58 protein-coding genes and 3 tRNA genes (2 of these 61 running past the window's edge) are annotated in these 56925 nt (G+C 51.0%); 50 read left to right on the forward strand and 11 right to left on the reverse strand.

The window, feature by feature from the left end:
* From ACYP03_RS01645 to ACYP03_RS01760, 24 genes are all read left to right on the forward strand, one after another.
* Positions 1 to 200: the 3' end of an O-acetyl-ADP-ribose deacetylase gene (locus ACYP03_RS01645; protein ID WP_459778244.1), read on the forward strand. 310 nt of this gene lie to the left of the window's left edge; 200 of the gene's 510 nt are visible here — the last part of the coding sequence; its start codon lies beyond the left edge, outside the window; it ends in the stop codon at positions 198 to 200.
* A gap of 246 nt (positions 201 to 446) precedes the next feature.
* Entirely contained in the window at positions 447 to 941 is a 495-nt protein-coding gene (locus ACYP03_RS01650) for a hypothetical protein (RefSeq protein ID WP_248139394.1), read from the forward strand.
* 79 nt (positions 942 to 1020) lie between these two features.
* Positions 1021 to 2142: an endonuclease/exonuclease/phosphatase family protein gene (locus ACYP03_RS01655; protein WP_459778245.1), complete on the forward strand. Its 1122-nt coding sequence runs from the start codon at positions 1021 to 1023 to the stop codon at positions 2140 to 2142.
* A 14-nt stretch (positions 2143 to 2156) separates the two neighbouring features.
* On the forward strand, positions 2157 to 2771 hold the full coding sequence (locus ACYP03_RS01660) for an alpha-ketoglutarate-dependent dioxygenase AlkB family protein (protein WP_459778246.1): 615 nt from the start codon (positions 2157 to 2159) through the stop codon (positions 2769 to 2771).
* A gap of 94 nt (positions 2772 to 2865) precedes the next feature.
* Positions 2866 to 3993, forward strand: a complete 1128-nt coding sequence (locus ACYP03_RS01665) for a DUF3541 domain-containing protein (RefSeq protein ID WP_459778247.1) — start codon at positions 2866 to 2868, stop codon at positions 3991 to 3993.
* Positions 3994 to 4064: 71 nt separating this feature from the next.
* Positions 4065 to 4682, forward strand: a complete 618-nt coding sequence (locus ACYP03_RS01670; RefSeq protein ID WP_459778248.1) for an NUDIX hydrolase — start codon at positions 4065 to 4067, stop codon at positions 4680 to 4682.
* A 50-nt stretch (positions 4683 to 4732) separates the two neighbouring features.
* Positions 4733 to 5329, forward strand: coding sequence for a DUF2238 domain-containing protein (locus ACYP03_RS01675; protein WP_459778249.1), 597 nt, complete (start codon positions 4733 to 4735; stop codon positions 5327 to 5329).
* A 2-nt stretch (positions 5330 to 5331) separates the two neighbouring features.
* Entirely contained in the window at positions 5332 to 5646 is a 315-nt protein-coding gene (locus ACYP03_RS01680; RefSeq protein WP_459778250.1) for an NIPSNAP family protein, read from the forward strand.
* The gene (locus ACYP03_RS01685; protein WP_459778251.1) at positions 5643 to 6110 is read left to right on the forward strand and encodes a GNAT family N-acetyltransferase; all 468 of its coding nucleotides are present in this window, start codon (positions 5643 to 5645) and stop codon (positions 6108 to 6110) included. Before ACYP03_RS01680 ends, ACYP03_RS01685 begins: the two co-directional genes overlap by 4 nt.
* A gap of 326 nt (positions 6111 to 6436) precedes the next feature.
* Positions 6437 to 6757 (forward strand): hypothetical protein, encoded by a 321-nt coding sequence (locus ACYP03_RS01690; RefSeq protein WP_248139406.1) that lies wholly within the window; start codon positions 6437 to 6439, stop codon positions 6755 to 6757.
* Positions 6758 to 6958: 201 nt separating this feature from the next.
* Complete coding sequence (locus tag ACYP03_RS01695; RefSeq protein WP_459778252.1) at positions 6959 to 7813, forward strand: hypothetical protein; 855 nt, start codon at positions 6959 to 6961, stop codon at positions 7811 to 7813.
* 448 nt (positions 7814 to 8261) lie between these two features.
* Positions 8262 to 8624 (forward strand): DUF4260 domain-containing protein, encoded by a 363-nt coding sequence (locus ACYP03_RS01700; protein ID WP_459778412.1) that lies wholly within the window; start codon positions 8262 to 8264, stop codon positions 8622 to 8624.
* 71 nt (positions 8625 to 8695) lie between these two features.
* Positions 8696 to 9253, forward strand: a complete 558-nt coding sequence (locus tag ACYP03_RS01705) for a GNAT family N-acetyltransferase (RefSeq protein WP_330960638.1) — start codon at positions 8696 to 8698, stop codon at positions 9251 to 9253.
* A gap of 179 nt (positions 9254 to 9432) precedes the next feature.
* Positions 9433 to 9849, forward strand: coding sequence for an ester cyclase (locus tag ACYP03_RS01710; protein ID WP_248139413.1), 417 nt, complete (start codon positions 9433 to 9435; stop codon positions 9847 to 9849).
* 164 nt (positions 9850 to 10013) lie between these two features.
* Entirely contained in the window at positions 10014 to 10451 is a 438-nt protein-coding gene (locus ACYP03_RS01715) for a hypothetical protein (RefSeq protein ID WP_459778253.1), read from the forward strand.
* 107 nt (positions 10452 to 10558) lie between these two features.
* Positions 10559 to 11515 carry a CE1 family esterase gene (locus ACYP03_RS01720; RefSeq protein ID WP_459778254.1) on the forward strand — a complete coding sequence of 319 codons (957 nt, stop codon included), beginning with the start codon at positions 10559 to 10561 and terminating at the stop codon, positions 11513 to 11515.
* A gap of 6 nt (positions 11516 to 11521) precedes the next feature.
* Positions 11522 to 11767, forward strand: a complete 246-nt coding sequence (locus ACYP03_RS01725; protein ID WP_459778255.1) for a hypothetical protein — start codon at positions 11522 to 11524, stop codon at positions 11765 to 11767.
* 78 nt (positions 11768 to 11845) lie between these two features.
* Positions 11846 to 12280: an acetyltransferase gene (locus ACYP03_RS01730; RefSeq protein WP_459778256.1), complete on the forward strand. Its 435-nt coding sequence runs from the start codon at positions 11846 to 11848 to the stop codon at positions 12278 to 12280.
* 269 nt (positions 12281 to 12549) lie between these two features.
* Complete coding sequence (locus tag ACYP03_RS01735) at positions 12550 to 12846, forward strand: DUF6916 family protein (protein WP_248139419.1); 297 nt, start codon at positions 12550 to 12552, stop codon at positions 12844 to 12846.
* Between the two features lie 15 nt (positions 12847 to 12861).
* The gene (locus tag ACYP03_RS01740; protein WP_330960634.1) at positions 12862 to 13401 is read left to right on the forward strand and encodes a phage tail protein; all 540 of its coding nucleotides are present in this window, start codon (positions 12862 to 12864) and stop codon (positions 13399 to 13401) included.
* A 14-nt stretch (positions 13402 to 13415) separates the two neighbouring features.
* Positions 13416 to 13937 carry a phage tail protein gene (locus ACYP03_RS01745; RefSeq protein ID WP_459778257.1) on the forward strand — a complete coding sequence of 174 codons (522 nt, stop codon included), beginning with the start codon at positions 13416 to 13418 and terminating at the stop codon, positions 13935 to 13937.
* Positions 13938 to 13949: 12 nt separating this feature from the next.
* Positions 13950 to 14480 (forward strand): phage tail protein, encoded by a 531-nt coding sequence (locus tag ACYP03_RS01750; protein WP_459778258.1) that lies wholly within the window; start codon positions 13950 to 13952, stop codon positions 14478 to 14480.
* Between the two features lie 37 nt (positions 14481 to 14517).
* Positions 14518 to 15807 (forward strand): S8 family serine peptidase, encoded by a 1290-nt coding sequence (locus ACYP03_RS01755; protein WP_459778259.1) that lies wholly within the window; start codon positions 14518 to 14520, stop codon positions 15805 to 15807.
* Positions 15808 to 15824: 17 nt separating this feature from the next.
* The gene (locus ACYP03_RS01760; protein WP_459778260.1) at positions 15825 to 16352 is read left to right on the forward strand and encodes a GNAT family N-acetyltransferase; all 528 of its coding nucleotides are present in this window, start codon (positions 15825 to 15827) and stop codon (positions 16350 to 16352) included.
* Between the two features lie 9 nt (positions 16353 to 16361).
* On the opposite strand, the gene ACYP03_RS01765 is transcribed toward ACYP03_RS01760, so the two are convergent.
* The gene (locus ACYP03_RS01765; protein WP_459778261.1) at positions 16362 to 17648 is read right to left on the reverse strand and encodes a sulfotransferase; all 1287 of its coding nucleotides are present in this window, start codon (positions 17646 to 17648) and stop codon (positions 16362 to 16364) included.
* A gap of 121 nt (positions 17649 to 17769) precedes the next feature.
* Here ACYP03_RS01765 and ACYP03_RS01770 point away from each other — a divergent pair, with 121 nt between their 5' ends.
* Both ACYP03_RS01770 and ACYP03_RS01775 read left to right on the forward strand, forming a co-directional pair.
* Positions 17770 to 18810: a TIGR03032 family protein gene (locus ACYP03_RS01770; RefSeq protein WP_459778413.1), complete on the forward strand. Its 1041-nt coding sequence runs from the start codon at positions 17770 to 17772 to the stop codon at positions 18808 to 18810.
* A 272-nt stretch (positions 18811 to 19082) separates the two neighbouring features.
* Entirely contained in the window at positions 19083 to 28112 is a 9030-nt protein-coding gene (locus ACYP03_RS01775) for an Ig-like domain-containing protein (protein WP_459778262.1), read from the forward strand.
* A 70-nt stretch (positions 28113 to 28182) separates the two neighbouring features.
* Here ACYP03_RS01775 and amrA read toward each other — a convergent pair whose 3' ends face one another.
* On the reverse strand, positions 28183 to 28797 hold the full coding sequence (gene amrA, locus ACYP03_RS01780; RefSeq protein ID WP_248139435.1) for an AmmeMemoRadiSam system protein A: 615 nt from the start codon (positions 28795 to 28797) through the stop codon (positions 28183 to 28185).
* Positions 28751 to 29554, reverse strand: a complete 804-nt coding sequence (gene amrB, locus ACYP03_RS01785) for an AmmeMemoRadiSam system protein B (RefSeq protein WP_330959823.1) — start codon at positions 29552 to 29554, stop codon at positions 28751 to 28753. The genes amrA and amrB overlap by 47 nt, the downstream gene beginning before the upstream one ends.
* 140 nt (positions 29555 to 29694) lie before the next feature.
* Here amrB and amrS point away from each other — a divergent pair, with 140 nt between their 5' ends.
* The 4 genes from amrS (at position 29695) to ACYP03_RS01805 (ending at position 32416) form a co-directional block, all read left to right on the forward strand.
* The gene (amrS, locus tag ACYP03_RS01790) at positions 29695 to 30813 is read left to right on the forward strand and encodes an AmmeMemoRadiSam system radical SAM enzyme (protein WP_248139438.1); all 1119 of its coding nucleotides are present in this window, start codon (positions 29695 to 29697) and stop codon (positions 30811 to 30813) included.
* Positions 30814 to 30902: 89 nt separating this feature from the next.
* Positions 30903 to 31211: a glutaredoxin domain-containing protein gene (locus tag ACYP03_RS01795; RefSeq protein WP_248139440.1), complete on the forward strand. Its 309-nt coding sequence runs from the start codon at positions 30903 to 30905 to the stop codon at positions 31209 to 31211.
* A gap of 66 nt (positions 31212 to 31277) precedes the next feature.
* Positions 31278 to 31730: an OsmC family protein gene (locus tag ACYP03_RS01800; RefSeq protein ID WP_459778263.1), complete on the forward strand. Its 453-nt coding sequence runs from the start codon at positions 31278 to 31280 to the stop codon at positions 31728 to 31730.
* A complete protein-coding gene (locus tag ACYP03_RS01805; RefSeq protein WP_459778264.1) occupies positions 31727 to 32416 on the forward strand; it encodes an MOSC domain-containing protein in 690 nt (229 codons plus the stop codon). Before ACYP03_RS01800 ends, ACYP03_RS01805 begins: the two co-directional genes overlap by 4 nt.
* A 56-nt stretch (positions 32417 to 32472) precedes the next feature.
* Here the strand turns inward: ACYP03_RS01805 and ACYP03_RS01810 are convergent, their stop codons facing one another.
* The 3 genes from ACYP03_RS01810 to ACYP03_RS01820 form a co-directional block, all read right to left on the reverse strand.
* The gene (locus ACYP03_RS01810; RefSeq protein WP_248139443.1) at positions 32473 to 32673 is read right to left on the reverse strand and encodes a hypothetical protein; all 201 of its coding nucleotides are present in this window, start codon (positions 32671 to 32673) and stop codon (positions 32473 to 32475) included.
* Positions 32674 to 32846: 173 nt separating this feature from the next.
* Positions 32847 to 33494, reverse strand: coding sequence for a LysE family translocator (locus tag ACYP03_RS01815; RefSeq protein WP_459778265.1), 648 nt, complete (start codon positions 33492 to 33494; stop codon positions 32847 to 32849).
* 19 nt (positions 33495 to 33513) lie between these two features.
* A complete protein-coding gene (locus ACYP03_RS01820) occupies positions 33514 to 34182 on the reverse strand; it encodes an alanyl-tRNA editing protein (protein WP_459778266.1) in 669 nt (222 codons plus the stop codon).
* 122 nt (positions 34183 to 34304) lie between these two features.
* Between ACYP03_RS01820 and ACYP03_RS01825 the strand changes: the two genes are divergently transcribed.
* Positions 34305 to 35219: a LysR family transcriptional regulator gene (locus tag ACYP03_RS01825; RefSeq protein WP_248139448.1), complete on the forward strand. Its 915-nt coding sequence runs from the start codon at positions 34305 to 34307 to the stop codon at positions 35217 to 35219.
* A gap of 74 nt (positions 35220 to 35293) precedes the next feature.
* Here ACYP03_RS01825 and ACYP03_RS01830 read toward each other — a convergent pair whose 3' ends face one another.
* The gene (locus tag ACYP03_RS01830; RefSeq protein ID WP_459778267.1) at positions 35294 to 36568 is read right to left on the reverse strand and encodes an amino acid deaminase; all 1275 of its coding nucleotides are present in this window, start codon (positions 36566 to 36568) and stop codon (positions 35294 to 35296) included.
* A 169-nt stretch (positions 36569 to 36737) separates the two neighbouring features.
* Here ACYP03_RS01830 and ACYP03_RS01835 point away from each other — a divergent pair, with 169 nt between their 5' ends.
* The 6 genes from ACYP03_RS01835 (at position 36738) to ACYP03_RS01860 (ending at position 42966) form a co-directional block, all read left to right on the forward strand.
* A complete protein-coding gene (locus ACYP03_RS01835) occupies positions 36738 to 37601 on the forward strand; it encodes a MurR/RpiR family transcriptional regulator (protein WP_248139452.1) in 864 nt (287 codons plus the stop codon).
* Positions 37602 to 37657: 56 nt separating this feature from the next.
* Positions 37658 to 39094, forward strand: a complete 1437-nt coding sequence (locus ACYP03_RS01840) for an N-acyl-D-amino-acid deacylase family protein (protein WP_459778268.1) — start codon at positions 37658 to 37660, stop codon at positions 39092 to 39094.
* Between the two features lie 64 nt (positions 39095 to 39158).
* The gene (locus ACYP03_RS01845) at positions 39159 to 39551 is read left to right on the forward strand and encodes a RidA family protein (RefSeq protein ID WP_248139456.1); all 393 of its coding nucleotides are present in this window, start codon (positions 39159 to 39161) and stop codon (positions 39549 to 39551) included.
* A 257-nt stretch (positions 39552 to 39808) separates the two neighbouring features.
* Entirely contained in the window at positions 39809 to 41299 is a 1491-nt protein-coding gene (locus ACYP03_RS01850) for a sodium:solute symporter family protein (RefSeq protein ID WP_459778269.1), read from the forward strand.
* Positions 41300 to 41424: 125 nt separating this feature from the next.
* A complete protein-coding gene (locus tag ACYP03_RS01855; protein WP_248141597.1) occupies positions 41425 to 42318 on the forward strand; it encodes a sugar kinase in 894 nt (297 codons plus the stop codon).
* A 15-nt stretch (positions 42319 to 42333) separates the two neighbouring features.
* Complete coding sequence (locus tag ACYP03_RS01860) at positions 42334 to 42966, forward strand: bifunctional 4-hydroxy-2-oxoglutarate aldolase/2-dehydro-3-deoxy-phosphogluconate aldolase (RefSeq protein WP_248139459.1); 633 nt, start codon at positions 42334 to 42336, stop codon at positions 42964 to 42966.
* Positions 42967 to 42971: 5 nt separating this feature from the next.
* Here ACYP03_RS01860 and ACYP03_RS01865 read toward each other — a convergent pair whose 3' ends face one another.
* On the reverse strand, positions 42972 to 43721 hold the full coding sequence (locus tag ACYP03_RS01865; protein ID WP_459778270.1) for a hypothetical protein: 750 nt from the start codon (positions 43719 to 43721) through the stop codon (positions 42972 to 42974).
* Between the two features lie 410 nt (positions 43722 to 44131).
* Here ACYP03_RS01865 and ACYP03_RS01870 point away from each other — a divergent pair.
* The 4 genes from ACYP03_RS01870 to ACYP03_RS01885 all read left to right on the forward strand — a co-directional run bounded on the left by ACYP03_RS01870 (position 44132) and on the right by ACYP03_RS01885 (position 45391).
* Positions 44132 to 44205 (forward strand) — tRNA-Cys (locus tag ACYP03_RS01870).
* A gap of 3 nt (positions 44206 to 44208) precedes the next feature.
* Positions 44209 to 44284: transfer RNA gene (locus ACYP03_RS01875), tRNA-Gly, on the forward strand.
* 70 nt (positions 44285 to 44354) lie between these two features.
* Positions 44355 to 44441 (forward strand) — tRNA-Leu (locus tag ACYP03_RS01880).
* Positions 44442 to 44797: 356 nt separating this feature from the next.
* Positions 44798 to 45391 (forward strand): cysteine dioxygenase, encoded by a 594-nt coding sequence (locus ACYP03_RS01885; protein ID WP_459778271.1) that lies wholly within the window; start codon positions 44798 to 44800, stop codon positions 45389 to 45391.
* Between the two features lie 97 nt (positions 45392 to 45488).
* On the opposite strand, the gene ACYP03_RS01890 is transcribed toward ACYP03_RS01885, so the two are convergent.
* Positions 45489 to 46106, reverse strand: coding sequence for an MlaD family protein (locus ACYP03_RS01890; RefSeq protein WP_459778272.1), 618 nt, complete (start codon positions 46104 to 46106; stop codon positions 45489 to 45491).
* 697 nt (positions 46107 to 46803) lie between these two features.
* Between ACYP03_RS01890 and ACYP03_RS01895 the strand changes: the two genes are divergently transcribed.
* Both ACYP03_RS01895 and ACYP03_RS01900 read left to right on the forward strand, forming a co-directional pair.
* Positions 46804 to 47547, forward strand: a complete 744-nt coding sequence (locus ACYP03_RS01895; RefSeq protein ID WP_459778273.1) for a hypothetical protein — start codon at positions 46804 to 46806, stop codon at positions 47545 to 47547.
* Between the two features lie 27 nt (positions 47548 to 47574).
* Positions 47575 to 48180, forward strand: a complete 606-nt coding sequence (locus ACYP03_RS01900; RefSeq protein ID WP_459778274.1) for a hypothetical protein — start codon at positions 47575 to 47577, stop codon at positions 48178 to 48180.
* A gap of 170 nt (positions 48181 to 48350) precedes the next feature.
* Here the strand turns inward: ACYP03_RS01900 and ACYP03_RS01905 are convergent, their stop codons facing one another.
* A complete protein-coding gene (locus tag ACYP03_RS01905; protein ID WP_459778275.1) occupies positions 48351 to 49337 on the reverse strand; it encodes a zinc-dependent alcohol dehydrogenase family protein in 987 nt (328 codons plus the stop codon).
* Between the two features lie 85 nt (positions 49338 to 49422).
* Positions 49423 to 49848 carry a hypothetical protein gene (locus ACYP03_RS01910; protein WP_459778276.1) on the reverse strand — a complete coding sequence of 142 codons (426 nt, stop codon included), beginning with the start codon at positions 49846 to 49848 and terminating at the stop codon, positions 49423 to 49425.
* Between the two features lie 548 nt (positions 49849 to 50396).
* On the opposite strand from ACYP03_RS01910, the gene ACYP03_RS01915 reads away from it, so the two are divergent.
* The 7 genes from ACYP03_RS01915 to ACYP03_RS01945 all read left to right on the forward strand — a co-directional run.
* Complete coding sequence (locus ACYP03_RS01915; RefSeq protein ID WP_459778277.1) at positions 50397 to 51644, forward strand: SGNH/GDSL hydrolase family protein; 1248 nt, start codon at positions 50397 to 50399, stop codon at positions 51642 to 51644.
* A gap of 377 nt (positions 51645 to 52021) precedes the next feature.
* Positions 52022 to 52879 carry a glutathione-dependent disulfide-bond oxidoreductase gene (gene yghU / locus ACYP03_RS01920; RefSeq protein WP_459778278.1) on the forward strand — a complete coding sequence of 286 codons (858 nt, stop codon included), beginning with the start codon at positions 52022 to 52024 and terminating at the stop codon, positions 52877 to 52879.
* A gap of 249 nt (positions 52880 to 53128) precedes the next feature.
* Positions 53129 to 54043, forward strand: a complete 915-nt coding sequence (locus ACYP03_RS01925; protein WP_459778279.1) for an alpha/beta hydrolase — start codon at positions 53129 to 53131, stop codon at positions 54041 to 54043.
* Between the two features lie 63 nt (positions 54044 to 54106).
* Entirely contained in the window at positions 54107 to 55036 is a 930-nt protein-coding gene (locus ACYP03_RS01930) for an alpha/beta hydrolase (protein WP_459778280.1), read from the forward strand.
* An 80-nt stretch (positions 55037 to 55116) separates the two neighbouring features.
* Entirely contained in the window at positions 55117 to 55791 is a 675-nt protein-coding gene (locus tag ACYP03_RS01935; protein ID WP_459778281.1) for a flavodoxin family protein, read from the forward strand.
* Positions 55784 to 56701 (forward strand): AraC family transcriptional regulator, encoded by a 918-nt coding sequence (locus tag ACYP03_RS01940; protein ID WP_459778282.1) that lies wholly within the window; start codon positions 55784 to 55786, stop codon positions 56699 to 56701. Before ACYP03_RS01935 ends, ACYP03_RS01940 begins: the two co-directional genes overlap by 8 nt.
* Before the next feature lie 142 nt (positions 56702 to 56843).
* Positions 56844 to 56925 carry the 5' end (the start) of an NADH-dependent flavin oxidoreductase gene (locus tag ACYP03_RS01945; protein WP_459778283.1) on the forward strand. 1055 nt of this gene lie beyond the right edge of the window, so the window shows 82 of its 1137 coding nt (coding positions 1–82); it begins with the start codon at positions 56844 to 56846; its stop codon lies off the right edge, out of view.

Genomic DNA, 56925 nt, shown 5'->3' on the forward strand with positions numbered 1-56925 from the left:
ATGAAGTCGGCGCCGTCACGATTGCTTTTCCGTGTATCAGTACCGGCGTTTATGGGTTCCCCAAGGCGCAGGCTGCTGAAATTGCCGTGACAACCGTCCGGCAGGTGCTGGAAATTCAGGCCACACCGGACAAAGTTTATTTTGTTTGCTTCGGGCAAGAGGATACGGCGATCTATCAAAGCCTGTTACGGTTGGGATGAATGTATCATTCCTGCGTCAAGCAAATGAATTGACAGGTAAAGCGGTGAGTGGCGTCTAAAGTTAAACAAGAATAGTGACACATGAAGATAGCCAGCATGGATTCGTTCTCAGGGTTCGAACGGCAGGAGCCATGTTGCTGAAACGAAGCAGCGTCCGGGCAGCTAAGCCTGCACCTTTGGTGCGGGTGACGGAAGGAGCCAGAGTGCCGGCAGGCGGACAATAAAATAAGCATCAGGGAGAGTGCAATGTGGGCAACACTCGATTTTGAAGCGTCAGGATTATCTGATCAGTCTTACCCGATAGAAGTCGGATACGTTCTGCCTGACGGCAGTGGCCAAAGTATTTTGATTAATCCGCTGACTGCAGGCGATGTCTGGCAATACTGGGACAGCTATGCAGAGCAGCGAATCCATCAGATCCCCCGTTCTGAGCTTGAGCAGCATGGGATGCAGGTGCTTGAGGTCTGCCAGCATTTAAACAGTGTGCTCGGACAGCTGGATTATGTGTTTTGTGACAGTCAGTGGGATTTATTCTGGCTGGGCCGTTTGTATCATGCCGCACATATGCGGCCGTCATTTATTCTGACGGAAGTCGGTCTCTGGCTGCAGCAGGAAAATGGCATAGAACGCGCCTGTTTTCAGCGTGCGCTGGAAGAGTTGGGGCCGGCCAGGCACCGGGCGATGCACGATGCCCGTCAGATTTATCAGGCCATCAGCAGTCTGGTGAAAATTCCCGGCTGACGTATGCCGCTGGAGCCAGCCTGCAACTCAGCGTACAATTTGAACAGGCTTTTGAATTTCAGTCTGTTGGGAGTACGTTGTGCCGACACCGACCATACGTATCGCTGTTTTGAATGCAGCGATGTCTGACCCCGAACCTGGCCGGATGAGACAAACACTCGCCGAGCCGGGTGATGCCCGGATTTCCCGTCTGGCCGCCATGATTCAGCGCATACAGCCGGATGTATTACTGCTGTGCGAATTCGATCACCCCGGAGAGGGCGGAGATGACGGCAGTCTGGAAGACTTCTGTCGTTATTATCTGGCGGAGCCTCAGCACGGTCAGGTCCCCGTGGATTATCCCTATCGCTATTGTCCGCCATCGAATACGGGCTTGCTGTGCCAGGTTGATCTTGATGGTGACGGAGCACTGACGCTGCCTCAGGACGGACAGGGATTTGGTTTTCATCATGGTCATTTCGGCTTTGTCGTGTTGTCGCGTTATCCCCTGATTGAAGCAGAGCTTCGAAGCTGGCAGACGTTTTTATGGCAGCACATGCCAGAAAACCTGATGCCGGATGAGTATTACAGCGCAGCGGCAATGAATGCGCTCCGATTGTCTTCAAAAAACCATCTGTTGCTGCCGGTTCAGATCGGACAGCAGCGCTTTCAGTTGCTTTGTGCGCATCCGACGCCGCCGGTGTTTGACGGTCCGGAACGGCGGAATGCCCGCCGTAACCATGATGAACTGCGTCTGTTGACGGATATCATCGGGAATGAAAGTTATCTGGCAGATGATCAGGGACGGCGAGGCGGACTGTCTGCCGATGAGCCGTTTGTGCTGCTGGGGGATCTCAATGCCGATCTGCATGACGGTGAGGGAATGGCGCTGGCACTGCATCACCTGCTGTATCACCCCCGGATTCACCGCGCCGTGAGTGAAGGTAAATTGACGCCCAAAAGCCTGGGCGGCCGGTTTTTCCGCCCGTGGAAACTGCGACGTGGCCGAAGCTCGGAATGGACCCATCTGGGCGGCTTGCGACTGGATTATGTGCTGCCGTCCACAGACTTTTCGGTCATGAACAGCGGTGTGTTCTGGCCGGATAAGAAAGATCCGCTTCTGAAGCTGGTGGCAGGGGAAGACGGCAGGGAACGTGCTGAAATCAGCTCGGATCACCGGCTGGTGTGGGTGGATGTGCAATTGCCTGTGAATACAGGCTGATCAATTAAAAGCTGATGATGAATCTGGACTTATTTACCCCGGCATCTTCACAAGGGGAATGGATTGAAATTGATGGCGGCCGTTTGTACTGGGCGCCGGCATTCTTTGAATCGACTGAATCTGACCGGTATTTTGCGGCACTGCGTCAGTCACTGCACTGGAAGCAGGAGGCGATTACACTCTATGGCAGGCAGGTGTTGCAGCCTCGTTTGCAGTCCTGGTGCGGCGAAGCGCAATACAGTTATTCCGGCCTGACGATGCAGCCAGAACCGTGGACGCCGGAACTGCTGGCAATCAAAATGGCTTGCGAAACTGCTTGTCAAAGCCAGTTCAATTCGGTACTCGCCAACCTGTATCGCAACGGGCAGGACAGTATGGGCTGGCATCAGGATAATGAGCCCGAGCTGGGTCCACAGCCGGTCATCGCCTCAGTGACATTTGGAGAAAGCCGGCGATTTTTACTGAAACATAAACGTACGGCTGAGAAAATTGAATTCCAGCTTGGCCATGGTTCTCTTCTGGTCATGGCTGGCCAGACCCAGTCCAACTGGGCGCACAGTGTGCCAAAAACACAGCAGCATTCAGGTGAACGGATCAACCTGACTTATCGGTGGATTTATCACATTTAAACGTGCTTTCGTCCGGGCCTGAAATGACATTTGGCTGACTTCAGCTCGCCATAGCTTTGCTATGTTTATGTCATTCATACATAAAGGGATTGTTATGAAAACGGTACGCAGCTCTATCATCTATCTTCTGATTGCCTTGCTGTCATTGCCGGGGTGGTCGGCAGTACAAATCTATCCTCAGCAGAATCATGCGGTTGTTCAGCAACAGGTGCTACCTGCTTATGCTGAGGATGCAGCCCTGATTCGGCATACCTTCGAAACCCGGCTTTATATGCTGCCCGCCTTTAAGATGGGCCATTATGGTTTGCGAATGTACCGCCAGACTTTAGACCCAAAATATAAATCGGCGGTGTGGGCAGATATGGCACGGGTGGCGGACCGTCTGAATGAAGTCAGTGAAGACATCTACACAACTGCGCAAGTAAAGGCTTACTCCGATGCGCGTGAAGCCAGATACAGTCAGAAAGAAGGGGCGCGCAGTGAGCTGCGGTACCTGGCGACCCGCAAGTATCCCGAATATTATTTTTTGGGTGTCGATTTACTGGGGTCAATGGCACGGGCGAATGAATACGGTCTGAAACATAAATCTGATCACAAGCTGCGGGAGATTCTCCGCCGATACGACTTTGCACGGTATGCGACTGATCCGGAGATGATTCGGGCCTGGGCAGCTCAACTGGCGAATCAGGTTTACTGGCTCCGTCAGCTGGGAGAGCAGGATGTGGTGGAGCCTTTTATTACGGCTTTCCGTGCGACCTATCCTGACAGCAAAGACAAGCAACTGAGCGAGCAGCAGTACATGAACAAAATTTATGGGATGACGCATATCCTGTTTGCGGCTTCGTCCTATTATCAGTATCAGCTCAGGGAAAGTGACTTTCAGTGGATTTACGATCACTTTCGTCACAACATCGATCATATCCTTCTGCACACCAAAGAAGATGTGATTGCCGAGGTCGGTATCAGTTTTCTTTTGGCGGGTCTGGAAAAAGATCCGGTTGTTGAAAAAGCGCGAAAAGCCATTCAGAAAGCTATCGACCGAAAAGCGGGTATGGTGCCATCGGTGAAAGGGGAAACCGAGCTGGTGGATAGCGAGCACCGTAACACCCTGGCAATTATGCTGCTGGACTGGCGTGGCGCGCATCCAGCCCCTGTTTACCAGCGGCAACCCGGAATGTTTACCAATTTACCTTATGGTTTGATGCCCGGAAATCAGGAATAACGGCAGTGCGTGTACTGATGTAGTGTGTTATTGTGCATATTCTGTAATGAGGCACGAGAGCTGAGATAAGAATGGCAGACCCGTTGGTATGGGCAATTCAGCTGCAGGCGATCGCCCAGGCGGGTAAAGCTTACACAAAAGATCCGTATGATCTGGAACGGTTTGGCCAGATAGAAGCGATTTCCCAGCAAATGCTGGCTGAGCTCAGTCATGAGCCATTGGCAAAAATTCAGAATCTTTTTATTCCGGAAACGGGATATCCGACGCCGAAAGTCGATTTGAGGGCGGGTGTGATTCGTGAAGACCGGATACTGCTCGTGCGAGAGCGGGAAGATGATTGCTGGACCTTACCGGGTGGCTGGGCTGATGTCTGTGAGACACCGTCGGAAGGGATCGTTCGTGAAGTGATGGAAGAATCCGGTCTTCTGGTGGGCAATCCCAGACTGGTTGCAATCAAAGACAGAGCCGCACACCCTTATCAGCCGGCGTATCCTTATCATATTTATAAGTTGTTTTTTCTCTGTGATTATATTTCAGGTGATCCGAGTGAGAATCTTGAAATCTCGGAAGTCGCTTTTTTTGATCGCCATTCCATTCCGCCTCTTTCTCTCAGTCGGGTGCTGGCAGAAGATATTGCCATGATGTTTTGTCATGATGATGATATCCGTTTGCCGGTCCGGACAGATTAATTACACTCCGATACAAGTTTTTATTTCACACTGATAACAAAGGCAAGACGATGAAATTTATCTGGCTGGCTATTTTTGCTTCTGTACTGATCTGGTCTGGTATTGAACCCAAAGATACATTCACCTGGTTTCTGGAAGTCCTTCCGGCCATGATTGGACTGGTTCTGATTGTCTGGACATACAAGACATTCCGGCTGACACCGCTATTGTATGGGCTGATTTTACTTCACTGTATTGTCCTGATGGTCGGTGGTCATTACACGTACGCGGAAGTGCCATGGTTTGACAATCTTTTTGGGGCCGAACGGAATAATTACGACAAAGTCGGACATTTTTTTCAGGGCTTTGTGCCTGCCATTCTGGCGCGTGAGATTCTGATCCGAAAACAAATCATCAACGGGGCATTCTGGGTGAGCTTTGTTTCGGTCTCGATTTGTTTAGCCTTCAGTGCATTTTATGAACTGATTGAATGGTGGGTGGCTCTGGCAACCGGGGAAAATGCAGAAGCATTCCTGGGGACCCAGGGGTATGTCTGGGATACCCAGTCTGATATGGGATTTGCTTTACTGGGCGCACTTAGTGCCATTCTACTTCTTTCTCGCTGGCATAACGGCCAGCTCGCGACAGTCTCTGTGAAAAGGATTTAAATATGGTGACCTGTTATTTACGTTACGTGATTGACCCGTATAAAGTGAAAGAATTCGAAGAATATGCCCGGATGTGGATCCCGCTGGTGAATCGGTTTGGCGGTCAGCATCACGGCTATTTCCTGCCCTCAGAAGGTGCAAGTGATATCGCACTGGCGTTGTTTTCTTTTCCGAGTCTGGCGGCATACGAAGCGTATCGCAATCAAGCCAAAGATGATCCTGAATGTATCCGCGCGGTTCAATTTGCGGAAGAAACCCGGTGTTTTCTGAGTTATGAAAGAAGCTTTTTCAGTCCGGTTTTCGGGGAGAATCAATGAGTATTCGTATTGCAGATTTGTCTGATGCGAAGGCCATCAGCGAACTGATTCAACCCACATTACGACAGCATGTTTTGCCAACCGTCGCCCCTCAAGTCCATGAGATGTTGCTGAACACGATGTCGGCGCAAAGTATTACGAATTATCTGAACCAGGGGTATCGTTATCATGTCGCTGAACAGGTGTCGGGTGAGATCATTGGTGTGGTTGGCATGAAGGAAAACAGCCATCTGTATCATTTGTTTGTGCGTGATGATCATCATGGTAAAGGGCTTTCACGCCAGCTCTGGGAAACGGCGAAAAATGCATGCCTGCAGCATGGAAATCCGGGTCAGTTTACAGTGAATTCCGCATTGAATGCTGAACGTGTCTATCAGGCATTCGGTTTTCAACGTGTCGACGGCATCCGTGATCGGGACGGCATGCTGGATGTGCCAATGGTGCTGAATCTCAGTGTTGGATGAAATCGGATATTTCTTATCATCATTGAAGATGTCATCTTAGCCTGGCTGCAGTCTTCCGGCAGACCAGGCTTTAGAAGCATAATTTTGTCCGAATCCACAGATATCTCAAGAAAACTCTAAAGATTAATGAAATTAAGGGCATATCATCTTATTATGCTTGCAATTTCGCATTTGCTTTCGAACTGTAGCGTACTTCGGGAGCGTGAGTATGCACTTTGGCTTGGTGTTCTCTCTAAAAAGCGGACTCAGTTTTTGTGCGGATATGACGCATTCGTGCAAGGTTGTTTTAATGATTTCTCCGATTGACATTGATTAAGGGCTATATGATGAAAAAAATGATGAAATTGTCGCTACTGCTGGCATGCACCGTGTATTCGCAGGCAAGTCTGGCTGAAATTTGCTCTCAAAATTATAATGAATTGCCTGGTCTGGTCGGCCTTGATTCTGCATCAGGAAATATTTATGCAACAACAAGATCGAATACGAATGAATGCTCATGCTCTGAAGTTCGTTTTACAAAAGAAAATACAGATACAGATACCGCACTCAGCATTTTGCTGGCAGCCAAAATGGCGAATAAAAAAGTCAGAGTCGACTTAAAAGATAAGAATGACTGCAATACAGCGTATCGGGTTTATGTACATTGATTTAAATTTGAATCAGTGAATAAAACATGTGATAAAAATTATGTGTTCTGATTTTTCAGAGCACATATCTATATAATAATGACGATTAAACGTTACTTTAGATAGTCAGTGTGTCTGTTTATATTATGGTCTGAAACTTTTACAAGGATGAATGAAAGTATCATGCAGTGATGAAAATCCACACTATGATTTGGAAGTTTTATGCATATTTTTACATTGAAAAAATCTTATGTGAATAAAATAAAATTTGTTTTTTTGCTCAGCTTTTTATTGCTTATTTTAGTGAATCTTTGGGCGTTTCTGCCCGATGAAAAAATTGGTGATCCTGAAGAAGCTTTTCAGATGTCTTTATGCGCGAGTATTTTTCTTGTTCTTTTCATGGCCTATGCAGGGTATGAATTCCGGAAGTTATACCAATATGATATTGAGTGTGATGATAATGGCTTATGGCATAAATATAAAGGAAAAGACAATGGTTTTGTGTCTTGGCTGGATATATCAGAAGTAAAAGAAAAATTTATCACGCAACGCTTGGATATACATGATTTTAGTGGGAAGAACATCATTCGTGTTTCCTATGATTTGACTGAATATGATTTATTGAGAAGCCATATTGTCGAAAGCATGCCAGCAGAAGGTGGTGACTACGACAGAGATGTATTCAAAAAAATTTTTGGCTATCATCTTTTCATGATATTTGGCACAGTCTTCGTTTCAGCCCTTATGATCATGTGGGCTGAGACATCAGATTCTATATTTCTTGGTTATACAGGGCTCGCCTTTATTCTGGTGGTTTTTTCCTATGAGTATTTAAAGACACCGACAGGTATCTGCTTGGGCAATCACGCTATCGAAATTCGTTATCCTTTGTCAAAAAAAGAAATGAAATTTCATGAAATTCAGGGGGTTCATCTAGTGGATCAATTTGAGAGAGGTCACCGTATTCCTGAAGTATGGGTTGTCTCAAAGCGTAGAGATAAACCTTTCAAGCTGAGATCATTTGGGGTTGATGCCAATGTGCTGTATAGAGCAATTCTGAAAAGGATACCGTCCTAAGTTCCTTCACTGTTTCTGTTGGCTCAAAAAAACAGAAAAGGTTGATGGCGCAGCGCATGTGAGAAACGATCGGGAACTAGAAACATCAGGCTTTATCGTTTGTTCAGTCTCGCTGGCTCAGGTGTCTGGCCTGTCGGTTGGGAATGGATACTGAGAACACATTCTTGACGTCTGAGTGAAGTTGATAACAGTTTTTATTGTGATCTTCCTGAAATCACAGATGTATTTGTTTCGTATCATGCCGAATTGAAATACGGCATCCGGCATGTGCAGAAAACAGCCCGTGGTGATCTTCGTCAAGTGCAGTTTTATGTATGGATAACGAATGTTGAACAACTTATCGCAGAAAAGTTTCATCAATCACGGTCATACTATACTTCGCTTTTTCAATCGCACAGGAAGATGGGAAATGTCATCAGCAACCGGAAATGTTCGCACATTGCTTCGAATGGAAGGATTGTGCCTTTTTGTCATCTCATTACTTGTTTATGCGCACTTTAACATGTCGTGGTCGACATTTGCCTGGTTCATCTTTGCACCAGATCTTGCCTTGTTCGCTTACCTTTTTCATTCGAAGCTGGGCGCAATTGCTTACAATCTGACTCATTCGCTGGTCGGTGCATTGACCATGATTGCCGTTGGTTATTTGAATGCATCGGATCTGTTGATTCAGGCTGGATTAATCTGGTGCGCGCATATTGGTTTTGACCGTGCGCTGGGTTATGGCCTGAAATATGCGTCGGGCTTTCATGACACACATTTGGGACAAATCGGAAAGCGTCCGATCACAGCGCAGGAGAACCAGCTCTGATGCTGAGGTTCGGGTTGATGCTGTCTGGTGAATTGGCCAGTTGAATACTGTAAATAAATTGGGAGGTTTTCGTGAATATAGAACTTCAATTAGCGACAGAACATCACCTGGATGGGTTCTTTGCTTATTTAGATAGACACCTTCGGGAAAATGGAATCGGTTCGACACCATTCTTTCAGCCGTTATCTGCCGAAGCGTCGAAATTGACGCCAGAGCTGGAGCAGCGTTTCAGGTTGGCAGTGCCTCGTGAGATTGATGAGCTTGGCTGGCGGAAGCTGTTTATCGCAACAGAGGGTGATGCAGTGATCGGTCATATTGATATCAGGCCGTATCCTGACCGCCATACTGAGCATCGGGTGTTGCTGGGGATGGGGGTTGACGCTGCTGTCAGAGGACAAGGTTTAGGAACCCAGCTCATTGCTTTTCTCATCGACTGGGTCCGAACCCATACGGCCATTGAATATATCGATCTTTGGGTTCTTTCTGAAAATCATGCAGCGAAAGCGCTTTACCGAAAGTGTGGCTTTATCAAGTGTGGCGAAATTGAAGATAAGTTCCGAATCGATGGAAAATCACATGCTTACACCATGATGTCCCTGACGGTGAACCGAAATTTTAATGCCGCGTGATCCGTCAGATGACAACTCGCATTACACCTGGTGATGCGATTCATTGTGTTGCGTGACTGATGGGCTGAAGTCTGTTGAGCACCCAATGATTTCAAGAGGGATGTGTAAAAGTGAGTCACCAAAGATCCCTGTGATGGTTCACACTCATAGTCCGGTTTTCTCAAAAATAGGATGTCATTATGAGTGGGTTGGCTGAACAAGCGCTGCAGTTCTTTGATGCGTGTGAAACAGGGAAAGGTTGGGAAGTTTGTAAAACCTATTGTCACTCCGATGCGACTTTTTCAGCGCAGGCTGCGGCGCTTGCCGATATCAGAACAATTCAGGGGTATACCGAATGGACGAAAGGTCTGTTTGGCCCGATACCCGATGGCCACTATGAGCTGCGTTTCTTTGCCGAGGACTCAGAGCGTGCCTGTGTGGCGGCTTATGCGGTCTATCACGGTACAAATACCGGACCGGGTGGCCCGGTTGATCCGACAGGTAAAACGGTGGCGGCGGACTACGTATACGTCATGCAGTTTGAGGGAAACCTCATCCGGCATATGACAAAAATCTGGAATGATGGTTTTAGCCTCCAGCAGCTGGGCTGGGTCTAAAGTTTTTATTCCGGGGCATGCACAATGTGCATGCAGCATACTTCCGTTAAAAAATGGCATGCTTGAACCGCCAAGTGTGCCTTTCTTTATGGATGTGAATTTCCATCATTCATTGATGAATATTGTTGTTCCTATTTCAGGATAGTTTTAAAGAAGGAAAAGAGATGCACCCGAACCGGCACGCGATTGCTTTTGGAAGTCTTGTATTTTTAATGGTTGTGATTGTTGGCAGTATTTTACTGACGCTTTGGGCTTGGCCTCAGTACAAAGTGTATAAGCAGGAAATGGATGGGATTGCGGCGCTGAAAGAAGCGGAATGGAGCAAAAAGATTCTGATTGAAGAAGCAAAAGCGAGAGAACAGGCTTCACTCATGCAGGCAAAAGCCAGAATTACTCTGGCGAAAGCTGAAGGCCAGGCCGATATAGAGCGGGCAAAAGCTGCAGCTGAAGCGAACCGAATTATTGGCAAATCGCTGAAAAATAATGAAGAGTATCTTCGTTATGTGTGGATCAAAGGGCTTCAGGACGGTAAAGGGGAGCGAATTTATATTCCGACAGAAGCCGGTTTACCAATTCTGGAAGCAGGCAAAGCACAAAACTGACAGTCAGCACTTCACCTGAGTTGCTGAGACTGTTCAGATGAAAAATACGCCGAATGCTGCATCATATTGAAGCAGAGTTATATTGAATCATCAGCATGGAGGAATCAGTGCGTCAGTTAATCTCAGCTTTATTCGTCATCTTTGCCGTGCTGTTCATCCCGGTCGCAGCAAGTGCACAGTCGCTCAACAATCGGGCAGAGAAGGCTTCAGGTGTCGTGCAACAGTCCATCATGATTGATGGATTGCAACGCAGTTATTATGTTCACTTTCCACCGGTTTCCCGGACACTGGCCAGATTGCCTCTGGTGCTGGTGCTCCATGGCGGCGGAAAAGGGGATGGTCTCACACCTGCCCGCTATATGGGATTTACGGCATTGGCAGACCGCGAACATTTCATTGTGGCATACCCCAATGGTGTGGATGCTTTTTGGCGTGACGGCAGAGACCTGACATTTCGTGGTGATATTGAAGGACGAGTTGATGATGTTGCGTATATTTCTGCGCTCATCGATCGTTTTGTTCATCAATATCATGTTGATCCGACGCGGGTGTATGTCACCGGCATTTCCAACGGCGGTATGATGACCTTGCGCTTGGGATGTGAACTCAGTGCTAAATTGGCCGCCATTGCCCCGATTGCGGCCAATATTCCCAGGCGCATATACAAAACCTGTCAGCCAGCAGCTTCGCTTCCTGTCCTTGTGATGAATGGTACGGCAGATCCTCTGGTACCTTATGATGGCGGGGATGTCCGTTTTTTTCGTCAAAGGCGGGGGAAAGTGGTTTCAACGCAAGAGACAGTGTTGTTTTGGCGACAGCAGAATCAATGCCGTGGTATGCCAGAAACCCGACAATTACCGGATCGGGACACAGGTGACAGTTCGCGAGTGACCCGGACAATTTATGGAAGCTCATGTCTGGTGGAACTGTATACGGTCATTGGTGGCGGTCATACTCTGCCGGGCAGTGACTTGCCCGATCTTCCCCGGATTTTGGGACAGAAAAACAGAGATATTGACGGAGCAGCAGTCATCTGGACATTTTTTAAAAATCATTCGAGGTAATTGATGATGAAGTTCATTGCCATGTTTGGATGGATATTCTTGATTGGTTCGCTTGCCCTGTTTGCCAGTGACTGGTTTCCGGTGAGTGTATCCTCCGAACCATTTACGTCATTCTCCGGGACCGACGACTATGCTCGTGTGGTTTCAGGTTATGACAGCGAATGGGAACTCCTGGCGGAGATGAAACTACCAGCTTTATTCACTGGCCTGCTGATGATTGTTTATGCTTGGTACCGCGGCCGTTCAAAGTAAATTGAAAACTATTTGAATGGTTCTTTGAAAAATAAATGTTGATAGCTTTTTCAATGAAATGGTTTGGTAAGCGTTATGATGAAAATAGAACAAGCGAAAAAGAAAGATCATCAGAAATTGATAGAGATTTGGGAATCTTCCGTCAGAGCGACTCACGACTTTCTGAAGGAAGCTGATCTGCAGGCCCTGAAGCCGCTCATTCTGAATCAGTATTTCGATGCGGTAGACCTGAAGTGTGTCAGAAACCCGGATGGGGAAATCATGGGATTTTGTGGTGTACATGGTGACAATATTGAAATGCTTTTTGTTTCACCGGATGTCCGGGGCAAAGGTGTGGGTTCTGCATTGGTGCATCATGCCATTCATGTTCAGAGTGTAAAGAAAGTGGATGTTAATGAGCAAAATGAACAAGCGTTAGGGTTTTATCAGCATTTGGGGTTTACGGTAACCAGCCGTTCGCCGCTGGACGGGCAAGGTAACCCTTATCCTATATTGCATCTGGCGCTCTGCTGATCGTCTTTCCTCCTGATTCATTCAATCTCCCCCGACATACGCTGCGAACGCTGACGGATACATATCGACTCATCAATCCATTGGTTGCCGGGTCATTTTTTATCGCGATATCAATACTGTATGTTTTCTCTGTATATCCAGATGTGTTTGTATGATCGAACATCAAGTTTTCATGATCCGTTTTGTTGGAGGGGATTTCTTGCTCTACACCTAATGGGTGGAAACTGAAACATCCATCAGCAGTAAATGTAATTGTGACGGGAGGCGACATGGAGCAGTTTACTTTCGAACGACTGGAAAAAATGGTCGGCGAAAAAATATCAGTGGCATTGGATGACAAGACAACCCGAAATATTGAGATTACCGGTGTGCAACGGACAAACATGCAAAATAAGGCGTGGGATTCTTTTGCGTTGTATCTCAATTGTGGCGATTTAGAGGGTGGTATAGCACAGGGTACTTATTTATTCAGCCACCAGAAATTAGGTGAAGCAGCACTGTTTGTTTCCCCGAATTCTGAAAAAGAGCTGGAAGTGATTTTCTCCCGGAAGGCAGTCCAGTCTTAATCAGCAGAGGTGAGTATGGAACCTTATATCGGTAATATTCAGATGTTTGGGGCATTTTTTGCACCCAGGAACTATGCGTTGTGTAATGGCCAAATCCTGGATATCAACCAGAACCAGACACTCTATGTGCTCTTGGGAAATACATTTGGCGGCACCCCGCAATTGAATTTCCAATTACCGGATTTACAGGGGCGAATGCCGGTCAATCCCGGAACCCTCAAACCTTCAAACACGAATCTGAGTCAGGGACAACTTGGCGGCTTGGAGTCCGTAGCCTTGCTGCAATCAGAAATGCCTGCTCATAATCATGTCGTGAATGCTTCATCACAAGTAGGCGACTCGCCAAGACCAAATAATAAAAAGCTGACGCAGCCGACGGTCTTTGCAGCATCAGCCCAGAATACATCTGTTTATTCCTTACCTGCCAATCTGGTGAAGATGAATGGGCTGGCAATCGGTGCAACCGGTGCCGGTACTGCGCATAACAATATGCAGCCAAGTACCGCCGTGAATTTTTGCATTGCTTTGACCGGTATTTTCCCGAATAGAGATTGAAATGGAGATTATTTATGTCTACACGTTTTCTGTCGGAAATTACGCTTTTTGCGGGTAACTATTCACCTGAGCAGTGGGCATATTGCTACGGTGATGTGGTGCCTATTGTGAACAATGAAGCGCTGTATTCGTTGCTTGGAACCACCAATGGCGGGGATGGTCGCACAACATTTGCTTTGCCTGATCTTCGGGGGCGCGTGCCGGTTGGTATGGGGCAGGGCAAAGGGCTGACACTCAGAAATCAGGGGAGTCGGTTCGGAGAAGAATCTGTGGTTCTTGACATTAAAAATCTGCCGGAACATACGCATTCACTCATCGCTTCTTCTGACAGCGCCGTCTCACCTGAACCCTCTTCCTCTTTTGTCCTGGGGAAAGCAAATCAGTATTTTGCCAATCCGGCGGCAGAAGACATGGTTGCTATGAAAACGGACGCGATTGCATCCACGGGCCGCGGCCTGGCGCACAATAATATGGCATCCGTGCTGGCGCTGAATTTTATTATCTGCACAGCGGGTGTTTACCCGCAAAGAAGCTGAGGGGATGGCAAGATGAGTGAAGCATTTTACGGCGAAATCATGATGATGCCTTACAACTATGCGCCTCGTTACTGGGCCGTCTGTTACGGGCAGAAAATGAGCACTGTACAGAACCAGGCTTTGTTCTCCGTGATTCAGAATATTTTTGGTCCATGGGACCCGAACTATTTTTATCTGCCGGATCTCAGGGGCAGGGTACCTATGGGGGCAGGCCGGGGACCGGGGTTAACCCCATATCAGATTGGTAATGTCATCGGGAGTGATCAGGTTTCATTGACCGATCAACAGATCCCGCCTCACACCCATCAGTTGTCGGGTACCTTTAAACCAGGTTCTACAGATGTTGCACAGGGAGCCGTACCGGGTCTGTTGACGGATAGCATCACGGTTGAAAACCGATACAGTACAGGCGATGTTGATACCAAACTGAATCTTGGCAGTCTGGATATGGCGGGTCAGAGCCTTTCGCATGAAAATATGCAGCCGTATCTGGCCATTAACTTTTGCATCTGTATTGACGGGGTTTATCCGGTCCGTTCATGACGATGTTCAGGCTGTGACTGTCACTAAGGTATTTGGAATGCGCACAATCAGCATTTACTGGCTGATTGTGCTGTTTGCGATCTTTGTAGCGGGTCAGGCTGAGGCCCGCAAGATCTGGCCGGCATCGCTGACGGTGCAGTATCAGGGACAACCGGTCAGGTTGTCTTTTGAAAAGCTTCAGCAGGATGAGCCGGTGTATTCGCATCCTGCGATGGGGAACGCAGGTCTCCGGCTGAGCCATCGGGTCTTGTTTCGTCATGACAAATCACTGAATTTCAATCAGCTTGATGCCCTGAAAGGCCGGCGAGTGGCCCGGGTGTTTGAGCTGGAGTCCGCCTATTGGTCCGTGGTGTTGACACAGGGGGCGGCAGACTCTCTGAGTCTGGTTGAGTCGTTACGGCATGCTGACGGGGTGACGCTGGCTGAACCTGATTTCCTGCAAGTTCGGCTGCATCGAAACCGGGAACCTGTATTTTCACCCAGCGTTCAGGCGAAAGCTGTCAGAACCCAGCTATCTCTGACTCATTGGCCTGCGCAGGCGGGGGCGGGCATGCGGGTAGCTGTGATTGATGCGGCTTTCAGTTTATCAGATCCAACGCTGCAGCCGATGTCGGTGCTGTTTCATTACGATGTGGATCATCGTCGTGAACTTCCGCTGAACGCAAAAGCGTTAGCGGCGTTTCAGTTCGATACGCTACATGGCGATGGTGATTTAGCGATGATCTGGTCGCGGCATCCGGATTTTACCGGGCTGGCGCCGGATGCCAGTGCCATTTTACTGCGCCGGGATAAAAACTGGACTTCAGATATTCTGATTGCGTTGCAACTGGCCTTTCTGAAGGATGCAGATTTGATTCAGGCAGCCTGGACATTGCCATTTACGCAGCAAGCGCTGACGGATGCGTTGCTCATGCTGAAAGCACAGGGGCGACATGGCAAAGGGCTGGTCGTGGTTGCTGCAGCCGGAAATCAGTCACAGAATCTGGATGCGAGTTTTGCGCTGGCGGCACAACCGCAGGTGCTGGTCGTGAATGCGGTAAGTGCGGGTACACAATGGCCCGCAACGGGCCGCAATCTTGCCACTGCCGTTGAAGTTCCCTATCAGGTTTATTCAAGTGCAACCCAGACTTACAGTCTGGCGTATTCAAACACCTCTGCAGCCACGGCGGCAACCACGGGCGTACTGGCTGCCGTGCTGAGTGTTCATCCCACGCTGACGGCTGCTCAGTTACATCATTTGGTGCGCCAGTTCAGTCAGCCGGTTCTGGATGCACAAAGCCTGATGCAGCATGTGCAAAGGACGCAGAATCACAATGTAACGCTTTGATACAAGGAAGAAAAAAGATGCAATTACAGGATTTAAAACTGCCGGGTGGTTTACATGTCCGGCCTTCGAACAGTTCGGCGGCAGACCGTATATTTCTGGAGCAATTACATAACGAGCGACGGGATGATTTGCGTTTGATTGACGGTGAACGTGATTTTATTGAGTCGCTGATCGACATGCAGTTCAAAGCCATGAATCAGGGCTATGGCGATCAGTTTCCTGAAGCTCTTTATTTTGTGATTGAGTATCACAAAGAAGCGGTTGGCAGAGCGGTGCTGGATTTTTCTCAGGGCAAGGTGCATCTCATTGATATTGCTTTTAAACGGGAAGCCAGAGGGCATGGTCTGGGCGAAGCCGTGGTCCGGTCATTTATGTATTCAGCGAATCAGTTAAAGGCGCCCATGATGCTCTCGGTTCAGCAGATCAATCAGGGCGCAAGGCAGCTTTACCTGAAACTGGGATTTACCATTGAGCAGGCAGAGCCGCCTTATGAGCGGATGATTTGGTATCCGCCCAGCCTGCGACCGGTCTTCGCTGGCGTATAAGCCAGCGGATTAAACCGGGTAACCAAATCGAGCAAACAGTTCCGCATTCGGCTGAAAAAAGGCTTCTGCGACAGCCCGCTCATTGTCCGTCAGCCTGGCGATTTGCGTTGCATTACGATTTTCCAGTGCAGACTTCTGACCCTTCACCCATCGTGGCGGGATGAAGTCGATGTCTTCAAACGCCGGAATAAATTTGCGGATTGTCTGCGCAGTCGCTTCCGGTGAATCGCAGACGTCTTCATAACGAATTAACAGGTGAGGAGACTGGCACTGCTGTAAATTTGTCTCCTGCTGCCGGAAGCACCACAAAACATGTTGTGCTGCCATGGATTCAACCTCTGGTAAATCCCGTCTGGCCCGGACGACTGATTCAAACATGGCGTATGGATTACGGATCAGAAAGAGGAATTTCGCATCATCAAACTCCTCAGCTAACATCGCCATCCGGGCAATGTTACAGGGTGATTTTTCCACAAAGATACTGGCAGTCCCGGATTGCGGCGTTGCCACGCCGGACCAGAGGTTGCGAATTGCCGGCCAGTCGTAAGCTTTGGAGCTCTGAAGTTTATTCAGTGTATTGAACTGGCTCCAGACAAAATGACTGTTATCCCGGTTGGGATTCGGTCCGGCAAATCCGGCAATATAATGACCTTCACCAGGCAGGGTAATGGCATTTTGACAGTCGCTGAGCGCAGCAGACATGAGGGATGATCCGGAATTGTTCGGGCTCAAGATAAACAAGTGGCTGCTGGCGTTTTGAATACGTTTGACGGGCCTGGCATCGAAAATCAGGTGAATCCTGTCTTCATCAGAGGGATTGACCACACGGTGTAATCCAAGATTATTGATGTCGTACATCACCCCGGTTTTAAAATGGAATGGTTGCTGATCCAAATAAAACATGACGGCATCATTGGTCACTATTGGCACATGAATGCGGTGGTACCGGGCAAATATCGGTGCGCTGTCACTGTGTTCCGCAATTTCAGCACCTGCCGGTAATTTGGCAAACATCAGTTTCGCAATATCCAGTTTGGAATAACCATAGTATTGCGCGAAACGGGCAAATATCGGGGCCAGCAAAGGCTGCATGACCGATAATAATTCCGTATTAGTTTCAGTAAATTCATCGGTTTTAAAATACAGCACCAGACTTTCCGTCTGTTTGTGCACTGCATAGGTGTTTTGGCGATAAGTATTTGCCTTCCAGGCGGAATCCGGTAATTGTTTCAAATGCCGGGTGATTTCGGTGATATCGACATCACCAATTCGGATGCAGGCTTTATCGAGACGCATAATTTACCCGTGAAAGTCAGAATGAAATATCTGAGTCTGTATATATTGTAAGCACCATATCTTTATTTCCGGATAAAAATCAATCGCTATGACTGACCAAGAAGTGAAACTCAATTACGTCATGACCAGTTGTGCTCGTTTTCCAATGTTGCTGCATTCTATGAAAAGCAGTTTATTGGTGAGTGCTCATCATCTGGATTGTCTGTTTGTCATCAACAGTGATGGGGAAACCCTCCGGGTTGAACATGTCCGGGTTCCTCAGTTACTCGGGATTGCATTGCGTGACGATCAGCAGCGGTTATCTCTGGCTGCAGCTCATCAGCTTTGGGAATACCGGCAAGTAATGTCATCTTCGGAACTGGTGATGTCACCGGATCATTCGACGGCGCGGGATACCATTTTTTATCCCTGTGGTTCCATCATGACGGGTGAACTGAATACACATGATCTAGCCTGGGGAAATGAAGCGCTGTTTATGGTGAACACCCGGTTTAATTGTATTGCCAAAGCGGTTTACGGGAAAAGTTTTGAATATGTCTGGCGGCCGCCGTTTATTTCAGAGCTGGTTGCTGAAGACCGCTGCCATCTGAACGGGCTGGCCATGAAAGACGGATCGCCAGCTTACGTCAGTTATTTTGCAGTTTCGGATGTTCAGTACGGCTGGCGGGAAGGCAGTAGTTTCGATGGTCAGATTATGCGGATTGAGGATAATCAGACCGTGCTCAGTGGCCTGTGTTTGCCCCATTCGCCGAGACTTCATCAGGGATATCTGTATTTTTGTGAATCCGGTACCGGGCGGCTGTGGCGTTGTTTAGAGTCAAGTTTGCCTGCCACGAAAGCGGATCTGGAGCTGGTGGCCGAGTTTGATGGATTTACTCGCGGACTCCGGCTATTTGGTGAAATGGCTTTTGTCGGGTTATCCAGAGTCCGGAAGGCAAAAGACGGTTCTTCCCGGCACACGGATATGCCGCTTCTGGAGAAAAAAAACGAATTACTGTCCGGCGTGAGCGTGATTGATATCCGCAATGGTCATGAAATTGCACGTTTGGTGTTTTCAGGCGATTTAAACCAGATTTATGACGTTGAATTGCTGTTTGGCAGTAATAATCCACTATTCATTGACGTATATTCCGACCAAAGAACGGAATATTTTATGCTTTAAACGTCATTTTTGTGGTGAAATGAAATCATAAAATATTCTGATATGTCATATTTTTGATATGCGCTTCTTGCACATTCATCATCCTCTGTTTCAATAGCTACTAGTTGCACTAATTTCCATATTTTTTTGGTTTGAGTTCTCAACCGGGTTTTTCATTGAGTACTCAGTTGAGTCGCTGTTGTTCGCGCCCATGAATGGAAGATGTGATGCGGACATCACGCTCGTTTTTCGCATCACACTATTGCAGGCAGATTATGAACAACGGACTGATGATGTCGCAATTGGCTCATGCTACGCGACAGTTCTTCGCAGGCTCGGATGAGGTGAGCGCTGAAATACTCTCTCTTCATCCCGTGAAACAAGATAATAAACGCTGGATATCGACGCTGGCTTTGGGGTTGGCTGGCAGTCAGCTCCTTATCGCGAGCGCCTACGCAGAGGCGACACAGCCTGTGCCCTTTGAATCAACTCAAGCGGAACCAACCGCTATTTCTCAGCCGGCCTCTTCCGGGCTTGAATTTGATCTGAACACTTTTTTATCCCAAACTCAAAATCTGAATCCAGGGCTTCAGGCATCGAAACGTGTGGTCGGTGAGCTGTCACCATTTTCGGACGGGGCTTCCGGCTCACAGCCCGGAGAAGCCATGCTTGCGGCCGGGGAATGCTATCTCTATGTCTGTACCAATAATCCCGGCCAGCTCTGTAATACGGATGCGGATTGTAATACGTCACCACCATCCAACAATGCCCCCTCGAATATCAGTCTGACTTCTTCCAACATCAATCAGTCTGCGACGGCTTCCGGCGCGGATGTGGGCACCTTGTCGACGACGGATGCTGACAGCGGGGACTCACACAGCTATTCACTGGTTTCGAAAGGGAGCAGTGCTTTCGGCAGCTGTACTTCAGATGCAGATAACAGTCAGTTTCAAATTAACGGTGCGATACTGGAAACCGGGAGCGCATTGTCTCCTGGTAGCTACAGCATTTGTGTTCAGACGTATGATGGCACGACCACTTACCAGAAACCGTTCACAATTTCCGTTGCCGATGATGTTGCACCTTCAGCACCTTCGACGCCGGATTTATCTTCATCCTCAGATACCGGTACTTCTGACAGTGATAATCTGACCAAGAATGTCACTTTGACCTTTACCGGCACCGCTGAAGATGGCAGTACAGTGGAACTTTTCAGTGATCAGTCAGGCAGTACGCCATTGGGATCCTCGTCGGTGACGGGAGGAAACTGGAGCATCACGACCAGTACGTTATCCTCAGGCGTGACCCATGTGATCACAGCCAAAGCCACAGACAGCAGTAATAACCAGAGTGTGGCGTCATCCGGACTCAGTGTCACGATTGATACGACGTCGCCTACCGGACACAGCGTTGCGCTGGATAAGAGTCAATACAACAGCAGCAATGCCGGCAGTGCCGCTTTTACCTTCTCCGGTGGTGAGGTAGGCACACAATACAGTTATTCCGTTACTTCCAGTGGCGGTGGAACAGCAGTGACCGGGTCAGGAACACTCAGTAGTGGCTCGCAGACGGTCTCAGGCATCGACGTGTCGGGCTTATCCGATGGCACACTCGTTTTGTCCGTCACATTGACCGATGCTGCCGGGAATGCAGCGACAGCTGTGGCCAGTACCGCAACCCTGGATACAACAAAACCTGGTATTACCATTACGAGTGATAAGTTGGCTCTGAAGCTGGGTGAGGCTGCTACGCTCACCTTCACCCTGAGTGAAAGCAGCAGCGACTTCTCGGCCGCAGATGTGACTGTGTCCGGCGGTAGTTTGTCGAACTTTACCGGCAGTGGTACCAGTTACAGCGCGACCTTTACGCCGAATCTCAATATCACACTCGGTACGATTGATGTTGCGGCCAATGTATTTACAGACAGTGCTGGGAATAGCAACACGGCGGCGATACAACTGAGTCTTGTGGTCGATGTGATTCCGCCCACGGTCACCATCACCAGCGATAAATCGGCCCTGAAGCAGGGTGAAACCGCGGCACTGACCTTCACCCTGAGTGAAAGCAGCAGCGATTTCGCGGCCGGGGATGTCATTGTGTCCGGCGGTACGCTGTCGAACTTTACCGGCAGCGGCACCAGCTACAGCGCCACTTTCACGCCGGATACGGACAGTACCGCAGGGGCAACCGTGGACGTAGCCGCCAGTGTGTTTACGGATGCCGCGGGGAACGGCAACACCGCTGCGTCTCAGCTCGCCATCAGCGTCGATACGCTGCAGCCGATGATCACCATCACCAGCGACAAGGCAACCCTGAAGCAGGGTGAAACCGCGACCTTAACCTTCACCCTGAGTGAAAGCAGCAGCGACTTCTCGGCCGGGGATGTCATTGTCTCCGGCGGTACGCTGTCGAGCTTTACCGGCAGCGGCACCAGCTACAGTGCGACCTTTACGCCGGATGCGAACAGTACTGGAGGGGCAACCGTTGATGTGGCCGCCAGTGTGTTTACGGATGCAGCGGGGAACGGCAACACCGCTGCGTCTCAGCTCGCCATCAGCGTCGATACGCTGCAGCCGATGATCACCATCAACAGCGACAAAGCGGCCCTGAAGCAGGGTGAAACCGCGACCTTAACCTTTACCCTGAGCGAAAGCAGCAGTGACTTCTCGGCCGGGGATGTCATTGTGTCCGGCGGTACGCTGTCGAACTTTACCGGCAGCGGCACCAGTTACAGCGCCACTTTCACGCCGGATGCGGACAGTACCTCCGGTGCAACGGTGGATGTGGCCGCCAGTGTGTTTACGGATGCCGCGGGGAACGGCAACACGGCCGCGTCTCAGCTCGCCATCAGTGTCGATACGCTGCAGCCGATGGTCACCATCACCAGCGACAAGGCAACCCTGAAGCAGGGTGAAACCGCGGCACTGACTTTCACCCTGAGCGAAAGCAGCAGTGATTTCGCGGCCGGGGATGTCATTGTCTCCGGCGGTACGCTGTCGAACTTTACCGGCAGCGGTACCAGCTACAGCGCCACTTTCACGCCGGATGCGGACAGTACCGCAGGGGCAACCGTGGACGTGGCCGCCAGTGTGTTTACGGATGCAGCGGGGAACGGCAACACCGCCGCGTTCCAGCTCGCCATCAGCGTCGATACGCTGCAGCCGATGATCACCATCACCAGCGATAAGTCGGCCCTGAAGCAGGGTGAAACCGCGGCACTGACCTTCACCCTGAGCGAAAGCAGCAGCGACTTCGCGGCCGGGGATGTGATTGTCTCCGGCGGTACGCTGTCGAGCTTTACCGGCAGCGGCACCAGCTACAGCGCCACTTTCACGCCGGATACGAACAGTACCGCAGGGGCGACGGTGGATGTGGCCGCCAGTGTGTTTACGGATGCAGCGGGGAACGGCAACACCGCCGCGTTCCAGCTCGCCATCAGCGTCGATACGCTGCAGCCGATGGTCACCATTACCTCTGATAAGTCGGCCCTGAAACAGGGTGAAACCGCGGCACTGACCTTCACCCTGAGCGAAAGCAGCAGCGACTTCTCGGCCGGGGATGTCATTGTCTCCGGCGGTACACTCAGTAACTTTACCGGCTCTGGTGCCTCATATACCGCGACACTGACACCGGGCACAGACGGAAATATCACCCTGGATATCGCCAGCGGACGGTTCACCGATCCGAATGGCAACGCAAATCTGGCCGCGACACAGTTGGTGCTGACCTATGACGGCACTGCACCGTATATCAGCACGTTGAGCCCTGCAGATGATGCGACGGATGTCAGTTATAACAGTCATCTGGTGATTACATTCAGTGAAACGATCCAGGCTGGTGCGGGCAGTCTGAGTCTTGTCGATGCAACGACGTCTGCCACGCTGGCTACTTACGCGATGACGGACAGTGAAGTGAATCTTTCGGGTGACCAGCTGACGGTATCGCCATCGCAGTCCTTTGTGCCGACACACACGTACTATGTCACCATGACGAATGATGCATTATCGGATGTGGCCGGAAATGCATTTGCCGGATTCAGCAATGAAACCTTCTTCAACTTTACAATTGCGAATGCGCAGCCAGTTGCGACGGACGACATTGCAACTGTGGCGGAAGATAACCTGATTGCGATTGATGTGCTGTCGAATGACAGCGATACCGACAGCCTGCTCAATCCGGCCAGTGTGACGGTAGTGACCGCGCCTCAGCACGGCAGCACCAGCATCAACACCGGCACCGGGACGATCACCTATACACCGGATGAAAACTTTGCGGGTACGGAAACCTTTACCTATCAGGTTGAAGATATTTACGGGGCGGTTTCGTCGGCTGCGACGGTGACGGTGACGGTCACACCGGTTGCCGATACGCCTGTGGCGACGGCGGATGTCGGCAGTACGGATGAAGATACGCTGGTCGAGCTTGATGTACTGGCGAACGACAGTGATGTGGATGCCGGGGATACCCTGCAGGCGTCTACGCTGACGATCGTTACGCAGCCTGCGCATGGTTCTGCCAGTGTTGATAACGGGAAGATTCAGTATCAGCCCGAAGCGAATTATGCGGGTACCGATACACTGACTTATACCGTGGAGGACAGCACCGGGCTGGTTTCTAACGCCGCTTTGGTGACCATTAACGTCGCAGGTGTCAATGATGCGCCTCAGACCGTGGCCGATACGCTGGCAGTCGATGAAGATGAAAGCGGTGTTGTGGATGTGCTGGCGAACGACAGTGATATTGACGGTTCACTGGCGCAAGACACTGTCCAGGTGATTACTCAGCCGCAAAAAGGGCAGGTCAGTGTCGCCACCGATGGCAAGGTGACCTATATACCAAATGCCAATTACTTCGGCAATGATAGCTTCACTTATGTGGTTCAGGATGACCTGGGTGCGACGTCATTGCCAGCGACGGTGACGGTCACTGTGGCCAGTGTGAATGATGCGCCGATTGTGGCAGATGACACGGCCACGTTGCTGGAAGACACGCCGCATACGGTAAATGTCCTCGGGAATGATCAGGATATCGACGGCACGATTCAGGCAAATTCCTTAGTGATTGTCACTCAACCAGCGCAGGGCAGTGTGAGTGTGGGCAGCAACGGGGCCGTCGTGTATACCCCGGCGCTGAATTTCAGCGGTGAAGATCAGTTTACTTATCAGGTAAGCGATGATCAGGGCGCGGTATCGAATATAGCCACTGTGACCATGACGGTTCAGGCGGTGAATGATGCGCCGGTCGCCAATGATGACCAGTCGACGACGCAGGAAGACACGGCTGTTGATATTTCGGTGATTGCCAACGACAGCGATCTGGATGGTTCACTGGATCTGAATTCGATTCAGATTCTGACGCCGCCTCAGTTTGGCCAGTTGCTGGATCTGGGCAACGGCAGCCTGCGTTACACCCCGGATGCCAATCAGTCCGGAGATGACAGCTTTACGTATACGATTGATGATAACGAAGGCAGTGCATCGAATACGGCCACGGTGTCTGTGACGGTGGAAACGGTCAATGATGCGCCAACCATCAGTGGGACACCTTCGCTGAGTGTGGATCAGGACCAGAGCTATGAATTCCAGCCAACAGCATCGGATATCGAAAATGACGGGTTAACTTTCAGCATTACCAATATGCCGGCCTGGGCAAGTTTTGATCCTCAGACCGGACGGTTGTCTGGCGTGCCGGATAATGATGCTGTGGGCCAATACACCCATGTGATCATCAGTGTGAGTGACGGTGATAAAACCACAGCGTTACCGGCATTTACGATTACGGTGAATAACGTCAATGATGCGCCTGAAATCAGCGGCCAGCCGCAGGATCAGGTCTCTGAAGACAGCGCGTACAGTTTTATCCCGCAAGCGACGGATATCGATCAGGATGCGCTGACCTTCAGCATTCAGAACAAACCGGAATGGGCCAGTTTTGATCTCCAGACCGGGCAGCTGTCCGGTACGCCGGATAACAGTCATGTCGGAACCACCAGCGGGATTGTTATCAGTGTCAGTGACGGACCGGAAACGGCGTCTCTGCCAGCCTTCAATATCACGGTGGTGAACGTCAATGATCCGCCGGAAGGGGAAAACCTGACCGTTTCGCTGGCAGAAGATCAGACGCTGTCGATTGTGCCTTCAATGACCGATGTGGACAGCAGCTCGCTGAGCCTGCTGGTCACTGCATCGCCGCAGCACGGCAGCCTGACGGCACAGAGCGGCCTGACGGCACAAAGTGGCGGCTGGCTGTATACGCCACAGGCTGACTATAACGGGTCCGATACTTTCAGTTATCAGGTAACGGATGGTGAGCTGGTCTCTGCGACTTACACGGTGGCGATTTCGGTGACGCCTGTGAATGACGTGCCTGTCATTCTCTCGGACAGCTATCAGTTCAAAGCCAATGCGCAGGGCCGGTATGTGCTGGATGTGCTGAGCAATGACAGTGATATTGATCAGGATCCGTTGTCTCTGCTCTGGGCGACAACCGAGAAGGGCACGACCTCCATTGAGAACGGGCAGGTAATTCTGACTACGACTCAGCAGGGGACCTTGTCTCTGAAATATGCTGCCAGTGACGGAGAAGCCGATCAGCAGGTCGGTCTGGTCACCGTGGTGATTGAATCGGCCGACAGTCAGCCGCCGGTGATTCAGGCACCAGCGGATGTTGAGGTGAATGCGACAGGCCTGTTTACCCGGGTCAACCTGGGCGTTGCGAATGCCACGGACAGTCAGGGCAAAGCACTGGCGGTGTCTGTGGTCGATCGGAAACCGTTCTTTAAACCGGGCAAACACACCGTGTACTGGCGTGCCGTGGATGCCAGCGGTCGTGAGTCGCAGGCCAGCCAGCAGATTGTTGTGCATCCTCAGGTTTCGATTGCCAAAGATGGGAAGGCCACAGAAGGCACGACGCAAAAGGTCCGAGTCTATCTCAACGGTCCTGCACCTGCGTACCCAGTGACTGTGCCTTACACCGTATCTGGTACCAGCGACAGCAGTGATCATACGCTGACCGATGGTGAAGTCGTGATTCAGAGCGGCACCGAAGGGATCATTGAATTCGACGTTCTGAGTGACGCGTTACCGGAAGGGACAGAAACGCTGGAAATCAGCCTGTCTTCGTCGGTGAACCTTGGCAGTAAATCGCACTATTTCCTCAGCATTCTGGAGGAAAATGTTGCGCCGTCAGTATCGACGGAGGTTGTGCAGGACACCGAATCCCGGCATGTCATTGATGCTTCCGGAGGATCAGTGACCGTGACGGCCAGCGTGACGGATCCGAACGCGGCTGACAGTCACAGCTATCTGTGGGAAGCCAGCGACAGCGCCATGGCGAACCTGAGTACTGAAGATCATCAGTTCATTTTTGCACCGGGCGCCTTAACGCAGGGTATGTACACCCTGACACTGACCGTGACGGATAACGGTTCCCCGAATCTGTCGGTGAAACAGGATATTTATCTGGAAGTTGTTGCGCAGCTTGCCCAACTGGGCAGCGGAGACAGCGACGGGGACTTGCTGCCGGATGATCAGGAAGGTTACTCCGACGGAGACTCGGACGGTATCCCGGATTATCTGGACGTTATTACGGACTGTAATGTTGTTCAGGAACAGGCGGTGGTCTCTGACCGTTATCTGGTCGAAGGGGATCCGGGCGTTTGTCTGCGCAAAGGGATGACCGTCGCCGGAAATAAACTGGGTGGTGCGCAGCTGCAGACGGATGAAATTCCGTCAGACAGTGGCGCTCAGAATATCGGCGGTGTCTTTGACTTTGTTGCCCATGGATTGCCGGTGGCAGGACAAAGTTACCAGGTGGTTCTGCCACAGCGTTTGCCAATTCCGGCCAATGCGGTTTACCGGAAATACACGGAATCGCAGGGTTGGGTGAATTACATTATCGATGCTCAGAACTTTGTCTCTTCCGCGCCGGGTGAAGCCGGTTACTGTCCACCGCCGGGGGATGTTGAGTGGCAGGCTGGTCTGCACGAAGGGGATTGGTGTGTGCAGCTGACCATTCAGGATGGCGGTCCGAATGATGATGACGGTCAGGTGAATGGCAGTGTGATGGATCCGGGGGGTGTTGGTGTTCCGGTGAGTGCAAACCAGCTACCGCAAGCGCAGGACGATAGTCTGTTGCTGAACCGGAATGGTGAAATCACCATTGATGTGCTGGCTAATGACACGGATGCCGATCATGATCCGCTGACGTTGATGGCGTCCTCGGTCGATTTCGGGACAGCCACGCTGGTGTCGAATCAGGTGCATTATACCGCCCCGAACGGTTTCTATGGGGTGGCGACCATTAGTTACAGCATTTCGGACGGCATGGGCGGCACGGCCAATGCCGAGGCGAAAGTCACGGTGCTGAACAGTGATTACCCGGTTGCCGTCAACGATGCGGTTCAGACCGACGATCAAACGGCGGTGGTAATTGCGGTCCTTGGGAACGACAGCGATGCGGATGGTGACAGCCTGTTTGTGATTGCGGCAGTAGCTGACCGGGGAACAGTCTCTGTGAATGGTGATCAGACCTTAACCTTCACACCGGAGCCGGGTTATGCCGGTGACAGCATCATTACCTACCAGATTCAGGATGCAACCGGACTGGAAGCCAGCGCTCAGGCGCGGGTGACGACAACGCTCAAGGAGGGCATGGTGGTGAAAAACCGGGGTGCCGGTACATTTTCGGCAATGATGTTACTGCTGCTGGGCGGCTTTGGCCTGATGCGTCGATGGGGCGGGCGTGTGCTCGCACTGGTTCTGAGCTTGCTGACCTTCAACAGCCAGGCCGCCTGGTATGTCGATGCGGAAATCGGGGTCAGTCAGGCCAGTGAGCGCAATACTCAGCCAGCCGACACCACGGTGTCTCAGGATGACAGCGATATGGCCTGGTCCTTGGGGATCGGCTATGAAACCCGCAGTCAGTGGCTGTTCACGGCACGCTATCTGGATCAGGGAGAAGGGGAAGCGACACTGACGCCCGATGGTATGACAGCCAGTGATTATCATCAGCAAGTGTCTAAGGCGACTCCGGCACTGACGTCCGGGGTCGCACTGGATGTCCGGTATCCTGTCCTGGCGGATAATGACTTCCGGCTGTTGCTCGGTGCTGGTGTGTACCGCTGGGAAGTGGATTACAGCAGTACCTATCAGGGGGAGACGATCAAGTCGTCAGACTGGGGGGTTGATCCCTATCTGACGGTCGGGATCGATTATCGTCTGCATCCGGCCTGGCTGGCGGGCGTGAAGTTCAACCGTTACTTTATTGACATCAACGATATCAGTCAGACTTCTCTGACCCTGACTTACCAGTTCGGGCAGTAGTCTTTGCTGAGAAACGAAAAATGCTGGCTTCGGCCAGCATTTTTGATCGGGAGGGCGAGTCAGACGGGCATTACGCCAGTGGCGTGAAATATTTACCTTTCATCTGAGTGATCGTAAAGGTTTTCACCCGGACATTGGGAGACCAGTGATTCATCGGCCAGCCTGCTTTTTGTTTCAGGGCTTTGATGAAAGCTGAAGGCTTTGGCAGTTTTTCCCAGACCTGCGGCAGAAACACGGCCTGAGAATAGTGCTCTGTCAGGATGACACCCACCTTGTGCTGTTCCAGATAGGCCAGCAGTTCTTCTTCAGAAGCTACTGAAAGGAGCTTGGGCTCAGAGAGTACGGAGACTTCAATGGTCAGGGAATCCAGCTGCTCTTCGGTGAGCGGCATGAATCGTCTGTCCTGATAGGCACTGTCTCTGGCTTTGTTATGGACTTCTATTACCAGCGGCTCATTGGCCGTGACGGTGCCCAGACATCCCTGGAGCTGACCATCGACTTCAAGCGTGACAAAACAGGCACCGTTAGCCCGCAGCTTTCGGTGGTAGAGATCCAGTTGCGGCGGCATCGGCAGATCATCGGAAAAATGGCTGCGGATTGCCTCCCGGGCAATATCCAGCAACTGCGTCATTTCTCCCTTATTCAGGGCCGGTTTCTCTGGGGGAAGACACGAGGTAACTGACATATCCAACGACTCTCTCCTTATCTCCGGCCTCCATGTCGCCGGAGTTTTTGTATTCAATTTGTGTTAAGTAATAGCCTCTTTGCTTCGCCAGTAATAACAAGGTGTTGATCCCGGTTGAGCCGCAAGCCTGTTGCGGGGAAAGGCTGGGATCGAACTTTTCAATCACTTTCAGAGTCCGGTGATCGATATCCTGTGCATCTGCATAGGGGTGGTAATGGCTCAGATCACTGCTGATGACCAGCAATGTGTTGTCCTGCCATAGGGGATCAATGATCTCCGCCAGACGCGCCGGGGAAATATCTCCGGTGAGTATCGGCAGCAGGGTAAACGCCGGCAGGCAATGCTGCAGGAAGGGTAACTGCACTTCCAGACAATGCTCCAGCTCATGTATATGATCTGAGATAGCAATATCATCGAATCGTGACAATTTTTCAACAGACGGCGTGTCAATCTGGACTTCACCTAACGGTGTGGCGAAATACTGATCACCGGGCAGGGCGCAGCCATCAAAGGCATAGTAATGACTGGGGCCAACCAGAATTACTTTTTGATACACATTTCCGTTTCTTTTCAGCCACCGGTAGGCCCTGGCAGCGACTTTACCAGAGAACATATACCCCGCATGCGGCACGATCAGTGCTCTGGGGAATGATGTCACTTCGTCCGGGGCAATCAACCAATGATTCAGCTGCTTGCTCAGTTCCAGCGGCGAAGCCTGATAAAATCGACCGGCGACAGCAGGGACTCGAATGGTCATCGTCTGGTCCTCTATCTCCGAACTGGTTCTGAAGGATGTGATTGGTTCACGCCACAGGCTCTGCCTGATACATCAGGCGGGATCTGGCGGAGACCAACTATATTTAAGTATAGAAAGGATTAATTTCGCGGAGCATCTCCATGGCGCAATCTCACCGGATGCAAACAGACCCGCTTTCCGGAAGCCCTCCGGCGAGCTGGCCAACCACACACTGGCATCAGTTAGATGACGGTCGTGTGGTTTGCGATGTCTGTCCAAGGCATTGCCGGCTCCGTGACGGCAAGCGGGGTGCCTGTTTTGTGCGGATGGCTGAACATGGTCAGATTGTGCTGACGAGCTACGGCCGCTCCAGCGGGTTCTGCATCGACCCGATTGAGAAAAAACCGCTGAACCATTTTTACCCGGGCAGCTCAGTTTTATCGTTCGGAACCGCCGGATGTAATCTGGGCTGTAAATTCTGCCAGAACTGGAGCATCAGCAAGTCGCGGGAAATCGATACCTTAGGGTCAACCGCAATGCCAGAGCAAATCGCACGGGCAGCGCAGCAGTACGGCTGCGATTCCATTGCGTTTACCTATAACGACCCGGTCATTTTCATGGAATACGCCATGGACTGTGCAGACGCCTGCCATGCCCACGGGATCCACAGTGTGGCGGTGAGTGCCGGTTATATCTGCGATGTGCCGCGGCAAGATTTTTATCAGAAAATGGATGCGGCCAATATCGACCTGAAAGCCTTCACGGAGCGGTTTTATCACAAAATATGCAGCGGGCATCTGGCACCTGTACTGGATACGTTGCTCTACCTGCGTCATGAAACCCGGGTGTGGTTCGAAATCACCACCTTGCTGATCCCGGATGAAAATGACAGTCCGGCTGAAATCGAGGCGATGTCACGGTGGATCATGGAGAATCTCGGCCCGGAAGTTCCGTTGCATTTCAGTGCATTTCATCCTGATTTTAAAATGATGGACAAACCGCCGACCCCACCGTCAACCGTCAAACGGGCAAGACAGATTGCTCTGGATGCCGGACTGAAATACGTCTACGTAGGTAATATTTTTGATGAGGCAGGGGACAGTACCTACTGTCCCGGCTGCGGTGCGAAGGTGGTTGCGCGAAACTGGTATGCGCTGGGCGATTATGAACTGACCGACAAAGGTTGCTGTCAGCACTGCGGCTATCAGCTTGCCGGACGGTTTACGACGCCCGGTGAAAGCTTCGGGCGCAGGCGGATTCCCATCCGGATCAGTGCCTGATGGTGATAAAAGCAACAAGCTCGTCAATTGGGTTTTACTCCGGTGCGGCTTTGCATTATCTTACCGCTTTCCGTAAAGCCGAACAGAGAATGTCCCGCATGACTATTGAAGCATTGCATCAGTTTCAGAATCTGGTGATCACTCAGCCGAACTGCCCTTACTGTGTGAGAGCGAAAGCGATCCTTGACGGACGTGGAACAGACTACACGACACTGGTGCTGGGTCAGGATCTGGAAAAGACCGAGATGGTTGCTTTTATTGAGCAGGTGGCAAACACCACCGTGCGGACCGTGCCGCAAATCATCCTGGATGGCAGGTATATCGGGGGGCATGATGATCTGGTCGCGTTTCTGGAGCGACAGGTTGATCACGACGCGCTCAGTGATTTCGAATTGTGATGAAAAAGGCTCCCGTCGGGGGCCTTTTTCTTTATTGATGTTTTTTTCAGTAAGGAGACGGATGAGATGAGCTTTCATGTAAGAGTTATCTGGCAAGGCAACAGTCAGCCCGGAGAAGCATTCAGCCGGGATCATCAGATTCACTTTGGCAGCGGCCAGCAGGTTCAGGGATCATCTGCACCGGAATATCAGGGCAGTGCCGATAAAATTAATCCGGAAGAAAGCCTGATGTCGTCGCTGTCTTCCTGTCATATGCTGACGTTTCTGGCGATCGCGCATCTCAAACGTCTGCCGGTTGCCAGCTATCAGGACAGCGTGACCGCAGAATTGGGGCAAAACGACGCCGGTAAGACCAAAGTGGCTGTGATTGATCTGAACCCGCAGATCACCTTCGCGGAAGGGATTGACGTCTCCCCTGAAGTCCTGGACAAAATGCATCAGAAAGCGCACGCGAATTGTTTTATTGCGAACAGCCTGAATGTGACTGTTCGATTGCATGGAAAGGAGTTCGAGCATTGATCAAAGCAGAGACAAGCATATCGCTCACCGGCCTGTATACAGGAACAGTGACACAGAATTACGGTATCACGACAGCGATGGCCAAGCAGCCGGTGACCGGCCGGATGTATTTGTCGGAGACCGGACTGGAAGGTGATGAATGCGCCGAGCCGAAATTTCACGGTGGTACGGAAAGGGCGCTGCATCAGTATCCGTTCGAGCATTATGCTTTCTGGCAGCAGAAGTATCCTGAGCGCGAATGGGTGTCGCCGGGGATGGGCGAAAATATCAGTGCGCTGGGGATGACGGAAGACAATGTCCGCATCGGCGACCGGTATCGCTGGGGTGAAGCCATCATCGAAATCAGTCAGCCGCGTTCGCCTTGTTTTAAACTGAACTGTCGCTGGGATTTACAGGGCTTTTCAGAAACCATGCAGACCACTGGCCGTTGTGGCTGGCTGTATCGTGTGATTCAGCCCGGTTTTATCAGTGCGACAGCACCTTTGGTCCTGATTCAGGCCGGGGATGAGCGCTTTACCGTCAAGCGGGTGCTGGATTGGTATTTCAACGATCCGATGAATCCGGATAAGTTACGTCTGCTGCAGACGTGTGAAGCCCTGTCGAAGAGCTGGCAGAGCACTATCGCCAAGCGACTGGAAACAGGTGAGCTGGAAAACTGGCATTTCCGCCTGAACGGGAAAGCCTGAAAAACAAAACGGGCCGAATGACGGCCCGTTGATTCTGTGATGTTTGTGAAGCTGACTCAGGTCAGCGCATAGCCAATCAGACCGGCGATCGCCAAACAGGCACCACCGAACACGCCAAATTCAATTCGCTTTTCAACGACGCATTCAACGTCTTCTTTTCTGACAGTCAGCATACTGAAAATGCAACCACCGGCCAGCGCTACGGCTAATACGCCCAGGCTGAACAGGATAGCCGAAACAAAATCCATCAATTCCATATCAATCCTCTTTTGGACTTACCCAATCAATTTGCTTGTTGCGTGCTTATTGGTGAATGGGTCTGTCCGGGGGAATGGACAGACCTGCACGTCTCGAATGCGGGGCGAATCATACACCGATTGGCGGGCGCTGTAATCCCGGAGGTGTAATCAAAAATGACGGGCGAATGGGGTTATGCAAAGGCCAGCCTTGCCGCAAAAGCGATCAGGACCACACCCAGAGACCGTTCAATCAGATGCATTTGCCGCTGGAACCAGAACCGGGCTTTTTCAGCGGAAAACACCACGCTGACCCCCATGAACCAGAGCGCATTGACGGAACACATCCAGGCGCCATAGAACATCTGTACGGCGATGGGGGTATTGATGCTGACCACATTGGTCATGACCGCCAGGAAAAACAGGGTGGCTTTCGGGTTGGTGGCATTGGTGAGAAAACCGATGCTGAAAGCCCGTTTCAGCGACTGTGTCTCCGCCGGGGTATCCGGATTGTTCGCTGCATCTGTTGCCGGTTCGTTGTCTTTGGCCGGTTTGCTGCGGCAGAGCTGAACACCCAGATAAACCAGATAGATTGCCCCGAGCACTTTGGCAGCGATGAGCAGCCACTCGGAGGTGTGCATGAGTGCGCTCACGCCCAGCAGGGTATACAGGACATGAATGCCCAGCCCGCAGCCGATGCCCAGTGCGGTCATCACACCATGGCTGCGGCCAAATTTCAGGCTCTGTCTGACCGTTACCACGAAATCAGGTCCCGGTGCCACGACGGCCATAAAATGGATCAGGGCCAGAGAAAGAAATTCCGGCCAGTATTCATTGATCATTATTCACATCCTTATTGAATCAGGCCGCCACTGGAATGTGGTAGCGCACCTGGAGGTTCCCTTGCTGGAACTGGGTGGAAATCCGGATATCAGCAGGCAATTCACTGGTATTGCTGATATGTGTGCCCAGGCAGGGCAAAGTGCTCAGTTCGCCGAATCCGACCCGGCGTGTTCCCGTCTGATCCGTACTGATCTGAACCGGAAGTCCGGCAGCAATCAATCGGCCCAGGTGCTGCGCAATGGTCTGTTCATCCAGTTCCACGACATGTGCCTGTGGCGCGAACTCAACATGACAGGTCTCGGGCCAGTGATTCGCTCGGACCGGTTGCCAGCCATTTTGCAGGCCAATGTTACCGATCAGATGTCCCAGGCTGTGCAGGCAACTGTGTAACTGCCGGGCTTCCTTATCCAGAGCCATGGTCGTCATGCCGGTAGGTAGGGCATGATCAAGGATATGCTGAATCTCGTTGCCCACTTTGCGGGTGTGCAGAACCTGTGCCCGTTCACCGCAATGCGTGATGATCCGGCCGGTATCTCCGGGCTGCCCTTGATCTTGCGGATGAAAGACGGTTTTGTCCAACACGGCGATCCATTGCCCATCTTCCTGAAAACAGGCAAGAAGCTCTGCCTCACAGTAGAGCTGATTGGTGCTGAGATATAACGCTTGTGTTGCCATCGAAGATGCCATGAACGCTTTCCGTGAATTGCTGGAATGTTGTGATAGGCAGCATTGTAATCATCCGGACTGTGCATGATAATCCATCATCAATTCAAATAACTTTTGCGTATAACGCACGAATCAGAGGCAGCATGAGCAGCAACAAGCACATTGGTCTGATGCAGGATATGGCAATTTTTGTCTCTGTGGTGAAAACCGGCAGCTTTTCAGAATCGGCAAGATTGCTGGGCGTCTCACCTTCTGCCGTCAGCCGGACCATCAAACAGCTGGAGCAGCAGCTTGGCGTTTGCCTGTTACAGCGTACGACCCGGAAACTGCGGCTGAGTGAAACGGGCAGAACGGTGTATGAACGCTGTCTTCAACTGGACGAGGCAGCCAGAGAAGTGGTGTCGCTCTGTGAAAGTCAGGACAGCTCTGCCCGGGGTGTCGTGAAGGTTGCAGCTCCGAAAGCAGTGGCGCATTCTCTGATTCATCCCTACGTTGCTGAATTTCTGCGGCTGTATCCGGATATCGATGTGCACCTGGTGCTGGACGATCAGGCGCTGGATCTGATTGAACAGGAAATTGATATTTTGTTCCGGATCACCCGTCAGCCGCCGCAGGGGCTGATCGGACGCAGTATGATGCCGATTGTGCACGTGCTCTGCGCATCTCCGGAGTATCTGGAGCGCAGGGGGATGCCCGTTCATCCGAAAGAATTAACCGGCCACAGCTGTATTTCTCTGGGAGAGAATGAAACGGATTCGAAATGGCGGTTCCGAAAAGGAGACAGCAAAATCACGGTGCCGGTCACCGGACGGTACAGGGCTAATCATTCACGGGTGCGGCTGGAAGCGGCAGAGCAGGGGATCGGGATTGCCAGCTTGCCGGTCTTTGTTGCTGAAGGAGCTATTGCGGAAGGCAAGATTATTCAGGTCTTACCCGAGTGGGAATTTGAAACAGCCTACACTGGTGATTTATGGATGTTATATCCGGCGACGCGCCATATTCCGGCCAAAGTGAGTTTGTTTGCGGACTACATTGTGGGCAAGTTAGGGAAGTCGTGAATCTCGTCTGATCTGAAGGCTGGGCGCTACGGCGAACTGGTAAACAGCCATCCTGTAGGATGGCTGTTTGTGGATCAGAAGCGGGTATCCACGAATCGGCCGACGGTGTCCGTGTCGTCGGTAATACAGAGATAGCGCCATTTATCGAACGTCAGGCACGGATGAGAGGTTGAAAACACCAGTATGTCTCCCACCCGCAGATCGGTCCCGGCCGGGACGTTCACAAAGGTATGTTGATCCATGATGGCGGTCGCTTCCAGACCACTGACCGTGATTGGCTGACCGTCCCGGAATCCGCGTTCAACGATTGGCAGCCCGGCATCGAACGCAACGTCCCGTTTCCCCATCCCGATCACCGCTTTACAGGGCTCCGGCACTGAGAGAACATAGGCCCAGAGTTCCAGGGCTGATTCCAGATCCCCGCCCAGTTCGCAGGCGTATCCCTGATTGGCTTTCGCACGAGCGATGACCTGATGCTGGGCATCCTGGTAAATCCCGGTGTCATGGATCAGATAACAGCCGGGCCGGATGACGGCATTCAGATGGGGATGACCCGCAAACTCTTCAGCCACAATGTCATACCAGGCAGAGCCTGCGCCGGTCACGATGGGGTGGTCAACCGTGATCAGCTTTTTCTCGGTCAGCTGTTCTGCCAGCAACACGGCATCGCGCAGGAATAAACGGATGTGATCTTCTGCATCAGCGCCGTGAATGACGCCCTCATACACTTCAATGCCATGCAGAGATAAGCCTTCCGCCGCCTGAATAAACCCGGCCAGAGTTTCTGCTTCTTCGTGGTTTCTGCAGCCGCAGCGGCCTCCCGGTACGCCATATTCGATCAGGACGTTCAGGGTCAGCCCTTCAGCTGAGAAGTAGCGGCTGAGCTGAGCGGCATTGTCACAGGAGTCGACGCAGCAATAGAACCGGACGTCATGCTGACGGATCAGCCGGGCGATCAGGGCCATATTGGCTTTTCCGACCAGCTGGTTGGCCATCAGAATGTGTTGGGCCCCGGCAATGGCTGCTGTTTCAGCCTGTGCGGGGGTTGCAACGGTGATCCCCCAGGCACCGGCCTGCAGCTGCTCGGTAAAGAGCGACGGCGTCATGGTGGTTTTGCCGTGGGGTGACAGTTTGACCTGATGGTGGTTGGCGAACTGTTGCATCCAGTTCAGGTTATTGTGAATCGCCGATTCGCGAAGGACCGCTGCCGGCAGGCAGATTTCTTCGTCAATCAGGCTGTACCGACCCTCACTTTTCTCATGGACCCAGACACCCTTGGTCCCAATCGGAAAGTTTTTGTGATCGAATTCTTGGTATTTACTAACATGCTTTTTGTTTGCTTGAGGCATTGGTTATTCTCCTAACATAGCCATTATCCCTTTATGTATAAGGCTTATGGCGAGATGATAGTATTCTTGATGTTAGAAACTATCAAACATCTTGTGGTGAATTGTGCGATTTCTCACTGTTTGATTCCCACCGTCTCACTAAGATTTAACCCAGAGAGGAAAGGTCACCGTGACCATTGAAGTGGACATCGTTTCCCGAATTACTGAGTGCTTCCCACAGTTAAGAGAAGCAGAAAAAAAAGTGGCCCGCCTGGTGGTGGACGATCTGAGCAGTGCAGCGACGGCCAGCATCACGGAACTGGCAGAAGAAGCCGGGGTAAGTGAAGCCACCATCACCCGCTTTGCGAAGGCGGTCGGCTGTAAAAATGTGCGTGACCTGAAAATGAAGCTGGCGCAGTCACTGGCGGTCGGACAGCGGTTCATTCATGAAAGCCCGGATGAAACGGGCATTCAGGGGGTGTATGAGTCGATTAAGAACGTCATCAACCTCAACCGGAAAATCGTGAATGAAGCGGATGTCGCCCGGGCGGTAGAAATGCTGCTCAACGCGCGGCAGGTTCTGTCGGTCGGCATGGGCGGTGGCTCAACCATCATGTCGCAGGAATTGCAGTTCAGGCTGTTTCGGATTGGATTTGCCGTCAGTGCCTATAACGACGGCTTGCTGGCCCGGATGGTGGCCTCGACCGCAGACAGTAAAGACGTGATGGTAGCGCTGTCAGTGACGGGCTACACCGCAGAAGTGGTCGAACCGGCATCCATTGCCAAACAGTACGGGCTTAAGGTGATTGCGATTACCGCGCCGGACTCGCCGCTGGCAAAAGTCAGTGATGTGGTGCTGCCGCTGGTGACCGATGAAACAGATTTTATTTATAAACCCTCAGCCTCACGCTACGCCATGATGGCGCTGATTGATGTGCTGTCGACAGAACTGGCCCTGCGCCAGAAACGCCGTTCCCGTGATCGCCTGCGTCGGCTGAAACTGGCGCTGGACAGCCACCGCGGTGGTGAGGATCGACAGCCGCTGGGGGATTAGCCCGCCAATTCTGAAAGAAGGTGGCGGATGCGAGAAACGAACGAAAAGGAAAACGTATGCAGTTTGAGACCGTATTCCGCCAGGTCAGCATCATTGATGGCACCGGCGCGGATGCCTACCGCGCCGATGTTGCCATTCAGAATGGCCGCATCGTTCAGATTGGTGACCTTGCCGATTGTGCCGCGCATCAGGTGATTGACGGCCGTCATCAGGTACTGGCGCCGGGCTTCATTGATGTGCACACCCACGATGACACCCATGTGATCCGTTTTCCTGAGTGTCTGCCAAAAATCAGCCAGGGCGTTACCACGGTGATTGTCGGTAACTGCGGTATCAGCGCGTCTCCGGCAGTGCTGGCTGCTGATCCGCCCGATCCCATGAACCTGCTGGGCAAGCGGGAAGATTTCCGGTATCCGGCTTTTACAGACTACGCCGAAGCAGTACGTCAGGCGCAGCCCGCAGTCAATGTGGCGGCGCTGGTGGGTCATACCACCTTGCGCAATCAGGTGATGGATGATCTCTGTCGCGCCGCGACGCCGCAGGAAATTGTTGCCATGAAGGCCCTGCTGAAACAGGCCATGCAGCAAGGTGCGCTTGGCCTGAGCTCCGGGCTGGCTTATGCCTCCGCCAAACAGGCACCGGCTGAGGAAGTGATGGCGCTGGCGGAAGCACTGGCGGCTTTCAACGGTATCTATACCACCCATATGCGCACTGAATTCGAACAGATTCTGGATGCAATGGACGAAGCATTCCAAACTGGCAAGCACGCCAGAGTCCCGGTGGTGATTTCACATCTCAAATGTGCAGGCGCAGGCAACTGGGGCCGGACGGTGGAAGTGCTGGACCGGATGGAATCTGCCGCGCAGTGTCAGGATGTGGCCTGCGACTGTTACCCGTATTCTGCCAGTTCCTCGACGCTGGATCTTAATCAGGTCACAGAAGATATCGATATCTTCATTACCTGGTCAGAAGCGTTCCCGGAACTGGCAGGCAAGATGCTGAAAGAGATTGCGGCGGAGATGGACCTGCCGCTGATGGACGCCGCCAGAGCGCTGCAACCGGCCGGGGCGGTGTATCACTGCATGGATGAAGCCGATGTCGAGCGGGTACTGAAATACCGTCTCACCATGGTGGGCTCTGATGGCCTGCCGAATGACCCGCATCCGCACCCGCGTCTGTGGGGGGCATTTCCCCGGGTGCTGGGCTACTACACCCGCGAACGCAAGTTGTTCTCGCTGGAGCAGGCCGTTCACAAGATGACCGGGATGTCGGCCCGACGTTTCGGGCTGAAAGACCGGGGGATCATCGCCGAAGGCGCTTTTGCGGATTTGGTGCTTTTTGACCCGGCCACGATTGAGGACGCTGCCAGTTTCGAGCACCCGATTACTGCCGCAAAGGGTATTGCACTGGTCATGGTGAATGGCCGGATCAGCTATCAGCAGGGCAGTGTCAGCCCGGAACGTCATGGCCGCTTTCTGGCCCGGCATCAATGATGAAGCACACACAGAATTATTCAAAGTCACAAGGCTAATCAGCCCTCAATTGGAGAAAACAATCATGACGATTATTCGTTACGGCGTGGAAGGCGGGACAGGCACCGGCGGGCAGCATCTGCCATTTGCACGTGCGACGCAGGCCGGTGGATTCCTGTATGTTTCAGGCCAGACACCGATGACAGACGGCGAGGTGGTTGAAGGCGGTATCGTCGATCAGTCACGCCTGGCGATTCAGAACTGTCTCAATATTATGGAAGAAGCCGGATACGGCCTGGCCGATGTGGTCCATGTGAAAGTGGTGCTGACCGATGCCCGTTATTTCCAGTCGTTCAACAAGGTCTTTCAGGAGTTTTTTGGTGAACATCCGCCAGCCCGGATCTGCATGGTGTGTGATCTGGTGGTGGACGTCAAAGTGGAAGTGGATGTGACCTGTTACCGAGAGGATCGCCGTTAATCCGGCCCACAACTCGGACTTGGATTCGGTCAGTCATACGCTGAACGGACCAGCTGTCTCTTGAGCCTGCAGGATCTGTTGCAAGAATTTTTCTGTGCTGAAATCTCAGGCAGAAGCAAAGAAAAAGGGCTGGCAAAGTACCAGCCCGTAAAAAGCAAATGACTGAAATTCAAAGTCAATTTCAGTCATACACGGGATAACCGAATGTGTTTATCCCCAAGCAAATAAAAGCAATGACGGATTATAAGAGGTAAGGAATGAACAGTACACTCTTTCTCACCGGATTCGGTGCATATGTGGTGTTTATGATCTGGCTGGGCTGGTTTGTGTCCCGCTCTCAGAAATCAGGGGAAGATTTTCTGCTGGGCGGACGTGGCCTGCCATTGTTCCTCGTACTGGGGACGACCGTGGCAACCATGGTGGGTACCGGCTCCAGTATGGGCGCAGTCGGTTTCGGATACCTGAACGGCTGGGCCGGTGCGTTATACGGGATCGGGGGTGCCCTGGGGATCTTACTGCTGGCCTGGTGGTTTGCCCCGGTCCGTAAGCTGAACTTCATGACCATGAGTGAAGAACTGGCCTACTATGTTGGCGCCAACAAGGTGGTGAAAAACGTTGTGGGTGTGCTGATCTTCGTGGCCTGTATCGGCTGGCTGGGCGCCCATATTCTCGGCGGCGGCCTGTATCTGGCGTGGATCGCGGATATCGATCTGAATACCGCCAAGATCGTCATTGCTGCGGCCTTCACCATTTATGTCGTCATCGGCGGTTATACCGCGGTGGTCTGGACCGATACGATTCAGGCGATTGTTCTGTTCTTTGGCTTTATTCTGATGGCGGTACTTTCCGTTCAGCAAATCGGCGGGCTGGAAAACCTCTATCAAGCCATGGATCCGGCAGCGGTGAGCCTGCTCGGCATTGAAAAGCTGGGCGCACTGCCTGCGCTGTCGCTGGCGATGGTGGTCGGTGTCGGAATTCTGGCTACGCCGTCTTTCCGCCAGCGTATTTACTCGGGTAAGGATGTGTCCACGATTCGCCGCTCTTTCGTCATGTCCGGTGTACTTTACCTGTTTTTCTCAATTATTCCGGCAGTCATCGGGATGTCTGCCCACGCCATTAACCCGGAACTGAACAACGCGAACTATGCGTTTCCTTATGTCGCCGCAACCGTGCTGCCGATCGCCGTGGGGATGATTGTGCTGATTGCGGGTCTGTCTGCCACCATGTCGAGCGCCAGTTCGGATGCGATTGCCGGGGTGTCGATCATGCTGCGTGACATTTTTATCCTCTTTACGGGCAAAGTACCCTCAAAAGACAAAATGGTGTTTTACTCCCGTCTGTCGCTGGTGATTGTCATTGGCATGGCCCTGCTGTTCGCGCTGACTTCGAATGACATTATCAGCTATATCACCAAGATGATTTCCACCGTGATGTCAGGCATGTTCGTCTGCGGCATGCTGGGGCGGTTCTGGTCCCGGTATAACTGGCAGGGAGCACTGGCAACGCTGGCCGGGGCTTCAGCGGCATCTTTCTCGGTGATTCTGAATGCGGACTGGAATGCCTACTGGGGAAATCCCTGCATCCCGTCGGTGCTGACTGCGCTGGTGGCCGGTGCAACTGTCAGCCTGCTGACGCCTGCCAATCAGGTGAGCCCGGCACAGGCCAAAGCCATCCTGGATGCCGAGCGTGAAGCGATGGAAAACACTGTTCAGAAGGACATCAGTACAGAGGCTGCCTGCGCGAAATAAATCGCTAAAACTTGTGAAAATGCAGGTCTTTGTGATGAACCAAGGCCTGCATCATGAATTAGGCTTGTAGAAACAGTCCAAGAAAGAAAGGGACCGCTGTGAAAATTGCATTTTTTGGTGAATGTATGGTCGAGCTGAGCGGCCAGCCGTTACGTCGCACCTTTGGTGGTGATACCTTAAATACGGCACTCTATCTGGCCCGGCTCGGACGTTCTCGCCGGTTGGATGTCAGTTACGCAACGGCACTGGGAAAAGACAATATCAGCCAGGATATGCTGTCTGCCTGGCAGGAAGAATATATTGATACGCGTCTGGTGCGTCGGCTGGACGAGAAATTACCCGGACTTTATCTGGTGGAAACTGAGCCCAGCGGCGAGCGCCATTTTCACTACTGGCGCAATGACAGTGCCGCGAAGTTTTATTTCGCGACCGGAGTTACCCCGCTGGAACGGGCCATTGATAACAATGAGTTTGATGTGTTGTATATCAGCGGCATCAGTCTGGCGATTCTGGCGGAAGATGCCAAAGCCATTCTGATTACACTGTTGGAAAAACACAAAGCGACCGGCGGTAAAGTTGTGTTCGATAACAACTTCCGGCCGCAACTGTGGACAGCCAAACAGGCTCAATACTGGTATAAGCAGGTGCTGCCTTTTGTGGATATCGCCCTGATCACCGAAGATGATGACCAGAAAGTGTGGGGCGAGGGCGATGTGACGGAACGTTGCCGCGATTTTGGCTGCGCTGAAGTTGTGATTAAGCGCGGCAGCCAGCCGTGTTTGGTGGCGACGGATTTACAGTCTGACCATCCGGGGATCAGTGAAGTGGCTGCCAACCCGGTTCAGACGGTGATTGATACCTGCGCGGCAGGCGATTCATTTGCAGCCGGTTATCTGGCAGGCCGGCTGAGCGGAGAAACAGCCACGGCATCGGCAGAACTGGGTCACCAGCTGGCTGCGATTGTGATTCAACACCCGGGCGCGATTATTCCGCCCGAGGCTATGACAGAGATGATGTAAAGGAGTTAGAAGTTCATGTCTCAATCCCTGATTGAAAAGTTAAAACAATTGAAAGTTATCCCGGTGATTCAAATCAACCGGGTGGAACAGGCAGTTCCGCTGGCGAAAACCCTGGTAGAGAACGGCCTGCCCGTGGCAGAAGTCACCTTCCGGACTGACGCGGCAGCAGAAGCCATCCGCCTGATGCGGGAAGCTTATCCAACGCTGTGTATCGGCGCGGGTACTGTGCTGAATGCGGCGCAGGTGGATCGCGCGCAGGCAGCCGGTGCAGAGTTTATTGTGGCGCCGGGTCTGAACCCGAATACAGTGCGTTACTGTCAGGAGAAGGGGATTGTGGTGGTTCCGGGCGTGAACAACCCAAGCCAGATTGAACAGGCGCTGGAACTGGGTCTGAACTTTCTGAAATTCTTCCCGGCGGAAGCCTCCGGCGGTCTGAATATGGTGAAATCACTGCTGGCACCTTATGTGGATGTCAGCCTGATGCCAACCGGCGGCATCAGTAAAGCCAATATTCGTGACTATCTGGCCGTGGATCGCGTGCTGTGCTGTGGCGGCACCTGGATGGTCGCCCCGCAGCTGATTGATAACGGTGACTGGGAAGAAATCGGTCGTCTGGTGCGTGAAGCGGTCGCGCTGGTTCGCGACTGACGCTGTCAGAGCCCTTTGGGTGTAATGGCCGCTTCCGTGTTGAAGCGGCTTTTTTCATCCGGAAAACTGCACATTTTGATTTGTCCTTTCGGATCAAACATCAGCGATAACTTATCAGGTTTCGCCTGGCTGAATGCTGCGATGCAGCGTTTGCCTGTCACTGTAGTTTGTGACTCCTGACCGGCACTGATCACCACATCCACGCCCTGCACGTTTTTTAACAGCTCCGGGGAAAAGCGTGTCGGATACTGACTCAGCAGCACGATATTTCGGATCCCTTTCACCTGAAGCCGGTCAACACTGTTTCTGAGCAGCGTCAGATCCCGCTCGTGCAGTTCTTCGCTGCCCGGGTAAGGGTTAATCAGCGCCAGAAAAGCAACCTGATTATTGCCATACCAGCGAATGAAAGCGTCTGCCCGGCCTTTATAGCTGTTGTAGCTGTAAACTTCGTCCCCGTTCTGTCGAAGGCCGAAATCGATATTACTTGCCAGCACCGGATAACTGGCCTGAGGCAGCAGGCTGGCAGAATCACTGTAGGACTTTGTTTCCGGGGTGATTGCCGTAATGTAAGAAAACGGCTGTTGTTCCACCTTGGGATTATGCGCCGAATAAAAGGTCATCCCTTCTTGTGCGGGCATCGCAATGACATCCAGATCAGCCTTGCCGGGAGAAGGGGGGAGTTGTGTCAGAAACCGGATGTGAAGATGTGTCTCAGCTTGTTCGGCAGGCGAACAGGCAGCGAGTAAACAAGACATCACGACTGGGACACAAAGACTGAAACGGCGCATAACAAAATTGAAATGTGATCTGGGTCGCCATTCTGTTCTTTTTGCCCGGAAATGACAAGCCTCAGACAAAATTGCAGGCCTGCCAGAAGGGGAAAAACCCAATTTCTTTTCAAAAATCACGACCGCGTTCAACGAATGAAACGCGCTAACTCCCTCACACATCGGTAAAAAGTCAGCCTTTCAGCTTTGTCTGATGGGTAAAAAATGAGAAGAATGACCTGTTTTGGGTGTAAAACAATCACTCAGTTCAAATTGATGAATTTTGCTGTTGACTCGATCTCACCTTTGCGTAGAATGCATCCCGTACCGCAACGGAGGTAACGACGAAGCGGTCATGGTGAAAGCCAAAACAACAACCCAAGCGGTTGATTGTCGAAGGCGCGTTGGCAGAGTGGCTATGCAGCGGATTGCAAATCCGTGGACCTCGGTTCGACTCCGGGACGCGCCTCCATTTGCGACACTAGCTCAGTTGGTAGAGCGCAACCTTGCCAAGGTTGAGGTCACGAGTTCGAACCTCGTGTGTCGCTCCAAATTTTGTCTGTATCGATTCAGATGTCGGTACAAAGATGGTGTCTGACCCATCGCAATCCAGAATTGCGTGCCCTGGTGGTGGAATTGGTAGACACAAGGGATTTAAAATCCCTCGACGTTCGCGTTGTGCCGGTTCAAGTCCGGCCCGGGGCACCATCAAAATCAACGGCTTACAGGCTAGCGCTTGTAAGCCGTTTTTCTTTGTCTGCATTTTCAAGTCTTCTCTCTTCTCTTCTATTTTCAGTGATTTTTCTCATTACTTAGCCTTCTTTCCGCCTGCAGCAAGGCCGTAATGAACAGTTTGTCAGTCAATGCCTTTTGTTTTTCCTCGAAGTTCTCCTCGAAGGGCAGCATGCAAACTTCAGGGTTGTTAATTGTATGTTAATTCGTGACTGTGTTCACCGAATCCAATACTTCAGTAAGCCGGACGCGAAAGAAAGTGGTCTACTGACCGTGTTAAACAGGAATAAGACATAACAATAACGAATAAAACAACAGGTTAGGAGAACACGATGCAACCTTCAACGACACATCATCAGATGGCCCCCGCTCTTACTGCGTTACTGGATGCGGACTATCGTTTTAACTATCAGGAATTTCTGGCTCATGTTGAATTAGCCGACAAACCACTGTCTCTGGCCACCATTCGCTTTATGCTGGAAAAAGTTGAATTCAACAGTGACGAGGTAAAACAGTTGGTGCAGTTTGATCAGGAGACGTACTCAAGGCGCCGCTTGTTTGGCAATGCTCATTGTGAAGTGTTGATCCTAAGCTGGCTGAATGGTCAGCGGAGTAAAATTCATGACCACCTTGGCAGCGCTTGCGGGGTCAAAGTGCTGCAGGGGCAGGCGACAGAAACTCTGTTTCAGCCAGCTGCGAATGGTCACATTTACGCGACCCAGTCGACGCACTATCCAACCGGTGAGGTGACGGTGAGTCACGACAGTGATATTCACCAGATATCCAACCTGCAAGGCGGGGATGAACCTTTGGTGACACTGCACATCTATTCCCCGCCGTTGAAACAGTTCTATCTCTACCAACTCGAAAGCGGGACCGCAGAGCTGCTGGATCTTCAGCATGACTCCTGGTTCTATGAAATCTGAAGAAGTTCGGTGGCGAATCATCGGATCTACGACACGTTGTATTACTTGCAGATCCGATGTTGTCTTGGTCAAGGAAACGTATACTTAGGGTTTTAAATTACGCCTGCATCAGGTGATCCAGTTCTTCCACCTTCTTTTCAAGCTGGTCAATGGAGTCGTCCTGATTCCGTTCATTCATTTGCAGCTTCAGTCGTTCAATATGCTGTTTCAGCGTTTCAACAACATCGGCTTGTATCCGATCTTTGGCATCATGACCGAATGATTTTGCTTCCTCTATCAGTTGATCTAATTCATTGTCCAGTTGGTCCGCTGTTGGTTCTGCAGTATTATCGACCCAGTTCGAGAAGGAACGGTCAATACTGGAAGCGAACGACTGCAGGCTCTTGCCAAGCTGATTTTGCATCTCTTTAGCAATCCCCGTGAATTTTGTACTGCCCTGAATCACTTGTCCGTCTTGAATGAATGCTCCCGGCTTGTCATTCGAAATGAGTTTAATCATCTGTGTCTCTTTGGCCTTGGCATTGTCTGTGATGACAAACAGAGCAGAATCAGTTGCCAGTGATTGGAAGGCTTCATCGACAGTCACATGCACTTCAAAATGACCCTGTTCGGTGTAGATGATTTCATTGACCTTGCCAATGACTTGGTCGTCATGCATTAATGGTGCATTGTTTTTCAATCCATTCACAGCATCGTAGCGAATTGAAAAATTCACACCAGATTCGATACAACCGGCCAGAAACAATACAACTAAGCTAAAACAAAATTTACCTAAAAGTCTCATCAGACGACTACTCCAACACATTTTTCTACAGCGCTTAACAGGGCGCAGTATGTCCGTTTCGGGCTAAATTGCAATGATGGATGTATTGCCAACAGGTGGAGCAAATTCCATTCAAACTCATTTGGTTCACTGAAATGTTAGGAAATGCTTGTAAATGAATAGATTAAGAAAAATGCTGTAGAGGGGATTTCAAGTACGCTGATTTGGTTGTTTTATCAACAAATCCAATGGTTCACGGTTCGACTTGCTTAATCGAAATTTACGGCTTACGCATGAATGCTTGATAGCCGTTTCTCTTGATGTACGCCGTGTTGAATATCAGGATAAACCGCTGTCTTTGGCGACCATTCGCTTTATGCTGGAAAAAGTCGAATTCAACAGTGAGGAGAATAAGTATTGTAAGGTGACTGTCTTTTTTAAAAGTTTAAATTCCCTGAGAGGAATATCTTCATGTTATTTAAATCCATACTCTCATCATGTCGCCCCAATATTTACTGCGCTTCTTGAAAGCGGTTACCTTGTGTGGATTATTTCAAATCATTATTCTGCGCACCAAGTGTCACAGTGAAATGCTGGAAAATCGGCAGTACATCTAAAGTGAAATTTGTTATTAAATCGTGGGGTTGGCATGGCTAAGCTAAAAAAGAAGAGAGACGATATCGTCATTTGTAACTTTAAGATCTGGCACAAACCTGTGGGTTGGGTATTTTTTCTGGCGTCTGTTGTATTGATTGTGCTGTTTCCTTATTTTCCGGTTCAGTACGTGACCGCTTTACTGAGCCTTTGGTCCGTATTACGAAAAAAAGAAATGGTCTGGCGAAAAAGGGAGCGTCAATGGTCTTACCGAGTTCGACGTTTTTTTCTGTGGCGCCAGACCAGCCATCAGATGACAGACCGCGATGCATTGATTTTGTATTACGAAAAGCCTGTTGAGGAAGAAAGAGATGGCACGATCATGACGCGTTATGGCTGGTTTGAACTTGAGTTCGAACCGGAAGCCAGTCGGTTTGATCCGGATGGTCAATCTGAATATCAAGCTGGAGTTCAATATCGATTAAAAAAATTCGATCAAGATGCCAAAGCGCCTGAGTTAACGGAGATGATGAAACAAATTATCGGGATCTACCGTGCCAGCAATCTGGATGTCCAAATCGTTTTTGGATTGACAGATCTGGACGATGAAAGATATATGGCAATCAAAACAGCGCTTGGCATAGATCCTACTCGCATCCCATTGGATGAAGCATTCAAGCGTACTGATGAAACGCTGGACGATAGCGACATGAATGCCGCTCATTATGAAGTGAAGCGATACAGGCTGAAGCCTAGTCAAATGAAACATGAAACGAAATCGGCAGAACACCGCCAATGATGTTGTCGTATGACAGGCGAGATGAAAATGACAAAACAAACAAAGCAAACAGAACACACAAACGATAGTGTCATCTGCAACTTAAAGGTCTGGCATAAGCCATTTGGCTGGTTTTGGACGATTGGGTTCGCCATCTTTCTGCCTTTTACATCGCCTAGCCCCTTACAGGCTGCATTTGGGTTGCTGGGGCTGTGGTCTGTGTTGCGAAAAAGGGAAATTCTCTGGCGTGTCAACGAGGCACAATGGGTCTACCGAACCCGAAACTTTTGGAAGTGGCGTGAAGTTCAATATGACATGACTGCGGATGATACGCTGACACTTACCTGGAATAGAAGGGAATCGTCTTCGTCGCTCTTCACTCTGAGATTTGAACCGAAGTCGGCTCAGTTTATTCAACGTCATCGAATCTTAGATAGTTATGATTTAGAAGTGTTACCGACACACACAGGTGAAGTTGAATTAACGGCAACAATGAAAAAAATCGGTCGTATTTATGGTTCCTGTCATATCGGCCTGAATGCAGACGTTGTGTTCAATGGGCTGAACGATCAAAAAAGTAAAGCCATTCATGATGAACTTGGCATCGACTTTTCGCCGGTTCAATCCGATGAGAAGCAATACGATCCCAGGTGATGCCTGTGAATCAGTCATTCAGAATAAAGTGCCTGTCCTGATTTTTACTCCCTGAAATTGAAGAGTAATCTTTGCTGGCCTGTTGATTTTTCAGTTCAACCGGATATCCATTCAGCCGCCTCGGTGGCGGTTGAATGGCGGTGTAAACATTGCTCAGTGAAGCAATACCATTACATCGTCAAAATAATCTTGCCCTTTAAAGCCGCACGATGCTTTTCAATCGTCTCCAAAGCCAGCTGAAACTGTTCCAGAGGGAAGTACTGGTCTACATCCAGCGCGATCTTGTTGGACAGAAAATGCTCGAGCATCATGTCAAACTGTTCTCTTCGGGCGGCTTTGCCTGCCTGATCTTCCCAGTACCGTAAGAAGAAATTACTGAACTGAATCTGCTGCCGTTGCTGATATTCGAAAAAGCGCTTTTCATACACGGCCAGCGACAAGGTACCGTAGGTGATATATCGCCCCTGAGTGCCAAGCGTCTGAATCAACTCGGTGCCGGCAGGACCGCCGATTGCGTCCAGTGCCACATTAGGTTGCGGGAGGCCATATTGCTTGAGCTGCGATGCCAGATTTTCATGGGCGTTTAAGACAGGTACAGTTTGATACGGATAGGATTCAGGCCGTGAGGTGATGGCAATGAGGGTAAATCCTACGGTTGAAGACAACTGCGCGAAGATTTTGCCAATTGCAGAGCTGCCTGCATTGATGATGACGACATCCTCCGGCGTGAGGCGGGCCACTTCTGTGGTCAGAATCCAGGCCGTGAAGGCATTGATATAGAGCTGGGCTGCATAGCCGTTGCCGATATCCGGCGGCAGGTGAAATAAGTTATCCGGATGCACATCTGCATATTTCTGCCAGGTTCCCTGCGCCGCAACGAGCACCTTTTGTCCTGAAACGAACCGGGGGCAATCAGACGCGGTCACATGACCTACCGCTTCAAACCCCGGCACTCTCGGCGGCTGATGATTCCGGCGGTACTGACCAACACCATGAATCGATAACAGATCACTGGGGTTGATATTCGCAGCTTCGATCCGGACTCTGACAAGACTCTGGTCCCGCGATGTACAAGGCATTGGTTCCAGCACCAGCACATCCTTGGGTTCACCAAAACTGACCTGATTGATGCGAGTGTTGTGATTGTGGTGCGTCATTGAGGTTGCTTCTTCGTCGTCCGCTGAAAATAGTACGAGCTCACTGCCGGGATTCGTTTTGCTGAACCCAAACGGGGGCAAACAATTAGTGATGGTTCAGTGTTGCGATGATGACTTCCCGGTCCCGGGGCTCAAATTGATCGAAAATCTCGTCACCACTGATCTGCTGTGCCTGATGAGCGAATTGTGCAGCTTTGCTGGTGTCTCCGAGCTTCAGATTGGCTTTGGCTGTGGTCAGAAAGGGGAGGGGTTGTTTCTGTTCACGGCACCAGTTTAAAGCCTGGCCGGAGATGGCAATGGCGAGCTCATAGTCTTGATGTTCAAGTAAGACAGAGCCATAGCCGCTTTTGATCCAGAAATTCAAATCATCATCGGGCAGGTGTTCATCGGCGTATGCGGAAGCTTGCTGCCACATGTGTAAGGCTTCAGAAAGAGTCCCGTCTAATTCTAGAAAAAGTGCTTTATTTGCGAGCTCAAATGCATGGTCAGCATGCGGGTTATTTTCTGTCATCATCATTCACTTTGTTATTACAGCCTGCTTTCGCAATGGGAGATATCCAGTGTGAAACCGAGGAAGATATCTAGGATAAGAAGCGTTATTTTGCTGCAGAAGTCCGGTTCAACGATATTATAATCTCAAATAAATGATTGATCCTTTCAAATTCACTGTGGTGATGTATTCAAGTGAGCTGGATATCAGTCGTGCAACAGCGGCGGATAGCTGATGCATTAAATGTTAAAAAAATGAAACAAAAAATTCAGAATTAAATTTGATTTTGAATGCACCACTTCGTTTATTTTTAAAGCGGAACAGCAGAATATCAGTAGTCAAAAGACCTGATTTTTAATGTGTATATCCGGTTGTTTTTCATCATAAAAGCTTCATAAATCTCATGTCCTCCCGTTCCCGGGATGTCGCAAAAAATCGCTTATAAAGCCGTCACCCTTTGAACTTGGTTCCATTTTTGTGCTTCTAGTTGTAGTGCATTTTTGACACATTCCATTAACATCATCTATAGGTCATACCTCTTACCACTGACAATGAATGTATGGCTCACAATGAAAAAAACACTTTTACTGACACTTTTGCCATTTTCTGTACTTGCACAAAGTGCTGAAGTTGAGAACACAAACCAACCGCTGACGGCTGCGCAAATTCAAGAGGTACAAAGTAGTAACACTTACACTTATGTGCGTTGCTGGTATCGCCCGGCACAGACACATGATGATCCGGCAACCACCTGGGAGTGGGCCCGGGATACCAACGGAGATTATTACAAACTGAATGGTTACTGGTGGTCCGGCTGGTCGTTTAAAAATATGTTCTACACCAGTACGTCGCAGTCTGAAATTCAGCAGCGTTGTGCCGAAACACTGGGCGTAACCCACGATACGGCGGACATGCTGTTTTATGCGGCGGACAACAGCTGGTCGTATAACCATACTGTCTGGACCAACGATCAGGGGCCGGTGAACGGCATCAATAAGGTCGTGGCATTCGGCGACAGTCTGTCGGATACCGGCAATCTGTTCAACGCTTCGCAATGGGTTTTCCCGAACCGGAATTCCTGGTTCCTGGGCCATTTCTCCAATGGTTTTGTGTGGACTGAGTATCTGTCGGACAGCCTGAATCTGCCGCTGTATAACTGGGCAGTCGGCGGTGCGGCGGGTTCGAACCAGTATGTTGCACTCACGGGTGTGACAGAGCAGGTCACGTCCTATCTGGAATACATGCAGCTGGCGAAGAACTACAATCCGGCGAATACGCTGTTCACGCTGGAATTTGGCCTGAACGATTTCATGAACTATGACCGGACGGTTGCGGATGCAAAGGCGGATTACAGTGAAGCGATGCAACGTCTGACCGCTTCCGGCGCCAATAACATTTTGCTGATGACTCTGCCGGATGCGACCCGTGCGCCGCAGTTTAAGTATGCCACTCAGGCTGAAATTGATAAGGTCCGGGCAAAGCTTCTGGCCTTTAACGAATTCATCAAAACTGAGGCCAAAAGTTATCAGGACAAAGGTGTGAACGTGGTGTTGTTTGACGCTTATGCCCTGTTCGAAAAGATCACGACGGAGCCACTGGCATACGGCTTTGCGAATGCCAAAGATGCCTGTCTGGACATCAACCGAAACTCAGCCGCGGATTACCTGTATAGCCACGATTTTACGGCTGATTGTGCATCGCACGGCTCAGATAAGTATGTGTTCTGGGGCGTGACCCATCCGACGACGGCGACGCACAAGTTCATTGCAAATGCGATGTATCTGCCTGCGGTGTCTTCGTTCAATATCCAGCCATAATCGGCTGATCATTCAGGCGGGACGACTCAGTGCATGTCGTTCCGCCTGATTTTCCCGAATTTCCAAGACGCGCGGCCTGCCTTTGTTCAGGGGCTTGTTCGTCATGACTCACTTTCTTTGACCAGCCGATCAACCCAAAGATTTTGCTCACTGTCTGCCTTTTTAGTTTTGGTCCGTTGTGGGATTGTGCAGCGTGGGTACCGGCACTGACAGTTCATTCGGATGACTTGCCGGAAACTCGCGAAAGTTCATCAGGTTATATTTTTTGTGACTTTTCTATCACTAACCGTTCTAATGAATCACGGCCGTAAACTTTGATTCGTCACGCGCCGCCCCGATATTGAACAGATGAGTCTATCGAAGTGAGGTAAAACAGGATGGCAAACCAATACGTACCCCCGAAAGTCTGGACCATGGACTGCGAAAATGGCGGCGAGTGGGCAAGCATTAACCGGCCGGATGCCGGGGCCCGGTATGAGAAAGAACTTCCGGTCGGCGACCATCCCCTTCAGTTATATTCGCTGGGAACGCCGAATGGTCAGAAGATCACCATCATGCTGGAAGAACTGCTGGCTTTGGGTGAGTCCGGCGCCGAGTATGATGCGCATCTGATCAATATCGGCGACGGCGATCAGTTTTCTTCCGGCTTTGTGGGTGTGAATCCGAATTCCAAGATCCCGGCACTGGTGGATCGCTCGGGAGAGACATCCATCAATGTTTTCGAATCCGGTTCAATTCTGGTGTATCTGGCAGAAAAATTCGGCCATTTTCTGCCGACAGAGATTGCGGAACGAACTCAGGTTCTGAACTGGCTTTTCTGGCTGCAGGGTGCTGCGCCTTTTCTGGGCGGTGGTTTCGGTCATTTTTATGCCTATGCTCCGGAAAAGTATGAGTACCCGATTAACCGTTACACCATGGAAGTGAAACGTCAGCTGGATGTACTGGATAAACAACTGGCAAACCACACCTATGTCGCCGGTGAGACTTACAGTATCGCTGATATTGCCATATGGCCCTGGTACGGCAATGTTGCACTGGGACTGGCTTATGATGCGGCGGAGTTTCTGGATGTAGAGCGCTATCAGCATGTTCAGCGCTGGGCCAAAGCGATTCTGGCACGTCCGGCAGTTCAGCGTGGCCGTATTGTCAATAAGACTTCAGGGGAAGCCTGGGAAGCAGTCCCCGAACGCCACAGTGCTGCAGATATTGATGCAGCACTGAAGCAACGGCCATAATCCTGCGGATAAATTCTCAATGTGGCAGCTTCGTCTGCCACATTTCTTTCTGGGCAACTGAACACAAATTTACCCCTCCTCTTAATGACTTCAGCAGATCGTCGTCCTCAGTTATCATTTTAGGCAAGGATCGCATCTGAACAGGCAAACGCTCCCCTGGGTTTTTGACCATACTCATCCCATCGCTTGAACAGGCCCGGCCTGAAAGACAAGCAATACGGATGAATACAAGGGTAAGAGGTGAGTGTCATGGAAAAGGTGAAATTCAAAAATCTGAATGGTCAGGGTGTCACCATGGCCGCTGTGATCAACTTTCCGGAAGGATTTGATGAGCACAAGAAATATCCGGTTGTGGTTGTCTCTCATCCGGGAGGCGGTGTGAAGGAGCAGGCCTCCGGGCTCTATGCGAAAAAGCTGGCTGAACAAGGGTTGGTGACCATCGCTTACGATGCCTCTTATCAGGGGGAGAGCACCGGCGAACCCCGCCAGCTGGAAAACCCTTACATTCGGACGGAAGACGTCAGTGCTGTGATTGATTATCTGACCACTCTGCCTTATGTGGATCCGGAGCGGATTGGTGCGATGGGGATTTGTGCTGGTGCGGGTTATACCGCAAATGCTGCAATGAATGATCGCCGGATCAAAGCGGTGGGTTCTGTGAGCGCTGTAAACATTGGCTCGATGTTCCGAAATGGCTGGGACAACAATGTGAAAGATGAGGATGCGATTCCTTTCATTCAGCATGGTTCTCAGGCGCGGACCAGTGATGCAGGCAAACCCGATTCAGAGATTCTGCCGCTGGCACCGATGCGCAAAGAAGATGCGCCGAACAAAGAGCTGGAAGAAGCCTGGGAATACTATCACACCCCACGCTGTCAGTATCCGACGGCACCGGGTTATATGACGGCCCGAAGTATCAGTCAGATCATCACTTACGATGCATACAACAAAGCCGAAGCATTCCTGACTCAACCGCTGCAGGTGATTGCGGGCAGTGAAGCAGGCAGCAAGTGGATGAGTGATGATATGTATGCGCGTGCAGCCAGTCAGGACAAGCAGTTCCACGTTGTGAACGGTGCGAATCATATGTCTTTGTATGACGTGCCTCAGTATGTAGATGAAGTGGTCTCGGTGCTGGCGCCTTTCTTCCAGTCCAAACTGTAATTTCCCCTGTATTGATTCAATCAGGCTCGGTGTTTCGTACCGAGCCTGTACGGAGCGATGAACATGAACAATATTAAACATGTGACTTATCAGAATCTGGGCTGGGAATCTGCCGCAGACTTGTATTTACCCCCGGCATTCGATGCATCCGTCAAGTATCCGGCCATCGTGAGTACGCACCCGATTGGAAGCTGTAAAGAACAAACTTCCGGCAATATTTATGCTGCCGCTTTGGCGGAAGCGGGTTATGTCGTGTTGGCCTTTGATGCCAGTTTTCAGGGCGCCAGTGGCGGAACACCGCGCTTGATTGAAGATCCTGCAATTCGGGTTTCCGATATTCGTTTTGCCATTGATTATCTGGTCACACTGCCTTATGTCGACGAGAACCGTATTGGTGCGATTGGCGTGTGCGGGGGCGGGGCGTATACCATTCATGCCGCGATGACCGATCATCGGATTCGGGCACTGACGTCGATCACCGGGGTGAATTTCGGCCGACTGATTCGTGAGGCATTCAGTGAGTTTAATCCGGTCGGCGCGATGGAGGCCATGGGCAAGCAGCGGACTGCCGAAGCTCAGGGTGCAGCGCGTCATGTGATTGATTATTTGCCGCCTTCAGTTGAAGCGGGCAAGCAAATGGGTCTGAATGATATTGATGTGCTTGAAGCCACGGAATACTACAAAACCGCACGCGGTCAGCAGCCGAACGGCGCGACCAGCGGCCTGTTCTCGTTCAACAGTGCCGCGATGGGCTGGGATGCATTCCTTCATGCAGAAGTGCTGCTGACACAGCCCCTGCTGGTGGTGATTGGCGACAAACCCGGCGGCTTCGGTGCCTATCGTGATGGCTGGGAAATTTACGGTCGTGCGGCTTCGCAGAAGAAAGAGATTTTTGTCGCGGAAGGCTGGTCTCACTACGATTTATATGACAAGCCTGAACCGGTTGCTCTTGCACTGGAAAAGATCGTGCCTTTCTTCAGGGACAACTTGTAAGTTTCTGAAGAGGTTCAGCTCGGGTGGCCTGATGCGGATTGAAGCGTCAGGCTTCTGCTCAATGAGAGATGTGAACGCTGATGATGAAATGGTTTGTGTTGATATTCTGTGTCCTGTTGCTGGCTGCTTTTCTGGTGCCATTTGTGGTCACCCGGATTGAAAACCAACAAGTTCAGCAAAACCGGATCCGGTTGAAAGAACCGCAGGCTGATGCTACCAACCCTGATAAGGTTGCGGTTGTTGTCTTTTCCCGATCCGGTAATACGGCCGTACTGGCCCGTCATATTGCCGAGAAGACAGGAGGCGCGTTACTTTTCATTCAGGCGGAAGCCTATGCGCCCGGCTTACCGGGGTGGGTCAATGCGATGAAAGACGCACGAGGCCAAACCGCCGTCATCACGCCGGAATCGATCGATTTGTCTGAGTTTGAAACCGTGTTTTTAGGCGCGCCGATCTGGTTGTACAGTCCGGCGCCGCCAGTCTGGCAGTTGGCCGCAAATACTGAATTTTCCGGCCAGCATATTGTCTTGTTCAATACGTATAACAGTCATTTTGAGCAAAGTTATATTGATGCGTTTGAGACATTGGTGAAGGCAAATGGCGCGCAATCTTTTGAGCATGTTGCAGTGTTCCGGGGCCGGATGGGAAGCCAACTGACCACAGAGGAAATGCTGCAGCAGTTTGAGCAGCATAGACTGGTGAAAAGACAGATGAAAAGACCTGATGAAAAAGAAGATGAACTGAATGATGAATGAGAATCACGCGGACTATTTATCGCTGTCTACCAAGCTTGCCGTGCTGGCAGAGCTGGTCGGTAGCCTTGCCCGGGCAGAAGGAGATCACGTCACGACGGTGCCCGGATTGTCGCTGCATCGCCGGAATCAACCGTCTGAACCTTTGCACTGTATCTATACCCTCAGTGTCGCGCTGACCATTCAGGGCGGAAAGCAGGTTTTAATCGGGGATGTGGTACACGAACTGGGTCCGGGCAAGAGCATGATCACAACGCTGGATTTGCCTGTGGTTTCTCATGTGGTTGAAGCCCGGCGTCAACAGCCCTATCTGGGCATTTTGCTTCAGCTGGATATTGCTCAGATTCTGGCTGTGAATACTGAGCTGGATTTATCACGCCCCCATAAAGGGGATATGTTTCAGTCGGTGTCGATTGAACAGGCTGACGCTCAGCTTTGCGATGCTTTTATTCGTTTGCTTCAGTTACCCATGCAACCCGAGATGCAACCGCACCTTGCGCCACTGATTCAGAAAGAGATCGTGATTCGGCTGCTCACCGGGCCACATGGATTGCACCTGCGGCATCTGGTTAGTGAAGGCTCACCCAGTGAGCATATCTCCAGAGCGGTGACCTGGCTGAAACAAAATTTTGTCCATTCATTCAGCATGGATGAGCTGGCGAACCGGGCGCATATGAGTGCTTCCACATTCCGGCAGCATTTCAGGGCAATGACCGGCACCAGTCCGCTGCAATACCAAAAGCAGCTCCGGTTGCAGGAGGCCCGGGAACTGATGCTGAATCAACAGATGGATGCCAGCCGCGCCAGCGCAATGGTCGGTTATGAAAGCGCTTCCCAGTTCAGCAGGGAATACAGTCGCTTGTTTGGCGCTCCTCCTCAGAAGGATATTCGCAGGCTGAGACATAACAGCTAGTCTGTTGTTCGGCATGGCGCATTCGTCGGATCAGGCAAGATCAACGTCAAAACCGGCAAATCTTAACAGAGAAAATTCGGTACGCTCTTCAGATGTCTTGTTACGTTTTCAAAGCATGATGTCAGGTCAAGAGAGGTCCCAAGTGTCTGAGCAAACAAAGTCCTTATTTTCTGCGTTTGATTTTCAAAAGCATTTCATCCTGAGAAACCGTGTCGCCTTAGCCC

This window comes from Photobacterium sp. R1 (genome assembly GCF_054600795.1).

Excerpts from the sequence above, each read along its gene's own strand:
- ACYP03_RS01650 (WP_248139394.1), top strand. The coding sequence starts at position 447 with ATGTGGGCAACACTCGATTTTGAAGCGTCAGGATTATCTGATCAGTCT.
- ACYP03_RS01660 (WP_459778246.1), top strand. The coding sequence starts at position 2,157 with ATGATGAATCTGGACTTATTTACCCCGGCATCTTCACAAGGGGAATGG.
- ACYP03_RS01665 (WP_459778247.1), top strand. The coding sequence starts at position 2,866 with ATGAAAACGGTACGCAGCTCTATCATCTATCTTCTGATTGCCTTGCTG.
- ACYP03_RS01670 (WP_459778248.1), top strand. The coding sequence starts at position 4,065 with ATGGCAGACCCGTTGGTATGGGCAATTCAGCTGCAGGCGATCGCCCAG.
- ACYP03_RS01675 (WP_459778249.1), top strand. The coding sequence starts at position 4,733 with ATGAAATTTATCTGGCTGGCTATTTTTGCTTCTGTACTGATCTGGTCT.
- ACYP03_RS01680 (WP_459778250.1), top strand. The coding sequence starts at position 5,332 with ATGGTGACCTGTTATTTACGTTACGTGATTGACCCGTATAAAGTGAAA.
- ACYP03_RS01685 (WP_459778251.1), top strand. The coding sequence starts at position 5,643 with ATGAGTATTCGTATTGCAGATTTGTCTGATGCGAAGGCCATCAGCGAA.
- ACYP03_RS01690 (WP_248139406.1), top strand. The coding sequence starts at position 6,437 with ATGAAAAAAATGATGAAATTGTCGCTACTGCTGGCATGCACCGTGTAT.
- ACYP03_RS01695 (WP_459778252.1), top strand. The coding sequence starts at position 6,959 with ATGCATATTTTTACATTGAAAAAATCTTATGTGAATAAAATAAAATTT.
- ACYP03_RS01700 (WP_459778412.1), top strand. The coding sequence starts at position 8,262 with ATGGAAGGATTGTGCCTTTTTGTCATCTCATTACTTGTTTATGCGCAC.
- ACYP03_RS01710 (WP_248139413.1), top strand. The coding sequence starts at position 9,433 with ATGAGTGGGTTGGCTGAACAAGCGCTGCAGTTCTTTGATGCGTGTGAA.
- ACYP03_RS01715 (WP_459778253.1), top strand. The coding sequence starts at position 10,014 with ATGCACCCGAACCGGCACGCGATTGCTTTTGGAAGTCTTGTATTTTTA.
- ACYP03_RS01725 (WP_459778255.1), top strand. The coding sequence starts at position 11,522 with ATGAAGTTCATTGCCATGTTTGGATGGATATTCTTGATTGGTTCGCTT.
- ACYP03_RS01730 (WP_459778256.1), top strand. The coding sequence starts at position 11,846 with ATGAAAATAGAACAAGCGAAAAAGAAAGATCATCAGAAATTGATAGAG.
- ACYP03_RS01735 (WP_248139419.1), top strand. The coding sequence starts at position 12,550 with ATGGAGCAGTTTACTTTCGAACGACTGGAAAAAATGGTCGGCGAAAAA.
- ACYP03_RS01740 (WP_330960634.1), top strand. The coding sequence starts at position 12,862 with ATGGAACCTTATATCGGTAATATTCAGATGTTTGGGGCATTTTTTGCA.
- ACYP03_RS01745 (WP_459778257.1), top strand. The coding sequence starts at position 13,416 with ATGTCTACACGTTTTCTGTCGGAAATTACGCTTTTTGCGGGTAACTAT.
- ACYP03_RS01750 (WP_459778258.1), top strand. The coding sequence starts at position 13,950 with ATGAGTGAAGCATTTTACGGCGAAATCATGATGATGCCTTACAACTAT.
- ACYP03_RS01755 (WP_459778259.1), top strand. The coding sequence starts at position 14,518 with ATGCGCACAATCAGCATTTACTGGCTGATTGTGCTGTTTGCGATCTTT.
- ACYP03_RS01760 (WP_459778260.1), top strand. The coding sequence starts at position 15,825 with ATGCAATTACAGGATTTAAAACTGCCGGGTGGTTTACATGTCCGGCCT.
- ACYP03_RS01765 (WP_459778261.1), bottom strand. The coding sequence starts at position 17,648 with ATGCGTCTCGATAAAGCCTGCATCCGAATTGGTGATGTCGATATCACC.
- ACYP03_RS01770 (WP_459778413.1), top strand. The coding sequence starts at position 17,770 with ATGACCAGTTGTGCTCGTTTTCCAATGTTGCTGCATTCTATGAAAAGC.
- ACYP03_RS01775 (WP_459778262.1), top strand. The coding sequence starts at position 19,083 with ATGTCGCAATTGGCTCATGCTACGCGACAGTTCTTCGCAGGCTCGGAT.
- amrA (WP_248139435.1), bottom strand. The coding sequence starts at position 28,797 with ATGTCAGTTACCTCGTGTCTTCCCCCAGAGAAACCGGCCCTGAATAAG.
- amrB (WP_330959823.1), bottom strand. The coding sequence starts at position 29,554 with ATGACCATTCGAGTCCCTGCTGTCGCCGGTCGATTTTATCAGGCTTCG.
- amrS (WP_248139438.1), top strand. The coding sequence starts at position 29,695 with ATGGCGCAATCTCACCGGATGCAAACAGACCCGCTTTCCGGAAGCCCT.
- ACYP03_RS01795 (WP_248139440.1), top strand. The coding sequence starts at position 30,903 with ATGTCCCGCATGACTATTGAAGCATTGCATCAGTTTCAGAATCTGGTG.
- ACYP03_RS01800 (WP_459778263.1), top strand. The coding sequence starts at position 31,278 with ATGAGCTTTCATGTAAGAGTTATCTGGCAAGGCAACAGTCAGCCCGGA.
- ACYP03_RS01810 (WP_248139443.1), bottom strand. The coding sequence starts at position 32,673 with ATGGAATTGATGGATTTTGTTTCGGCTATCCTGTTCAGCCTGGGCGTA.
- ACYP03_RS01815 (WP_459778265.1), bottom strand. The coding sequence starts at position 33,494 with ATGATCAATGAATACTGGCCGGAATTTCTTTCTCTGGCCCTGATCCAT.
- ACYP03_RS01820 (WP_459778266.1), bottom strand. The coding sequence starts at position 34,182 with ATGGCATCTTCGATGGCAACACAAGCGTTATATCTCAGCACCAATCAG.
- ACYP03_RS01825 (WP_248139448.1), top strand. The coding sequence starts at position 34,305 with ATGAGCAGCAACAAGCACATTGGTCTGATGCAGGATATGGCAATTTTT.
- ACYP03_RS01830 (WP_459778267.1), bottom strand. The coding sequence starts at position 36,568 with ATGCCTCAAGCAAACAAAAAGCATGTTAGTAAATACCAAGAATTCGAT.
- ACYP03_RS01840 (WP_459778268.1), top strand. The coding sequence starts at position 37,658 with ATGCAGTTTGAGACCGTATTCCGCCAGGTCAGCATCATTGATGGCACC.
- ACYP03_RS01845 (WP_248139456.1), top strand. The coding sequence starts at position 39,159 with ATGACGATTATTCGTTACGGCGTGGAAGGCGGGACAGGCACCGGCGGG.
- ACYP03_RS01850 (WP_459778269.1), top strand. The coding sequence starts at position 39,809 with ATGAACAGTACACTCTTTCTCACCGGATTCGGTGCATATGTGGTGTTT.
- ACYP03_RS01855 (WP_248141597.1), top strand. The coding sequence starts at position 41,425 with ATGGTCGAGCTGAGCGGCCAGCCGTTACGTCGCACCTTTGGTGGTGAT.
- ACYP03_RS01860 (WP_248139459.1), top strand. The coding sequence starts at position 42,334 with ATGTCTCAATCCCTGATTGAAAAGTTAAAACAATTGAAAGTTATCCCG.
- ACYP03_RS01865 (WP_459778270.1), bottom strand. The coding sequence starts at position 43,721 with ATGTCTTGTTTACTCGCTGCCTGTTCGCCTGCCGAACAAGCTGAGACA.
- ACYP03_RS01885 (WP_459778271.1), top strand. The coding sequence starts at position 44,798 with ATGCAACCTTCAACGACACATCATCAGATGGCCCCCGCTCTTACTGCG.
- ACYP03_RS01895 (WP_459778273.1), top strand. The coding sequence starts at position 46,804 with ATGGCTAAGCTAAAAAAGAAGAGAGACGATATCGTCATTTGTAACTTT.
- ACYP03_RS01900 (WP_459778274.1), top strand. The coding sequence starts at position 47,575 with ATGACAAAACAAACAAAGCAAACAGAACACACAAACGATAGTGTCATC.
- ACYP03_RS01905 (WP_459778275.1), bottom strand. The coding sequence starts at position 49,337 with ATGACGCACCACAATCACAACACTCGCATCAATCAGGTCAGTTTTGGT.
- ACYP03_RS01910 (WP_459778276.1), bottom strand. The coding sequence starts at position 49,848 with ATGACAGAAAATAACCCGCATGCTGACCATGCATTTGAGCTCGCAAAT.
- ACYP03_RS01915 (WP_459778277.1), top strand. The coding sequence starts at position 50,397 with ATGAAAAAAACACTTTTACTGACACTTTTGCCATTTTCTGTACTTGCA.
- yghU (WP_459778278.1), top strand. The coding sequence starts at position 52,022 with ATGGCAAACCAATACGTACCCCCGAAAGTCTGGACCATGGACTGCGAA.
- ACYP03_RS01925 (WP_459778279.1), top strand. The coding sequence starts at position 53,129 with ATGGAAAAGGTGAAATTCAAAAATCTGAATGGTCAGGGTGTCACCATG.
- ACYP03_RS01930 (WP_459778280.1), top strand. The coding sequence starts at position 54,107 with ATGAACAATATTAAACATGTGACTTATCAGAATCTGGGCTGGGAATCT.
- ACYP03_RS01935 (WP_459778281.1), top strand. The coding sequence starts at position 55,117 with ATGATGAAATGGTTTGTGTTGATATTCTGTGTCCTGTTGCTGGCTGCT.
- ACYP03_RS01940 (WP_459778282.1), top strand. The coding sequence starts at position 55,784 with ATGAATGAGAATCACGCGGACTATTTATCGCTGTCTACCAAGCTTGCC.